This window comes from Streptomyces sp. NPDC025784 (genome assembly GCF_055558435.1).
In genome coordinates, this window is the sequence record NZ_JBVHMN010000027.1 from 1 (window position 1) to 55,578 (window position 55,578).

The following is a 55,578-nucleotide window of genomic DNA, read 5'->3' on the forward strand; positions in this document are numbered from 1 at the left end:
CAACTCGCCTCGATCATCCTGATGATCGGCGTCACCAACCTGTTCAACCGGCTCAACGCCACCACCCGCCAGATCGCCGGCGCCTGGGGATGAACGGGCCCGGACCCGGGCGGCGGACACACAACCACCGCCCGGGACGCCCCGCAGGGCGCAAGCACCGCTCAGCCACCGGCACATGAGCTGTCGCGCGAGCAGTAGTACCCACTGACTCACTGATGACCCGCGGATGCGCAGACCGCAGACCGCAGACCAAGAGGAGAATCCGCCATGAAGGCCGTGCAGAAGCCTGCCAGGAGCACCACCGCGACCGACACCACGTCCGAGCGTTTCACGGACGAGGAGCGGGCCGCGATGAAGGAGCGCGCCCGGGAGGTGAGGACGTCCGCGCGCCGTGGAGCGCGTGCCGAGAAGGCGGCGGAGGACGAGGCCGCGGTGCTGGCGAAGATCGCCGAGATGCAGGAGTCGGACCGGGTCATGGCCGAACGGATCCACGCCGTCGTCAAGGCGAGCGCGCCGGACCTCGCGCCGAAGCTGTGGTACGGGATGCCCGCGTACGCCCTCGACGGCAAGGTCGTCTGCTTCTTCCAGAGCGCGGAGAAGTTCAAGGCCCGGTACGCGACGCTGGGCTTCAGCGACAGGGCGAACCTCGACGAAGGCGCCATGTGGCCGGCCTCCTACGCCCTGAGGGAGGTCACCGCCGCCGACGAGGCGAGGATCGGGGCGCTCGTGCAGCAGGCGGTGCGCTAGGGCGGCGCTCGCCCCGAGGACCCCGTGCAGTGCGCCAGGACGTCAAGACGGTGTCAAGGTCGCCCGGGCAGCCGCCAAGGAAGCGCTAACAGCTGCCCCGACCGCCCCGCGAAGCGCGTTCCTTGAGAAGAGGAACCTCCGGCACAGGGGTGTCGGACCCGCGAAAGAGAGCGCGTCGGCGGCGATGAATGACGTACGGCCCGGACGACTGAAGGTCTACCTCGGGGCGGCCCCGGGGGTCGGCAAGACCTACCGGATGCTCGACGAGGGGCGGCGCCGTGCCGCGCGCGGAGTCGATGTCGTGGTGGGGTTCGCCGAGTGCCACGGACGCCGGCACACGCAGGCGATGCTCGACGGCCTGGAGATCCTTCCCCGGACGTCGTGCGCCCACCGCGGCGGACAGTTCGAGGAGATGGACCTGGGGGCGGTGCTCGAACGCCGGCCCCAGGTGGCGATCGTCGACGAGTTCGCCCACAGCAACGTGCCCGGCGGCGGTCGCAACCCCAAGCGCCGGCAGGACATCGAGATCCTGCTCGACTCCGGCATCGACGTGATCACCGCGCTGAACATCCAGCACCTGGAATCCCTGAACGACGTGGTCGAGAAGATCACCGGGGTGCCCCAGCACGAGACCGTGCCGGACGAAGTGGTGCGCCGTGCCGAGCAGATCGAGCTGGTGGACATGTCCCCGGAGGGGCTGCGCCGCCGCATGGCGCACGGCAACATCCACGCCCCCGAGAAGATCGACGCGGCCCTCGCGAACTACTTCCGCCCCGGCAACCTGACCGCGCTGCGGGAGCTCGCGTTGCTGTGGGTGGCCGACCGGGTGGACGAGGCCCTCCAGGAGTACCGCTTCCAGCACGGCATAGGCCGCGTGTGGGAGACGCGGGAGCGGGTCGTCGTGGCGCTGACCGGCGGACCGGAGGGCGACACCCTCGTACGGCGGGCCGCCCGCATCGCGGACCGTTCGGCGGGCGGTGACCTGCTGGCCGTGCACGTGGCCCGCAGCGACGGCCTCGCCGCCGGGGTCTCGCACGCCTCGCTGGCCCGGCAGCGCAGACTCGTGGAGGACCTCGGCGGCAGCTATCACTCGGTCGTCGGCGACGACGTGGCCACCGCCCTCGTGGACTTCGCCCGTGCCGAGAACGCCACCCAGCTCGTCCTGGGCACCAGCCGCCGCGGCCGGTCGGCGCGGCTCCTGTCCGGACCGGGCACGGGGGAGACGGTGACCGAGCTGTCCGGCGACATCGACGTGCACCGGGTCACCCACGAGCGGGCCGGGCGCGGCACGCTCCTTCCGTCCGGACGCCGTACGCTGTCCACGGCCCGGATGATCGCCGGGCCGGTCGCCGGGCTGGCCCTGCCCCTGCTCCTCACACTCGCCCTCGCCCAGCTGCGCGGGACGCTGAACCTGACCAGCGAGGCCCTGCTCTTCCTGCTCGCCGTGGTGGGCGTGGCGTGCATAGGCGGAGTCGTCTCAGCGGTGATCGCGTCGGTGACGGCGTCCCTGCTGCTGAACTACTGGTTCATCCCGCCCATCGGCGCCTTCACCCTGAACAACCCGAACGCTCTGTTGGCCCTGGCGGTTTTCGTGGTCGTGGCGGCCGTTGTGGCTGCTGTGGTGGACCGGTCCCTGCGACTGTCCCGCCGTTCCGCCCGCGCGACGGCCGAGGCGGAGACCATGTCCTCCCTGGCCGGCAGCATCGTGCGCGGGGAGGCGACCATTCCGGCCCTGCTGGAGCGGACCCGCGAGACCTTCGGCATGGACTCCGCAGAGCTGGTGGACGAACTTCCCGACGGGACCGGAATGACGGTCGTTCCCGCGGGACCCGGCGCCCACTTGGCGCTGTCCGGACGCACCCTGTCGTCGTCCGAGCGGCGGGTGCTGGCCGCCTTCGCCGCTCACGTCGGCTCCGCGGTCGAACGCGCCCGGCTCGCGCAGGCGGCCGCCGAGGTCGAACCGGTACGGGCTGCCGACCGGCTGCGCACGGCCCTGCTGCGGGCCGTCGGCCACGACCTGCGGACCCCGCTGGCCGCCGGGTGGGCCGCGGTCACCTCGCTCCGCAGCCGGGACATCGCCTTCTCCCCGAAGGACCGCGACGAACTCCTCGCGACCGCCGACGAGTCCATGGCAAGGCTCAGCCGCCTGGTGGACAACCTGCTCGACCTCAGCCGTCTGGAGGCGGGCGCCCTGACGCTGAACCTGCGGGCCACCACCTTGGAGGAGGTGCTGCCCATGGCGCTCGCCGACGTACCCGGGGTCCAGGTGGCGAAGGTCGAGGAGATCCCGGCGCTGCTGGCCGATCCGCCGCTGCTGGAACGGGTGATCGCCAACCTGGTGGGCAACGCCGCACGCCACACCCCGCCGGGGAAGCGGGTGCTGGTCACCGCCAGTGCGCTGGCGGGACGGGTGGAACTGAGGGTCGTGGACCGGGGCCCCGGGCTGCCCGCCGACGGCCGCGACCGGCTCTTCGAGCCCTTCCAGCGGCTCGGCGACACCGACAACACCACTGGTCTCGGCCTCGGCCTCGCGCTCGCGCGGGGCCTGACCGAGGCCATGAACGGAACCCTCACCCCGGAGGACACCCCAGGCGGCGGTCTGACCATGGTCGTGTCGCTGCCGCGCGCCGCCGGGACCGTGGGTGCACAACCGGCCGAACAGATCGCAGGAGGTGCGTGATGAGCACTCTGACCGGCACATCGAAGCCGCATCGCGCGGAAGTGACCCGGGCCCCGCATCGCGCGGAAGTGACCCGGACCCCGCACCGGCCCGGAGCGACCCGGACCGCGACCCGGACCTGGGCGCTGCGGGACCGGCTCGCCCTGACGGCGGCCGTAGCCGTCCCCTTCGTGGTGGCCCTCGCTCTCGTCCCGCTGCGCACGAGCCTGTCGCACACCGACGCCGCACTCGTCCTCGTGGTGGTGGTCGTCGCGGTGGCCGCGCTGGGCAGCCGTACGGCGGGGGTGGTGGCCGCGCTGTCCGCGGCGGCCTGGTTCGACTTCTTCCTCACCCGGCCGTACGAGACGTTCGACATCAGCGCCTCGGCGGACGCCGGGACGGCGGTCCTGCTGCTGGCCGTCGGCGCGATCGTGTCGCGACTCGCCGCGCGAACCCGCCGCTTGGAGGTCATCACGGTCACGGACGCGGATCACCTGTCCCGCATCCACCGGACCGCGGACCTCGCGCAGTCGGCCAACTCCCCGGACACCGTGGTCGATCACGTGCGCCGGGAGATCAGCGGCCTGCTCGGGCTGCGTGCCTGCCGCTTCGAATACGGCACCCTGATGGGGCAGCCGCCGCGCCTGCACGGCGACGGCAGCGTCACGGTGGGCAGGCGTACCTGGGACGTGGACGCCGCAGGCTGGCCCGAGGGCGAGATCGAACTTCGTGCCTACGGCAACGGCCACTACCTCGGCCGCTTCATGCTCACCCCGGGCCCGGGGGAAGTGCCCCCGCTCCAGGCCCGGTTGGTGGCGGTGACCCTGGCCGACCAGACGGGAGCCGCGCTGGACACCTCGGGACCCGTGCACCGGTGACGCCGCCGGACGACCCGGGGCGCCGACGCGCGTCAGGGTCCCGTCAAGGACATCCGGTCCGGCGCGAAGAAGGCGCAAGGATCCGCCGGGGACGGCGGGAGACGGACAGAACCTGGGTGCACCCGCGCGCGCTTCAATCCCCGTGCGCGGCCGAGGAAGAAGGAGCACGCGCCCATGTCCGTCGTGACCACCGAGCAGGATGCCGTCCCCGTCGGCGAGGAGCCACCGGACAGAGGTGAGCGCCATCGGCTGACCGCCGTCACCGGCCTGGCCGCACTGTCCCTGGACGCGATGGCATCCGTGGCGTACGGGCCCGAGGCGATCGTCCTCGTCCTGGCCGCGGCGGGCGCCCACGGACTCGGCTTCACGATGCCGGTCACGCTGGCCATCGCCGCTCTGCTGGCGGTCCTCGTGGCGTCGTACCGGCAGGTCATCGCGGCCTTCCCGGACGGCGGCGGCTCCTACGCGGTGGCGAAAACGCACCTGGGCGCCCGCACCGGCCTGGTGGCCGCCGCCTCCCTGGTCCTGGACTACGTGCTCAACGTGGCCGTCGCCGTCACGGCGGGCGTGGCCGCCCTGACCTCGGCGTTCCCCGCCCTGTACGACGACCGGCTGTGGCTGTGCCTGGCGGTCCTCGCGCTGGTCACGGGCGTCAACCTGCGGGGGATCGTCGAGTCCGCGAAGGCCTTCATCGTTCCGACCGCCGTGTTCGTCGGCTCGGTCCTCGTGCTGATCGTCGTGGGCCTCTTCCGCTCCCACCCCGCGAGCACGGCGACCGCCGCCGGGCATGCCTCGGTCCTCGCGGACAACGCCACGACCGTGGGAGCCCTGCTCCTGCTGAAGGCCTTCGCCTCCGGGTGCGCCGCGCTGACGGGCGTGGAGGCCATCGCCAACGCCGTGCCCTCCTTCCGCGTGCCGCGCGTGAAGCGCGCCCAGCGTGCGGAGGTCGCCCTCGGCGCCGTACTCGGTGCGATGCTCATCGGCCTGTCGGTGCTGATCGGCCGCTTCCACCTCCAGCCCGTCCAGGGCGTCACCGTCCTCGCCCAGCTCGCGGACGCCTCGCTCGGCCACAACTGGGCCTTCTACGTCATCCAGTTCGCGACGATGATCCTGCTGGCGCTGTCCGCGAACACCTCGTTCGGCGGGCTGCCGGTACTGCTGAAGCTGCTGGCCCGTGACAACTACCTGCCGCACGTCTTCGCCCTGAAGGCCGACCGCCAGGTGCACCGGCACGGCGTGCTCGCCCTGGCCCTGGTCTCGGCCGCGCTGCTGGTCTTCTCCGGCGGCGACACCAACACCCTCGTGCCGTTGTTCGCGATCGGAGTGTTCGTCGGCTTCACCATCGCTCAGGTGGGCATGGTGAAGCACTGGCGGGTCGAACGCGGCCGCGGCCGCCGGGGCAAGGCGCTGCTCAACGGCATCGGCGCGATCCTGACCGGTGTCGCGGCCGTCGTCGTCACCGCGAGCAAGTTCACCGAGGGCGCCTGGCTGATCGTCGTCGCCCTGCCGCTGCTCGTGGCCGCCTTCGAGACCGTGCACCGCGCCTACGGCCGGATCGGCGAACGGCTCGGCCTGGGCCGGGTCCCCGAGGTGCCGCACCGCGAGCGCTCGGTGGTGATCGTCCCCGTGTCGTCCCTCTCCCGGCTGACCTCGGAGGCCCTGACCGCGGCAGCCTCCCTCGGCGACGAGGTCCGCGCGGTGACCGTGTGCCACCCGGACCAGGAGGACCACGCCCAGCTGCACGCCCTGGAACGGGCCTGGGACCGATGGGACCCCGGCGTACCCCTGGTCCGGCTGCCCAGCGAACGCCGCACACTGGGCCGGCCCATCGCCGCGTACGTGCGTGAGACGGCCGCCGGCGAGCCGGGCACCCGCGTCACCGTGCTGATCCCGGAAGCCGAGCCGGAGCGGCTGTGGCAGCGGCTGCTGCAGAACCAGCGGGGCGCCCTCGTCGCGCACGCCGTGCGGCGGGAGACGGACGCCGTGATCTGCCGGCTGCGCTTCCGGCTGTGACCAGGGCACCGACCCTCAGAACCGCCTGCTCACCCGTGCGGATCAAGGGCCGTAAGGGTCCCGTCAAAGGCATGGGCCCCGCCGTAAGGGAGCCGTCAACGACGGCCGAATCCGGCCGCAGAGGCGCTTTCCTCGAAAGCGTCCGTTCCAACCGAACCTCACTCCAGGAGCTCACGATGGCCGATCTGGCCTTCGTCGTCACCACGATCGCGGTCTTCGCGCTGGTGGCTCTCGTCGCCAAGGGGGTGACGAAGCTGTGACCGCCGAGAACATCGTCGGCCTGATCGTGGCCGTCGCCCTGCTGGGCTATCTCGTCCTCGCCCTGATCTTCCCGGAGAGGTTCTGAGACACGTCATGGGTCCCCTGCTCGCCGCCGTCCTCCAGCTGCTCGCGCTCATGGGCGCGCTCGCACTGGTCTACGTCCCCCTCGGCACCTACATGGCCCGGGTCTACTCCTCCGACAAGCACCTGCGCGTCGAGAAGTGGATCTACAAGGGCATCGGTGCCGACCCCGACACCGAGATGCGCTGGCCCGCCTACCTGCGAGGCGTCCTGGCCTTCTCCGCGGCCGGTGTCCTCTTCCTCTACCTGCTCCAGCGGCTCCAGGGCGTCCTGCCCGGCTCGCTCGGCTTCCAGGCGGTCAACCCGGCGCAGTCGTTCAACACCGCCGTCTCCTTCGTGACCAACACCAACTGGCAGTCGTACTACGGCGAACAGACCATGGGTCACGTCGTGCAGACCGCCGGTCTGGCCGTGCAGAACTTCGTCTCCGCCGCCGTCGGCATCGCCATCGCGGTCGCCCTCGTACGCGGCTTCGCCCGGTCCCGCACCGGCGAGATCGGCAACTTCTGGGCCGACGTGGTGCGCGGCACGGTCCGCGTCCTGGTGCCGATCGCGGCGATCGCCGCGCTCGTGCTGGTCGCCTGCGGCGCGATCCAGAACTTCTCCGGCATCCACGAGGTCGGCCAGTTCATGGGCGGCTCGCAGCAGTGGAACGGCGGCGCCGTCGCCTCCCAGGAAGCCATCAAGGAGCTGGGCACCAACGGCGGCGGCTACTTCAACGCCAACAGCGCCCACCCCTTCGAGAACCCCACCGCGTTCACGAACCTCTTCGAGATCTTCCTGATCCTGCTCATCCCGTTCGCGCTGACGCGCACCTTCGGCGTCATGGTCGGCTCGGTGAAGCAGGGGTACGCGATCCTCGCCACGATGGGCACCATCTGGCTCGGCTTCACCGCGCTGATGATGTGGACCGAGTTCGCCCACCACGGCCCGGCGCTCCAGGCGGCGGGCGCGGCGATGGAGGGCAAGGAGGTCCGCTTCGGCGTGGGCGGTTCGTCGATCTTCGCGGTGGCGACCACGCTCACCTCGACGGGCGCCGTGGACTCCTTCCACTCCTCCTTCACCGGCCTCGGCGGCGGGATCACGATGCTGAGCATGATGCTCGGCGAGATCGCGCCCGGTGGTACCGGCTCCGGCCTCTACGGCATGCTGATCATGGCGATCATCGCGGTGTTCATCGCCGGTCTGATGGTCGGCCGCACCCCCGAGTACCTGGGCAAGAAGATCGGCTCACGTGAGATCAAGCTCGCGGCCGTCTACATCCTGATCACCCCGGCGCTGGTGCTGGTGTTCTCCGCGGCCTCCATGGCGCTGCCCACCCCGCCGCACTCGATGCTCAACTCGGGCGCGCACGGATTCTCCGAAGTGCTGTACGCCTTCACCTCCGCGGCGAACAACAACGGCTCGGCCTTCGCGGGCCTGAACGCGAACACCGACTGGTTCAACACCATGACCGGACTCGCGATGCTCCTCGGCCGCTTCCTGCCGATGGTGTTCGTCCTGGCGCTGGCCGGCTCACTCGCCGGGCAGAAGCCGGTACCGGTGACCGCGGGCACCCTGCGCACCGAGAAGCCGCTGTTCACCGGCCTGCTGGTCGGCGCGATCCTGATCATCACCGGTCTGACCTACTTCCCGGCGCTGGCGCTGGGTCCGCTCGCCGAGGGGCTGGCGTGATGACCACCCGCACAGAGAACCAAGAGGACTCGATGTCCACAGTCACTCCGACCCGGGCGCCGCACAGCGACGTCCCCACCGGGCACAAGCCGGCCGAAGGCCGTGTCGGCGCGGGCCTGTTCGATGCCAAGCAGCTGATCACGTCGCTGCCGGACGCGTTCCGCAAGCTCGACCCGCGGGTGATGGTCAAGTCGCCCGTGATGTTCGTGGTGTGGATCGGATCCGTGCTCACGACGGCTTTCTCCTTCAAGGACCCGGGCGACTGGTTCGGCTGGACCATCAGCGCCTGGCTGTGGCTGACCGTCGTCTTCGCCAACCTGGCCGAGGCCGTCGCCGAGGGCCGCGGCAAGGCGCAGGCCGACACCCTGCGCAAGGCCAAGACGGACACGGTGGCCCGGCGGCTCGCGGGGAACACCGAGGAGCGGGTGCCCGGCACCGAGCTGAAGATCGGTGACCTGGTCGTCTGCGAGGCCGGCGACATCATCCCCGGTGACGGTGACGTCGTCGAGGGCGTCGCGTCGGTCGACGAGTCGGCGATCACCGGCGAGTCGGCTCCGGTGATCCGTGAGTCCGGCGGTGACCGCAGCGCGGTCACGGGCGGGACGAAGGTGCTGTCCGACCGGATCGTCGTCAAGATCACGACGAGGCCCGGCGAGACCTTCATCGACCGCATGATCAGCCTGGTCGAGGGCGCCGCCCGGCAGAAGACGCCCAACGAGATCGCGCTGAACATCCTGCTCGCCTCGCTGACGATCGTCTTCCTCCTCGCCTGCGCCACGCTGCCGCCGTTCGCGGACTACGCGGGCACCCACCTCACGATGGTCGTGCTGGTCGCCCTGCTGGTCTGCCTCATCCCGACCACCATCGGCGCCCTGCTGTCCGCGATCGGCATCGCGGGCATGGACCGGCTGGTCCAGCGCAACGTGCTGGCCATGTCGGGCCGCGCGGTCGAGGCGGCCGGCGACGTGTCGACACTCCTCCTCGACAAGACCGGCACCATCACCCTCGGCAACCGCCAGGCCTCCGAGTTCGTGGCGGTCGCCGGAGCCACCCCGGCCGAGGTCGCGGACGCCGCCCAGCTGTCCTCCCTCGCCGACGAGACGCCCGAGGGCCGTTCCGTCGTGGTCCTGGCGAAGGAGAAGTACGGGCTGCGCGAGCGGCACCAGGGCGAGCTGGCGCACGCGGAGTGGATCGCCTTCACCGCCCAGACCCGGATGTCGGGTGTGGACGTGGACGGCAAGAAGATCCGCAAGGGCGCGGCCGGTTCGGTCATCGCCTGGGTCGAGGAACAGGGCGGCACGGTCGCCCGGGACGCGGAGCAGGTCGCCGACCGTATCGCCGAGGCGGGCGGCACCCCGCTGCTGGTCGCGGTCGAGGACGCCGACGGCGCCCGGATCCTGGGTGTCATCCACCTCAAGGACGTCGTCAAGGACGGCATGCGGGAGCGGTTCGAGGAGCTGCGCCGCATGGGCATCAAGACGGTCATGATCACGGGCGACAATCCGCTGACCGCCAAGGCGATCGCCGAGGAGGCGGGCGTCGACGACTTCCTCGCGGAGGCCACTCCCGAGGACAAGATGGCCCTCATCAAGCGGGAGCAGGCGGGCGGCAAGCTCGTCGCGATGACCGGTGACGGCACCAACGACGCCCCGGCGCTCGCGCAGGCGGACGTGGGCGTGGCCATGAACACGGGCACGTCGGCCGCCAAGGAGGCCGGCAACATGGTCGACCTCGACTCGAACCCGACGAAGCTCATCGAGATCGTCGAGATCGGCAAGCAACTGCTGATCACTCGGGGCGCGTTGACGACGTTCTCCATCGCCAACGACGTCGCGAAGTACTTCGCGATCATCCCGGCGCTGTTCGCGGCGGTCTACCCGGGCCTGGACAAGCTGAACATCATGGCGCTGTCCTCGCCGGACTCCGCGATCCTGTCGGCGGTCGTCTTCAACGCGCTGGTCATCATCGCGCTGGTACCGCTCTCCCTGAAGGGCGTGCAGTACAAGCCGGTCAGCGCCGACCGGATGCTCCGCAGGAACCTCGCGATCTACGGCGTCGGCGGTCTGATCGCACCCTTCATCGGCATCAAGATCATCGACCTGCTCATCTCCCTCATCCCCGGAATCGGCTGATCGCCATGAACAACTCGGTATCCAACACGGTCCGGCTGTTCGGGGCGGGCCTGCGTGCCCTCCTCGTCCTGACCCTGGTGACGGGCGTGATCTACCCGCTGGTCGTCACCGGCATCGCCCAGGGCCTGTTCAACAACAAGGCGAACGGCTCGGAGATCAAGGCGGACGGCAAGGTCGTCGGCTCGTCCCTGATCGGGCAGTCGTACAACCTGCCGCTGAAGAAGGGCCAGGACACCCCGGAGGCCGACCTGAAGTGGTTCCAGGGCCGCCCGGCCAACGGCCTCGGCTCCAACAGCATCAACACCCAGTACAAGCTGATCCTGTCCGGAGCCACCAACCTGGCCGCCGACAGCGGGGCCGTGGACGGCAGGTGCACCGCGCAGTCCGAGGAGGGCTCGCTCTGCGCCCAGGTGCTCGCCGCCCGGGCCGCGGTCGTCAAGGACAACTCGGTACCCGGTTACACCGTCACCCCGTCCCAGGTCCCCGCAGAAGCGGTCACCTCCTCCGGCTCCGGCCTCGACGCCGACATCTCCCCGAAGTACGCGGAGCTCCAGGTCCACCGGATCGCCACCAGGAACGGACTGCCCGTCAACCAGGTGGAGAAGCTGGTCGCGGACCACACCGACGGCCGTTCCCTCGGCTTCATCGGTGAGCCCCGCGTGAACGTCCTCGAGCTCAACATCGCGCTCAAGGACCTCGTGGCCCGGCACTGACGGGAGGGAGCGACAGGCGTGGGAGCCGGCGGCCGGGAGACCTCCTGGATCCGTCGGTTCCCGCAGCCCTGACACCGGCTCTCCTGGCCGGGACGGCCCATTCCCCACCCCGGCCACGGCGCCGGTCGCCCCGCGGCCGGCGCCCTCGGCCCGACGTACGACCGGAAAGGCGCACACCCATGACCCGGGTGCTCGTGGTGGAGGACGACCCGCAGCTCGTACGGGCCCTCGTGATCAACCTTCAGGCACGCAAGTACGGCGTGGACGCCGCCCCGGACGGGGTCACCGCCCTGAGGCTCGCGGCGGCCCGCCGGCCCGACGTCGTCCTGCTCGACCTCGGACTGCCCGACATGGACGGCGTGACCGTCATCAAGGCGCTGCGCGGCTGGACCCGCGTACCCGTCCTCGTGCTGTCCGCGCGCCAGAGGTCGGACGAGAAGGTCGCCGCGCTCGACGCCGGCGCGGACGACTACGTCACCAAGCCGTTCAGCATGGACGAGTTGCTGGCGCGGCTGCGAGCCGCCGTCCGCCGCACCGACGACACACCGCCCGTCCCCGGGACGACCCTCGTCGAGACACCCGACTTCACGCTCGACCTGCTCGCCAAGAAGGCCGTACGGGACGGCCGGGACGTGCGGCTGACCCCGACCGAGTGGCATCTGCTGGAGATCCTGGTGACCAGCCCCGGACGGCTCGTGACGCAGAAGCATCTCCTGAAGGAGGTCTGGGGTGTCTCCCGGAGCAACAAGACCAACTACCTGCGGGTCTACATGGCCCAGCTGCGCCGCAAGCTGGAGACGGACCCCTCGCACCCCCGCTACCTGATCACCGAGCCCGGCATGGGCTACCGCTTCGAAGGGTGACACGGCACGCGGCGGGATCCGGATCCACGTCGGCAGCCGCACCCGGCGTCGGCTGGAATCAGGCGATGCCGGTTCCCGTGCCGGGGCTCCGGTACGCCGAAGGCGGCCGGCCGAGAAGCTTCCCGAACGCGGCCGTGTAGGCCGCGGGGTTGTCGTAGCCGAGCAGGGCGGCGACGCGGGTGACGGGCATGCCCGCGGTCAGGTGGTGCAGCGAGTGCAGGACGCAGGCGCGTTGTCGCCATTGCGAGAAGTTGAGGCCGGTGCCGCGCCGGAACAGGCGGGCCAGGGTCCGCTCGCTCACGTCGAGGGCCGCGCACCAGCGTGCGGGCGGGTCGTGGATGTCCGGCTTCCGCAGGAACGCCTCGCACAAGGTGCGCAGCCGCGGATCGGACGGCATCGGCACGTCGAGGGGGAGCGGGGTGAGGTTCTTGAGTTCGTGGAGGACGAGCGCGGCGAGTGCCGCGTCGCGGCTGTGCTCGGCGTAGCGCGGCTCCGTCTCGACCGCCGCCAGGAGCAGTTCCCGCAGCAGGGCGGAGACGTCGACCGCCTGGCAGCGGGCGGGGAACCACGGCACCGCGGCCGGCTCGATGTAGAGGCTGCGGGTGCTGACCCCCGTCATCGTGACCTGATGCCCGGTCATGGGCGGGATGAGTACCGCGCGGGCGGTGGGAATCGTCCAGCTGCCGTCCGCCGTCTCGACCCGCATGACGCCGGTGGCCGCGTAGAGCACCTGGGCGCGGCGGTGCTCGTGCCGGGGGAGCAGGTGCTCATGGGGATAGTCGGTGCCGATGGCCAGTACGGCACGATCGAGGCCGTCCACCTCCGCGACCGGAACATTGCGCATGCCAGGAGACTACGAGGATCCGAGCGTCGTGTCCGCTGCGCGTAGGAAGTGGGCGATTCATCGATTGCCCGCCACACGTCGTGATCACTAGCGTCCTGCGCGTGCTCACTTCGCTCCTTGTCCTCCTGTTCTTCGGGTGCCTGACCGGCATCACGACGGTGCTCTTCGGCTTCGGCGGCGGCTTCGTCACGGTTCCCGTCGTCTACGGCGTCGTGACCGTCACGGCGCCTTCGGGGAACGACGCCATGCATGTCGCGGTGGCGACCTCGGCAGCCGTGATGGTCGTGAACGCCGTCGTGGCGACTCTGGCCCAGTGGCGTCGGGGCCGACTGCGCCGTACGTACGTCTGGCCGCTCGCGGCGTTCATCGCGATCGGTGCCGCCGCCGGATCCCTCCTGGCGACCCTGGTCGGCGGTACGGCGCTGCGCCTGCTCTTCGCCGCCTATCTCCTGGTGACCGTCATCGACAGCCTGGTGCGCAAGGGGTTCCTGTCCGTGGAGCGCCGGCCGCGCCCCGAGCCCCTGGGCAGGGGAACGACCACCTTCGGCGGTGTCGGCATCGGCATGGTCGCCGCCGGTCTGGGTGTGGGCGGCAGCGTCATGACCGTCCCTCTGCTGCGCCGCCGGGGCCTTGCGATGGCCGAGGCGACCGCCATGGCCAACCCTCTCAGCGTGCCCGTCGCGCTGGCCGGGGCAGTCGTCTACGCCCTCGCTCCCACCGGGCCGGCCGCCACCGGCAGGATCGGTTACGTCGACCTCTCCGCGGGCGCCGCCCTGCTCCTCGGCTCGCTGCCCGCCATCGCTCTGGCGAGGCGGGTCGCCGGCCGTGTTCCGGACCGCGTCCACTCCGCCGCCTATGTGGTCCTTCTCGTCGTCGTCCTGGTGGTGATGACGACGGTGGGGCTCTGACGAGGCGACCCGCGCGAGGCGGATCTGGTGCCGCGGCAGGCAACGTTCGCTCCGTCGCGACGCCCGGCACGCACTCTCGCCGCACCGGCCGAAAGCCCAAGTACGTCCAGTACGAGGACTTCCGGCCGGCACACCGAGAGCACGCACCGGACGCCGCTCCTTGACGGGCAAACGTTGCCTGCCGCGGCACTAGGGGGCGAGTCCGCCGTTGCTCATCAGCAGCTGACCGTTGATCCACTGGCCCTGCGGTGAGCAGAGGAAGTCCACGAGGTGCGCGGTGTCCCGCGGTGTGCCGAGGCGGTTGAGCGGGGTGTGGTCGAGCACGTCCTTGCGGATGTCGTCGCCCATCCAACCCGTGTCCACCGGGCCGGGGTTGATGACATTGGCGGTGACGCCGAGGTGGGCGAACTCGCGCGCGGCGGCGAGCGTGATGCGGTCCAGGGCGCCCTTGCTCGCGCCGTAGGGGAGGTTGCCCGCGGTGTGGTCGCTGGTGAGGCTGATGATCCGTCCGCTGCCCGGAGCCGCGGCGAACCGTCGCCCGTACTCGCGGATCAGCAGCCAGGCGGCGCGGGCATTGACCGCGAAGTGCCGGTCGAAGCTCTCGACGGTCGTGTCCAGCAGACCGGAGTCGACCGATTCGCAGTGACACATCACCAGGGCGGTGACGCCGCCCAGAGCGCGTTCGACCTCGTCGAAGACACGGGCCGGAGTGTCCGGGTCGGCGAGGTCCGCCTCGACCGCCGTGGTGGCCGCACCGTGTTCGGTGAGCGTGTCGGTGATCGCCGCGGCCGCTCCGGGCTCGCTGCCCCATGTCATGCGCTCGTCGTAGGGAGCCCAGTAGGTGAAGGCCACGTCCCAGCCGGAGGCCGCCAGCCGGTGAGCGACGCCCGCGCCGATGCCGACCGTCCGTCCCACCCCGGTGACCAGGGCGAGCGGGCGCGTGGAGGAGCGGGCCCGATCGCGTTCGTTGTCGTCCTGGGCATTGTCGATCGTCACGGTCCGAGATCGTCCACGACCGGCAACGGCGTGGCAACCGGCTTTGCAGGCGCGGCCCTAGAGCGGGGTCGCCGCCTTGAGGATCAGGAACATGGTCACCGCGGAGTTCGCCGAGGACATGGCGGACAGGACGGCGCCGGCCGCCGCGGTCCAGGCCGCCATGCCCACGGTCGTGAACATCGGCGGCCAGGCGCGGGCGGCCGGGGCCGGGCCGAGCAGCGCGGCGACCCGGCGCGGCACGGGCCCCGGCGTGGCCGCGACGGCGGCGAGTGTGGAGGCGGGTGCGGGACGGGAGAGGAGAGCGGCCCTGGCGATCGCGCGGGCGGTGGTCCGCCGGTCGCCGACCGCTGCCGCCGCCTCCTCGTCGGCCCAGCGCTCCACGGTGCAGGAGACGGCCGTCCGCAGTGGCCGCAGGAAGGGGTTGGCGCGGGCCGCGAGCCCGGCGAGGAGCAGGTAGCGGTGGTGCCGGCCGGTGAGGTGGGCCCGCTCGTGGGCGAACAGGACGCGCCGCTCACGGGAGTCGAGACCGGCCAGCATGCCGGTGGAGACCAGGATCCGCGCCGTGCCGGCACGTCCGGGGAGGGCGTGGGCGTAGGGCATCTCGTCGCGGAGGACGGCGACTTGGGTCGCGCGCAGTCCGCGCAGCGCTCGCAGGCCACGGCGGCGTACCCGGCGATGGCGCCGGAGCAGCGCCGTGCACGCCGCGGCGGCGACGGCGAGGGCGACCACCGCGCCCTTGCCGATCACTTCGTCGTGCGGCACGGCCGCCCGTACTTCCGGATCGGCCCAGGCGTCCGGGAGTGGGTTGCCGGGCAGTTGTGCGGTTCCGACGATCGCCAGCAGGCCGAGGCACAGGCTGCTGCACAGGCTCAGGACGGCGGCGACGGCGGACAGCAGGCAGGTCGCCAGGCGCGGGTGCAGGCGGTGTTCGGCCAGACGCGCGATGGGCCACGCGGTCAGGGGCAGCACGAGGGGGAGGAAGACGAACACGCCCACGGGTCAGCTCTCCCGGCCCTCGGCTCGCTCGGGGTCCTGGCCGGTGGTCTCCTGGAGCAGCCTGCGCAGCAGTTCCTCGTCCTGCTGGGGCAGGCCGCAGACGAAGCTCGCCAGGACCGCCTCGCGGTCGGTCTCACGGTCCAGGACGCGGCGCATGCGGTGAGCGGCGAGACCCGCCTCGTCCGTGGCCGCGCTCCACGCGAAGGACCGGCCTGCCCGCTTCCGGGTGACCAAGCCCTTCGCCTGGAGCCGCGTCAGGATCGTGATGACGGTGGTGTAGGCGAGGACACCGCCGAGGCGCTCCCGCACCCAGCCGGCTGTCACCGGTTCCGGCGACCGGCGAAGAGCGGCCAGCACCTGCGCTTCCAGTTCGCCCTGGCCGCGTCGACGAGCGGGCGCGTCCGGTCCCGGATCGCCGCTCATGTCCTGCGTCCCCACTCTGCCTCCCTGTCCAGCCGTGAACCGCGCTCTTCCGCGTGAACGGCTCAACAGCCGCTCCATCGTAGTGAGATACAGGAGTTCACCCTCCCGACAACTTCTACATTGTTGTAGATTCGGACCCCGGACGACCAGCCCCGCCGGGTCCGCCGCGCACGGCGGACGGCGGTTCAACGGAGGAGAGCAGCAATGGGAGTTTCCCTGTCCAAGGGCGGCAACGTCTCACTCAGCAAGGAGGCGCCCGGCCTGAGCGCCGTCCTCGTCGGACTCGGCTGGGACGTGCGTACGACCACGGGCACCGACTACGACCTCGACGCCTCGGCCCTGCTGCTCGACGCCTCCGGGAAGGTCCTCTCCGACCAGCACTTCGTCTTCTACAACAACCTCAAGAGCCCGGACGGCTCCGTCGAGCACACCGGCGACAACCTCACCGGTGAGGGCGAGGGCGACGACGAGTCGATCAAGGTGAACCTCGTCGGCGTGCCGGCCGAGGTCGACAAGATCGTCTTCCCCGTCTCGATCCACGACGCAGAGAACCGTGGCCAGAGCTTCGGTCAGGTCCGCAACGCGTTCATACGGATCGTCAACCAGGCCGGCGGCCAGGAGATCGCCCGCTACGACCTGTCCGAGGACGCCTCGACCGAGACCGCGATGGTCTTCGGCGAGCTCTACCGGCACGGCGCCGAGTGGAAGTTCCGCGCCGTCGGCCAGGGTTACGCCTCCGGCCTGTCCGGGATCGCCTCCGACTTCGGTGTCAACGTCTGAGGGCTGTCCTGCCCCGTACCGCCGCCCCGCACGACGACGGTCACCCACCCCCGCCGTCCGCATGGTCACCCAATCGCATGCGGGCGGCGGGTGCCGTGTCCGGGCACGGGGGTCAGTGACCGGGAACGCGCATCGGGGCCGGCGGCAGCGGAGCCGCCCGTGCCCTGAAGGCGCTGGAGCGGCTGTCGTTCATGCTGTCCGGCGCACAGCTCGGCATCACCGTGCCGGGCCTGGTTGTCGGCTTCGTCGCCGAGCTGACCGTGTCCGTCCTGCTCGCGCCCGCAGCAGTGGGCGACGCGGCCGACGGCCGGCTCGTCAGGAGCGTGCGGACGGATCGTCGGGCTCGACGACCGTGCCCGGGACGACCCGCCCCGAACCCGGCGACGCCTCGGGGGAGTCCTGCGCCTTCAGCGCCTTGGACTCGCTCTTGAAGATCCGGGCCGCCTTCCCCGCCGAACGCGTCAGCTCGGGCAGCTTCTTGATGCCGACGACCACGATGACGACGATGAGGATCAGGGCCAGTTCACTCAAGCCGAACATCAGATCTACTCTCTCCCGGTGGCGGACGGGGCCGGTACGTCTGCCGCCCCTCGTCACAATCTACAGTGCTGTAGAAGCATCAAGCGGGCAGTGCCGCGGCTCGCGGGCCCTCGTGGTCGTGGACGGTCAGGTGAGCTCGAAGAAGAGCGTGTCCTGCGTGTACCGGTCGATGTTCTTGGTGGCGTACTCCCACTCCTCGTACGCGAAGTCGACGAGCTTCTCGATGAGCTCTTGGACCTCGTACCGGAAGTCCGGGTCGAGGACGGCGCGGTAGGCGCCGGCGGCGCGCTTCGTGTCGGCCGGCGGCCGCGCCCTCAACGGCCCTTGAACTCCGCGTACTCCGTCACCTGCGCGTACATGTCGGATGCGCGCTCTTCCTCGCCGAAGTCCCTGAGGGCTCCGGCCAACTTGAAACCGATGTTGTCGGCCCGCGGGTCGTCGATACAGCTCCGCACCCACGACAGGGGGAACTGCGCGACCCCGTCCTCCCGGACGGCGAGCACGGCGCGCAAGGTCATGCCCTCGCCGTCGACGACACGGCGCACACCGCGACACGTGTCCGCGAGCAGTTCCGCCAAGTACACCGAGTAGGCGAGGCACTTGACCGCCCGCAGCGACGGTTCCTCGTCCGCCTCCTCGGCCATCGATTCGAGCACCCCTTGGACGAACCAGACGCTCCCGTCGGAGCCGTCCAGATCGGCGCCCTGCTCCCGTGCCCAGTCCAGGAACCGGTGCGCCTCGGCCAACAGCTGGTCACTCATCCGGGAAGGCTATGGCCCCGCCGGTTTCCGGCGCTCGACGTCCGTGGCGTGCGCAGGACCCGCCGGACTCCGGCGGTACGGCGCTCAGGTCCGGCCACCGTCCTGCTCGGCCGGGCGGGCTGCGGCCCCGCGCGCGAGCAGCAGGAGGGCGTCGACCAGGTCGTCCGCCGGGCTGCCGGTGGCCAGGCGGCGCAGTTGCAGACCCATCACGAGCGCGACCGTCGTGGACGCCAGGCGTTCGGCGTCCGGCACGTCCAGGGCGGTCAGGATCCGGGTGGCGAGCCGGTCGTACGCGCGGAACGCCTCCGCCGCCGCCTCCCGCAGCCGCTCGTCGCGCCCGGCGTGCAGGTAGAGCTCGAAGGGTGCGAGATGGGCACTGTCGAGCGCCGCGCTGCACGCCACCTGGCCGGCGAGATGCGCCGCTTCCTCGATGTCGATGCCGTCGGTCTGGCACTGGTCGGCCAGTTCGGTGAAGTGCCGGGCCTCTTCGCGCACGAAGTGCAGCAGGCTTTCCCTCAGCAGATCGTGCTGGGTCTCGAAGTGGTAGGTGACCGAACCGAGCGAAACGCCCGCTTCCTTGGCGATGCGGCGGTTGGTGAGCGCCGAAAGACCGTCCGCGCCGATGATCTTCAGGACGGCGGTGATGATGCGCTGACGCGTCGGGGCGGCGAGGGCGGCGTTCGGCATGGCACTCATTGTTCCACCAGTGCCGACGGCGGTCGGCGGGGTGTGCCGCGCGAGGCAGGGCGTGGGTCGCCGCGTGCTGCTTGAGGCGCCCACCGCGCTGCGTTCCCCGGGCGACGCAGCGGTGCCGGCGACGGCCGGGACGGCCTCGACGACCGGACCGGCCGGGCCGGTTCCCGGCGGGACGACGGTGGACACGCTCACCCGCCATCTCTATTGTTCGTTCGAACGAACAAGACCGGAGGATAGTCGTGCGCATTGCTGGGGCAACTGTTCTGCTTACTGGTGGCACCGGAGGCATCGGCGGGGCGCTCGTCGCCGAACTGTCCCGTCGTGGGGCGGACCTCATTCTCACCGGACGGCGTCGCGAGGCACTGGAACCCCTCGCGGAACGCTACGGCGCCCGGACGATCCTGGCCGATCTCGCCGACGCCGACGACGTGCAGCGTCTCGCGGCGGAGGCCGCCGGCACGGACATCCTCGTCGCCAACGCGGCGCTGCCCTCCAGCGGCGACGTGCTCGACTACACGCCCGCACAGATCGACCGGGCGATCGCGGTGAACCTGCGCAGCCCTGCCGTGCTCGCGCGGTTGCTCGCTCCCGCCATGGTCGCCGACGGCCGCGGCCACATCTGCTTCGTCGGCTCGCTGTCGGGAGTGGCGGCCACCAAGTCCTCGTCGATGTACACCGCGACGAAGTTCGGCCTGCGGGGCTTCTCGCTGTCCTTCCGCCAGGACCTGCACGGCACCGGCGTGGGCGTCTCGATCGTCCAGCCGGGCTTCGTGCGCGACCTGGGCATGTTCGCGAAGACGGGAGCGTCGGCGCCGGGCGGCGCCCGAACCGTCTCCCCCGAGCGGGTCGTCAAGGGCGTGATGCGGGCGATCGAGCGCGACATCGCCGAGATCAACGTCGCCCCGGTCGAACTGAAGTTCCTGACCAGGATCGCGTCACAGTTCCCGGGTTTCTCCGAGCGTGTGCAGCGGCTCGTGGGGGCGGAACAGACGATGGACACGATCGTGACCGCCCAGCGGGCGAGCCGCTGACGAGCCGACGCGCCGAGGTCCGCCCAGGCCGGCGACCTGGTCGAAGTCGGCGCCGCGCGGCAGACGTTCGACGGGGACTTCCAGGGACATCCCGGCCGACTCCACCGTCGTCCGCGTGCATCAGCATGCCGCCGGCGCCCGCCGATCCGCCCCCGGCCCCGGGATCACAGAGGGGCGGGCCGTCTCTCGTCCCGGGCCGGTCCGACCGGTCGGATCTTCCGGTGCGTCGCGCCGGGACGTTGGCGGAGCGGAGGTGTGTCTCGTGACCTACAACCTCCCGGGCGGCCGGCTCTCCGTACAGGCGATGGTCTTCGGCATCCTCACCGATGGCCGCCCGACGATCCCACCCCCTTCGTTCGACAACGGGATCACCGGCGGCACCGGGGATTTCCGCCGGGCCCGCGGCCAGGTCCACGCCGACACGATCGGTACGGGCAAGAGGCGCTTCACGATCTACCTCGACCGCTGACGGAAGGATCTCCCCGGCTGTGACGGTCGGGCGATCGATACGGGTCCGGCGGGAACGGGCTCTGCTGCCGCACCGCAGCAGGGCCCGCCGGTCACGGAGGCCGGCGCCGGCCGTCCACGGCCCGGGAACAGCCCGACGACACCGCGGCTGGGCCCGCCTACGGCGGTGAGTCCCCGCGGGCGTGCTCCTGGCGGCGGACCTCGTCGAGGTCGCGCAGGCGGTCGAGGCCCCTGACCGCCCGGGCGGTGCGGTGGTTGTGTTCGAGCCTGGAGCGGTGCCGGTCCAGGAAGTTCCAGTAGCCCGCGGTGTAGGGGCAGGCGTGTGCGCCGGTACGGTCGCCGGGCCGGTAGGCGCAGGGCCCGCACAGGTCGCTCATGCGGTTCACGTAGGCGCCGCCGGACGTGTACGGCTTGGTGGTCATGCGGCCGCCGTCGGCGTACTGGGACATGCCGACGACGTTGGGCACCATCACCCAGTCGTATCCGTCCACGAAGCTTCGGTGGAACCAGTCCGTGACGGCCGCCGGGTCCCAGCCGTGCTGGAGCGCGTAACTGCCGAGGATCATCAGGCGCGGGATGTGGTGGGTCCATCCCGTGTCGCGCACCTGCGACAGGACCGCGTGCAGACAGCGCGCGCGGACGTCGTCCGCGTCCAGGTCGTCCCACCAGCCGGGCACCGGCGCGGTGTGCCGCAGTTCGTTGGAGTGCCGGTACTCCTCGCCGAAGTACCAGTACAGCTGCCAGACGTACTCGCGCCAGCCGGCGATCTGCCGGACGAAGCCCTCGACGCTGTTCAGCGGTGCCCGGCCGTCCCGCCATGCCGCTTCGGCGCGCTCCACGCACTCGCCGGGGTCGAGCAGACCGAGGTTGAGCGAGGAGGACAGCAGGCTGTGGCTCATGACGGGGTCGGCGGCGAGCATGGCGTCCTCGTACGGGCCGAACGTGCCGAGCCGCCGGTCGACGAAGCGCCGCAGCGCCTCCCGGGCCTCGGCACGGGTCGCGGGGAAGAGCCGTGGGCCGTCCCGTCCGACGAAGGACACGTCTCCGTCGCTCTCCCAGCGATCGAGGTCGTGGCGGACCTCGTCGTCGATCTCGTCCTCGCGCGGCCGGTAGGGGGCGGGCACGGGCAGGGCGGACGTCTTCCGGGGCGGCGGCTCCCGGTTGTCGTGGTCGTAGTTCCAGCGGCCGCCGGCCGGGGCGTCGCCGTCCATCAGCAGCTCGTGCCCCTGCCGCACCCACCGGTAGAAGTCCTCCTGGCGCAGCCGCCGGCCGCCGTGCCCGTCCGCCCACGCCGCGAAGTCGTCCAGGGGCACCAGGAACCCGCGCGGAGGCCCCATGGTGACGTGAGACAGGGAGCGCACCAGCCGTACGGCGGCGTACGAGGTCGGGTGATGGACGGTCACCGGGTCGTCGCCCGCCGCCTTCTCCAGTCCTTCCCGGTAGGTGTCGGCGCGGACGTACGTGACCCGGTCGCCGAGTTCCGCCCCCCGGTGGCGCATGGCGGAGAGCACCAGGTGCGCCTTGGCCCGGTGGAAGCGGCGGCGCCGGAACACCGACCTGGCCTCGATCATCAGCAGGGGGGTGTCACGGGTGAGACCACTGTCCCGGGACGGACGCAGGAAGTGCGGTCCGAGCTGGTCGCCGAAAAGCCAGTGCATGAGCATCCCTTCGTCGGTCCCGGCCGCTGACCTGTCCGAACCGGCGGCACCCGTACTCGCCGGACCACTTCATCCGCGGCGCCGACGGCGGATGCACGGCCCGCCGGGGACCGCCCGTTCAGGCGGCGGGGGAAGCGGACTTCTCCGGCTGCTTCGCCCCGGTCACGGGTCCGGCGTCGTGGCGGGCCAGGGCGCTGGGCCACCACGCCCGGGGTCCGATGTCGATCATCAGCGCGGGGACCAGGAGCGAGCGCACCACGAGCGTGTCGAGCAGGACTCCGAAGGCCACGATGAACGCGATCTGCACGAGGAAGGCCAGCGGGATGACCATCAGCGCCGCGAACGTGGCGGCGAGCACCACACCGGCCGAGGTGATCACGCCTCCGGTGGTGGTCAACCCGCGCAGCACGCCCTGCCGGGTGCCGTGCACGAGCGCCTCCTCCCGTACCCGCGACATCAGGAAGATGTTGTAGTCGACGCCGAGGGCGACCAGGAACACGAACCCGTACAGCGGTACCGACGCGTCCGTGCCGCTGAACCCGAGGAGATGCTCGAAGACGAGCGCCGACACTCCCAGCGTGGCAAGGAAGTTGAGCGCGACGGTGGCGACCAGCAGGACGGGTACGAGCAGCGAGCGCAGCAGCAGGACGAGGATCAGCAGGATGATGCCGAGGACCACGGGCACGATCACCGCACGGTCGCGGGCCGCGGTCTGCTGGGTGTCCAACTGCTGGGCGGTGTAACCGCCGACCAGGGCGTCGGCCCCGGACACCGCGTGCACCTTCGCACGCAGGCGCTCGACGGTCTGCTTGGCGGCGTCGCCGTCCGCCGCCGCCTTCAGGGTGGCGTCGATGCGTACGCGCCCGTCGACGACCTTGGGGTCACCGGCGCCGGGCCGGCCCGACGCGGAGACCGCCCCGGCCGACGCCACGCCTTCGGTGTTCTTGGCGGCGGCCGTCACCTCGTCGGCACGGTCGGCGTCGGCGATGATGACGGCCGGGTTGCCGGAACCGCCGGGGAAGTGCTCGCCGAGCGTCTGCTGGGCGGCGACCGAGGGCGCGTCGTTCACGAAGATCTCGTCGAGCGGCACGCCCTTGGCGGTCAGGGTGGGGGAGAAGGCCGCGAAGACGGCGAGGACGAGCGCGGTGACCACCCAGGTCCGACGGGGCCTTGCGTTCACCCGCGCGGCGACACGGCGCCACACCCCGTGCCCTTCGACGGAGGCGTCCGACGCCTTGGGCTTGGAGGGCCAGTACGCGGTCCGGCCCAGAAGGGCCAGTACGGCAGGCAGGAAGGTGAGGGTGCAGAGCACGGCGCACACGATGCCGATGGCGCCGACCGGCCCGAGGGCGCGGTTGTTCGTGAGGTCGCTGGCCAGCAGGGCCAGCAGGCCGAGCGCAACGGTGGCGGCACTGGCGGTGATCGCCCCGAACGACCGGCGCACCGCTGCCGTCGCGGCCGCGACCCGGTCGCCCCGTACGGCGAGTTCCTCGCGGAAGCGGGCCGCCAGCAGCAGCGCGTAGTCGGTGGCGGCGCCGATGACCAGGATGGAGAGGATGCCCTGCACCTGGCCGTCCACCCGGACCACGTCCCGGTCCGCCAGCGCGTAGACGACCGCGCACGCGAGTCCCAGGGCGAACACGGACCCGAGGATGATCACGAACGGCAGCAGGACACTGCGGTAGACGAGCAGCAGGATCAGCAGCACGGCGCCGAGGGCCACGCCCAGCAACAGCCCGTCGATGCCGGCGAACGCGTCCGACAGATCGGCCTGGCTCGCCGCGGGGCCCGCGATCCGTGCCTCGGTGCCCGGCACGCTCTCGGCCGCCGCCCGCACCTTGTCGAGCACCGCGGGCAGTCCGTCGCCCAGGTCGGGCTCGAGCTGGACGACCGCCTGAAGGGCCTTGCCGTCGTCGGAGACCAGGGCGGGCGACGGCCGGCCGACGACACCGGGGTCCGAGGCGAGCGTGGCGACGGCCTCGGTGGCGGCTGCCTGCTGGGCCTCGGTCGTGCGGTTCCCGTCGGCCGTCCAGACCACGACGGCGGGCAGTGTCTCGGACTGGTCGAAGGCCTCACGGGCCTTGAGGACCTTGGTGGACTCGGCGCTCTGCGGCAGGAACGCCGCCTGGTCGTTGGTCGCGACCTCGCCGAGCTTGCCCGCGTAGGGGCCGAGCGTGCCGCCGACGGCCAGCCAGACGAACAGCAGAGCGAGGGGTACGAGCCAGCGGGCCGAACGCGGTGCGGTTCTCATCAGCATCTCAAGCCTCAGGGGAGTAAGTCACTCATCAAGTATCTCAATGATTGAGTGATCCTATACTGAGGGCATGAGCGGTTCCGGCGTGCCATCGCCCTCTCTTCCCGGAGACGACCCGACAGGGTTGCAGTCCTTCGCCGTCCTTCTGCGCCGGATGAACGGCGAGTTCAACCGCATCGCCCAGGAGTTCGCTCAGGCGCAGGGGCTGCATCTCACCGACGTGCAGGCCCTGATCGCGATCCTGGACGCCGACGCCGACGAGGGGCCCGTCACGCCCGGCAGGCTGCGCGAGCGGCTCAACCTGACCTCCGGAGCGGTGACCGCCTGCATCGACCGGTTGGAGAAGGCGGGCCACATCCGCCGGGTCCGCGCGGTCGACGACCGTCGCGTGGTCCACCTGCACTACGCGGAGGCGGCCAGGGAGATCGCCAGGGACTACTTCCAGCCGCTGGCCCGCAGTACGGGAGCGGCGCGCGACCGCTTCACTCCGGAGGAGCTCGCGGTGGTCGTCCGGTTCCTCGCCGAGATGAACCGAGAGCTCGTCCTGCTGCGGCAGGGTTCCGGCTAGCTCATCGAGCCGCGCGCACGGCGGTCGTCCGCTCCTGGTGAGAAATCGCATCCATTTCGTCGATACCGGGCGAATCGTGGGCATGAAGCTACAAGATGAGCTCCCTGTCGACCACCACCTGGCGACCGTCTACCGATACGGCGCCGGCTTCTGCGGACTGGTCCTGCTCACCTTCGCGGGCCTCGGTTTCGCCGACGCCCTGAGCCCCTTCGCCACGGCGGGTCACACGATCGCGGGCATGACCACCAACGTCGCGCTGAGCGTCGTCTCCACGGTGGTGGGTGTGGCGCTGCTCGCGGGAGCCGTGATCGGCGGCAACTTCGCCTCCACCCTCAACATGGTGGTGGGCGCGCTGTTCGTCCTGAGCGGCTTCGCCCACATCTTCGTGCTGGACAAGCCCGCCAACATCCTCGGCTTCGGTATGACCAACGTGATCTTCAGCTTCGTGATGGGCCTGGTCATCGCGACGTTCGGCATGTACGGCCGAGTCTCCAGCAAGCTTTCGCACGACAACCCCTACTGGCAGAGCAGGCACCCCCGACAGGCCGAGCGGGAACGGCGGACGGCCCATGGGCAAGCGACGGCCGCCCTCCCGGCCGCGGAGCGCGGGGTGAGGGCGCTGACCGGCGCGACGGCAGTAGGCGGAACGGGCCGGCGCCGGACGCCGGAGTGACACGCATCCCGCACGGACGATCACACACGCTGAGCCCGCGGGTGGCCACCGGGATCGGGCACCGGTGGCCACCGTCTCACGCGCGGGGCGCCGCGCCCTCGTCGACGGGCAACGGAACCGGCTCGTCCGGGGGCCGAGGGGCCGCGCCGTCCCTGTCGTCCCCGGCACGCGGGGACGTGCGACGCAGACGGCCCAGCGCCAGGTGGAGCACCGGCATCAGCACGCACGTGACGACGGCGCTGTGCCACAACAGTGCGTCCAGACGGCCCGCCGCCAGGTACGCGCCCGCCGCGACCGCGGCGAGCGCGCACACCCCGCGGTCCACGATGCTCTCCACCGACAACAGCGTGGCGCGCGGCGCACCCGCCGGGATGGCGTCGTTGATGAGCTTGCGCTGCACCGGATAGACGAACCCGGTGACGGCGGCGAACGCGCACAGCAGGGCGACCACGGTCAAGGGACCGCCCATGATCAGGCCCGCGAGGCACGCGGCGAGCACCACGCTCAGCATCGACACCCACGACACCGCTGACAGTCTGCGGCTCAGCCACTGCGGGCGGGCCGAGGCGACCGCCTCGGCGACCGTCATAGCCGCGAGCACACTGCCGTGCGTGCTCTCCCCGATGCCGTGGTCGAGCAGCACCGGCTGGAACAGATTGACCTGGCAGATGCGCGACAGGGTGAAGACCGCCACGCCCTGCACCATCAGCAGGACCAGCAAGGGCGAGGCCCGCAGCACGCCCAGGGCGGCACGCGTGTCGTGCAGGAAGCCGCCGCGTCGCCGCTTGCGCGGAACCGGTACGGAGTCCTCGCCGTGCGGGGCGAGACGCGGCAGGGCCAGGGCGCAGCCGAGAGACCCGGCGGCGCTCGCCGCGCTGAGCACGTACGGCGCCTGCGGAAGCAGCAGCATCAGCGGCCCGACGAGCGGCCAGCACAGCACCTTGGCGGCGAGTCCGAGCGCACGAGCCGTGCCCTCCGCCCTGAGGTAATGGGCGTCCGCCCCCTCGGCGCGCAGCCCGTCGTACAGGTAGGCGCTCGCCGCGCCCGAGGTGAGCGAGCGTCCCGCCGCGATGGCGAGGAAGTGCACGAGGAACCCGGTGTACGACGGGGCCAGCACCGGTGTCAGGTTCGCCGCCGTCATCACCACCGCGCCCGCGCGCAGACAATTACGGGCGCCGATGCGGTCGGCCACGGCACCGGTCGGGATCTCGAAGAGGCAGAACGCGACGTAGTAGATGCTCTGGATGCCGAAGATCTGGTCCTCGGAGAGGCCGGCGTCCCGCTGGTAGGCGTAGAACACGGGCATCCACCACAGCAGGTTGAACAGCAGCTGGAACCCGTTGTTCAGGCGGATGATGCGGCGGGCGGCGACGGGCAGGGCCGGCCCCCGGGGACGTGCCCACGGTTTCGGCATGCGGCGCCTCACCGGGAGTAGGGGCGGATCTGGACCAGCCGGAACGTCCCGTCGGCGGTCATCAGCCACTCGACGTCCAGCGCGTCGTCCGGGTCCTCCTGACTGAAGTGGGACTGCAACAGCCTTCCTGCCAGGGCGAGTTCGGCCAGTGCTGCCCGGGTGGTCGGCGGAAGGTCCACGCTCGCGGAACCGATGTCGACCGTGCGTCCGCCGCCCTCGACGGTGTTGTAGAGGTACTGCTGCGGCAGGACCGTGCCGTCGACCACCCGTTCCGGCGATCCGGGCGTGCAGTTGAGGTAGACGTTGCGGAAGTCCTCGCGACGCGTCGGGTTGCAGGTCACCAGGACGCCACCGAGGTCGGCCGGCAGGTACTCCTGGACGATCACGCCCATGTAGGTGTCGTCCAGCGAGATGCCCACCTGGTGACGCAGACGCACACTGCGGGGCGACAGCAGGGAGGCCCACACCTGGCGGACGGCGTCCATGAGCTGCTCCGTGCCGCGCACGGTGGTCACCGAGTCGTAGATGCCGGCGGCGGAGAATCCCGGCAGGTCCTCCGCGTTGGAGGACGAACGGACCACGAGCCGGCGGCCGGCGGCCGGCAGGCCCGGCACGGCGCCGGTGACCGCCCGTGCCACCTCGTCGGGCATCGGAGTACCGCGCACCAGATGCTGGAGGTGCAGGCACAGCGGGTCGAGGACGTCGAACGCCTCGAGCTCCAGGGCCATCTTCAGCTTGCCGATGCCCTGTTGCAGGGCGGGCGACGAGGTGAGGAACAGGTGGTGCAGGCGGAACGGCAGAGCGACGCCCTCCGGTGCCCGGACCGTGTCCGCCACCCGTTCCACCGCCGCGGCGCGCAGGCGTTCCGGACTCGCCCACGGCTCGCCGAGACGGGTGGCCAGATGCGTCAGCAGGTCGGCACGCGGCGGACGCGGGCGCGCGTAGAAGGTGGTCAGGTCGGCGGTACGGCTGTCCAGAACGTGGTGCAGTTCCCCCAGGTTGGCGGCCTTGGTGCCGTAGCTGTCCCGGTCGGCCCGGCGCAGCCGGTGCAGCGCCAGCACCGGGGCCTCCGCCAGCAGGGGAGTCTCCACGCGGATGCGCTGCTGGTGCCAGGCGGGCTTGTGCAGGGCCGGTGCGCCGGCCAGCCGCTCCAGGGTGATCGTGTCCTCGGCGACGCGGTAGCGCACCCACGCGTCGTCCAGGCCGTCCTGCCCCACGAGGGTGTCGAGGTCGCGGACGATGGCGTTCGGGATGCGCCAGCCGGAGGCCAGGACATTGGTGTGCGACAACGGGGTGATGGGAGCTGTGTTGATGAACCCGGCGACGCGGGGCACGTCGTCGGGCAGGCACGCCATGGCGACGATGTCGGACCAGCCGAGCTCCGCGGCGGCGGCCTCGTACTCCTTCGTGGTGCGGAAGTAGCGCAGGCGGCCCTCGGCCTCGCCCGGGTTGAGGCAGGTGCGCGTGCGATGGCCGAACAGTTCGTGGCTGAGGACGCGCGGCACGACGGCCTCGCTCACCGACGCCAGTTCGTGCTCCTGGCCGTGGTTGGCGGGCTTGAGCAGCAGCGGCAGCCGTCCGTCGACCCGGCCGCGCACATAGCGGTAGAACTCCTCCAGCAGCGCACCGTGCATGGTGTCCGCCTCGGTGGTCTCCAGGACCAGAAAGGGGCGTTCGGGGTCCTCGGCCCGTTCGTCGGTGTGCAGCGACAGCACGCCGAGGAGGAAGCGGCGCTCCGGGTCCATGTAGACGGAGGTGTTGAACGCGTCGAGGTCCGCGTCGAGTTCGTCGAGCGTCAGACCGAGGATCCGGGTCGCGATGTAGTTGACGTGGAAGGGGTGCATCCGGGTGTCGAGCAGATGCCAGGTGTGCTCGGTACGGTCCACCACGACCTTCAGGTACGGGTGTCCGGCCAGCGTCCCGGACAGGGCCCGGAACAGCGGCAGCGACAGGTTGGCGCCGACGACCGTGCGGTCCCCCGACGCCCCGGGCACCTCCGCGTCGTCCAGTGCGAGGGTCATGCCGTGACCCCCTCGGTGGCGTCGGCGGGCAGGATGTGCGGCAGTGCGTCCACGAGGGCGGTGAAGTCCCGGACGACCGCCTGCGGGACCTCGGCCGACAACAGGCACAGTCCGGCCATGGTGTTGGCCCCGGCGGCGGGGTCGTAGACCGGCACGGTGGTGCCGTCCGGCAGGGAGCTCTCGGCGACGACGGACAGCGTGCTGCCGACGCCGAGCGGCGCGGAACGGACGACCGCGGCCGCGTCCCACACGTGCCGGCGCCCCCAGGGTTCGCCGTCGCCGTCGACCGCGAGCACCACCAGCGATCCGGCGGCACCCTCGGCGTCGGCGGGCGACAGCGCCCGCGCGGGCCAGGCGGGTGCCCTGTCGAGCAGTTGGTCGGTGAACATGCCGACCAGGTCCAGCCCGAAGACCTCCTCGATCTGCGGCACGGTCATCGCTCCGCCGAAGCGCGCGGCCGTCTCGATGACCCACATGCGGCCGTCCGCCCCCAGCTTGATCTCGGTGTGGGTGCCGCAGTTCTCCAGCCCCAGGGCCTCGACGGCGCTGCGGGCGAGGTCGACGACACGCTCCTGGGCCTCGGCACCGAGAGCGGCCGGGGTGATGCCGGCGCGCTCGGTGAACGGCGCGACCGTCGGCATCCGGCCGCTCAGACAGACCGGCCGGAAGGCACCGTCGACGACGACGCCCTCTACGCTGACGTAGTCGCCCCATCCGGCGCCGTCGAACCACTCCTCGGCACACCCGGTGACGATCTCCTCGACGATGAAGTCCTCGTCGGCACCGGCCACATGAAGCTCCGCGAACCCGAGCGTCGCCGACTGGGCCATGACCGCGCGCGACCGCTGCCACGCCTCCCGGACACCGGCGGGCGTCGTGATGATCTGGTGCGCCGTCGAGCCGGCGCTCCAGGCCGCCTTGAGGAGCAGCGGATACGAGAGCTCGTGGGCGGCAGCGTCGAGTTCGGCGGCGGTGCGAACGGCGCGGAACCGGGGCTGCGGCACGCGGTGGCGCTCCCAGGCGGCACGCATCAGGCGCTTGTCCCGGGCGAGTTCCGCGGCGGCGCCGGCGCCCTTCAGGCCGAGGCGCCGAGCCGCCTCGGCGACCGCGACCACCGCGTACTCGGAGAAGGTGACGACGGCGTCCGCGTTCATCTCGCGGGCACGGTCCGCGATGAGGTCCACCAGGTCGCCCCGGTCCGCGTCCGCACGGGTGACGGCCGAGGCGCACATCCGCCCGGCGTCAGCCGCGACGGTGACGGGCAGTTCGCTGAGTGCCAGCAGGTGCACCGTGGACCGCGCGGCCACCCGCGTCAGGGCGTAACCCACCGGAGGGCCGCCCTTGGCGTGCACGTACAGCACCTTGCTCACGAATACCCAACTCCTCTGCTTCCGGGGAACGGCGCGGGGCGCGCCGTCCGCCGGCACGGCGGCCGTGGGTGCACCCGCGCCGCTACGACGACCGCTGTCCCGCGGTCCGTGTGCGCTCCTTCAAGCGAAGCAGCCCGTGTGCGCCTCCTGGGCCGCGGAGAGCGCGAACCCCTCAGGCAAATGCCGTACTCGTGACGGCGGTTGGCGGCGCGTGAAGGTTCCGTGATGCGTTAGTGCCCGTTCCGGGTGGAGGGGTGCGCCGCCGAGCCGTCCGCGCCTGCCCGGCATGCTTGGCATGCACACGGGATACGCATGTGGTGTCACTCAAAGTAATGTGATCGAACGTTGAAGGAGTTGGGCCGTGGACGAGGCCGATTTCAAGTCGCTTCTCGCGCCCCTGCCGGTGTCCTGGTGGGAGGCCGACGGTGGACTGAGAGTGGTCGACAGCGGTGGCGGCGCGTTCGACGACGAGCGCACCGCGCACCGCTTCCTGGAGGCCCTCTCGGCGGAACTCGGCGACCAGGACAGGCCATCGGGCGACGGCCCGTACCAGGCATGCTTCGAAGGCCGGACCTTCGACGTGAACTGGCCCGACTGTCAGGGCGGCGCGCGTCGGCGCGTCAGCAGGGGAGTGGCCGTCGAAGTGGGCGGCCGGTCCGACGAGCCGGACCCGTACGCCTCGTTCGCCGACCTCACGCCCGCCGCGGCGTTCGTCCGCGACGCCACGGGCCGTTACCTGTGGGTCAATCACGCCTACGCCCACCTGTACGGCACCACGCGCGACGCCATGATCGGCCGTCACCTCGCCGACGTCGACCAACCCGACGACGCCGCCCGCTTCTTCGGCCTCGACCAGGACGTCCTGACGGGCGGCAAGCCCGTACGGCACACCCTGACCTATCGGCGGCCCGACGGCTCCTCCGGGCAGGCCGCGGGCTACCGCTTCCCCGTCCGCTGGGGCGAACGCCGCTGTGTGGCGGGGATCTACGTCGACATCACCGACTACACCCAGACCCTGGAACAGCGACGACGGGCGGAGGAGGACCTGCGGGCACTGCGGGACCACAGCGGACTGGCGTGCGTCCGGATGTCCGCCGACGGGCGGGTGGGAGAAGCAAGCGCCGCCATGGCCGAGTTACTGGACGTTCGCCTCTCCGAACTGATCGGTCGGTCCGCAGACCGTCTGCTGGCGGACACCCCGGAGCGGGTCGCAGTGCACCGCGTCTGGGGTGACCTGGTCGACGGCCGACGGCGCAGCGCGCGCGTCTGCGCCGTCCTCGTCGACGGGGACGGATTCCTGCGCAGAGCCCGCGTGCATCTCACCACGGTCCGCCGCGCCGCCGAACGCGCGCCCGGCGTGTGGGCCGTCGTCACGCATCTCGGACTGCGGTACGAGGAACACGCGTCGCTCACGGCCGCCCAGGTGCGGATACTCGCTCTGCTGGCCGCCGGCCGGAGCAACGCCGACATCGCGGGGGCGCTCCACCTGTCACGGCAGACCGTGGACTACCACCTCAGCAGGCTGCGCGAGTTGCTGGGCGCCGCGACCCGTCCGGCGCTGGTCGCCCGCGCCTACGTCCTCGGCATCCTCTCCCCGCAGGCCTGGCCGCCCCGCTCCGCCACGGCGCCCCATCCCCTCAGCCCGGCCTGAGGGGTGCCCCTGTGAAATCGTCCCGGGGTGGCCGGGAGCGCGCTCCCTAGGCGGCCCGGCCGGCCTTGAGAAGCGCCGCCGTGTCGACGGCGCGGCGGGCCTGGTGACGGGCCGCTTGCAGGGCCACGTCGCCGGGCAGGCCGTCGGCCGCCACATGGGAGGTGCCGTACGGGTTGCCCGACCGGAACTGAATGGGATCGGTGTAGCCGGGAGGCACGATGATGCCGCCCCAGTGGTAGAAGGTGTTCGCAAGCGCCAGAAGGGTCGACTCCTGTCCGCCGTGGGCCGTGTTGCTGGCGGTGAAGGCCGAGTACACCTTGTCGGTGAGCTTGCCCGTGAACCACAACGGGCCGGTGGTGTCGATGAACGCCCTGAGCTGACTCGAGGGGTTGCCGAAGCGGGCCGGAGTGCCGAACAGGACGGCGTCGGCCCAGATCAAGTCGTCGTGCGCGGCCTCGGCGACGTCCGCCGTGTCCTGCGCGTGCCGGCCCCAGGCCGGGTTGGCGGCGATCGCCTCCGGCGGGGCCGTCTCGGCGACCTTGCGCAGCCGCACCCGGGCGCCGGCCTTCGCGGCGCCCTCGGTCGCGGCCTGCGCCAGTGCGTGCACGCTGCCGGTCGAGCTGTAGTAGATGACTGCGACGTTCACGGGTTCCATGGACGGGTTCTTCCTTCGCTGTTTCCGTCGGTGGCCTCGGGCGGGATCCGCACGTGGGTGCCCGGGCGAGGTCCGCCCCGAGGGCGACCTCCAGCAGACCGACGACACAGCCCCTCGGAATGTGAGGCCCCGGTGCCGAAGGCGGCCCCGGGCCCGTGGCCCGCCCGATGGCCGCCCCGTCGGGTCAGCTCGTCACGATCCCGTGCAGGAGCAGCCCGATGAGCCGGGTCGCCAGGTCGCGCTGCTCCTCGCCGGCGGCGATGAGAGTGATCCCGCCGAGGGCCATGAGGACGTCCCGTGCGTCGGCCTCCGGCCGCACCACCGACTGTTCCCTGGCCGTGGCGAGCAGATGGTCGACGGCCTCGACGAGAAGGGCACGGGTCTGCAGCTTCTCGTTGTCGTCGGTCAGCACGACGCGTAGTGCGTCGGCCATGCCCTGCTTGGCGGACATGAAGTCGACGAAGCGCTCCATCCAGGTCCGCAGCGCGTCGGACGGCGGCCGGGTGGACGCCAGTTCCGGTGCCGCCTCGCACAGGCGCTGCACCTCGTGCCGGTAGACGGCCTCGATCAGCAGTTCCTTGGAGGGGAAACGGCGGTAGAGCGTGCCGACGCCGACTCCGGCCCGGCGGGCGATGTCCTTGACCGAGGCGCCCGCCCCCTCGCGCGCGAAGGCGGCCGCGGCCGCCTCCAGCAGCAGGTCCTCGTTGCGTCGCGCGTCGGCGCGCAGGGGCCTGCCCGGCCGTCCCGCGTCCCCCTCGTTGCCGGTCAATTCCGACTCCCTTCTCGACCTCGCTTGCAACCGGAACCGGTTCCGCTTAGCCTCGATAGCGAACCGGAACCAGTTCCGGATATCAGGGTACGGCGGCCTCGCGCCTCCGTGCCACCGGCCGCGCACGAGCCGGCCGCTTCCCTCGCTCTCATGGAGAAAGTCATGACCGACCAGCTCGTCACCACCCCGTTCGGAGCGGAGACGACCGCCGCCGAGGTGCTCGCCGGCGTCGATCTCACCGGCCTGCGTGCCGTCGTCACCGGGGGAGCCTCCGGCATCGGACGCGAAACCGCGCGCGCCCTGGCCGCCGCCGGCGCCGAGGTCACCATCGGCGTCCGCGACCCGGTCGCGGGCGCGCGGGCAGCGGAGGAGATCGCTCCGGCCGACGGCTCGGGGGCGGTGCACGCCGCGACGCTCGACCTCGCCGACCCGGCCTCGGTGCGCGCCTTCGCGCAAGCCTGGCGCGGGCCCCTGCACATCCTGGTCCTCAACGCCGGGGTGATGGCCCCTCCGCTCCAGCGGACGAAGGAAGGCTGGGAACTCCAGTTCGCCACCAATCACCTCGGCCACTTCGCCCTCGCCACCGGCCTGCACGGCGCCCTGTCGGCAGCCCGCGGGGCGCGCGTGGTCGTCGTCAGCTCGGTCGGTCACGTCAACGGCGACGTGCTCTTCGACGACATCAACTTCGAGCGGCACCCCTACGATCCGTGGGCGGCCTACAGCCAGTCCAAGACCGCCAACGTCCTGTTCGCCGTCGAGGCGAGCCGTCGCTGGGCGTCCGACCTGATCACCGTCAACGCCCTCAACCCCGGCCGCATCACCACCACCCGGCTCGGCCGCCACATCGGGGACATCTCCAACAGTCCGAGCTCGTTCGAGGCCACCAGTACCGACGTCTCCTGGAAGAACATCGAGCAGGGCGCCGCGACCTCGGTGCTGCTCGCCGCCTCACTGCTGACCGAGCGGGTGACCGGCCGCTACTTCGAGGACTGCAACGAGGCCGGACCGCATCGGCCGGGAGTGCGCCGCGGGGTAGCCGCACATGCCCTGGATCCCCGGAGTGCGGCCCGGCTGTGGCAGACCTCCGTCGCGATGCTCGCCACCGCGACGACTCGCTGACGCCGCCCGACCCGACCCGTGAGGGGTCGTCGTCCCGTCAGCGGATGCGGACCACGGCGCCCCGGCTCGCGATGCTCCACCCGGACCCGTGCGTACCCCGGGCGCGGAATTCTCCGCCTCTGGCACATCACAAAAGGGGCACACTGGCCCTCTTCAAGATCCGGTCGTCGCATGATGCCTCTCAGTACACATGTCCTAGGGGGATCGTGAACATCCGCAGAGCCGCCTGCGCCACCCTGCTCATCGCAGCGACGACCACCGCCTGCACCGGCACCGCAAGCGACGACGAACAGCAGCCGACGACGGCCGCCAAGGCCGGTGGCCCGCCCGCGGCGTCCGCCACCGCCAAGGGCTCCGCCCTGAAACTCGGGTCGGGCCACCACTGGTCCGACACCGACCTCGACGGCAGCCGCATCAGCGGCACCACCACCGTCGTCGGCTACACCCAGCCCGCCGAGGGCGTTCACCTGGGCGACGAGGTCTCCCACTTTCCGCACCCCGTGTGGGCGGTGCTCGACGTGAAGGTCTGCGCCGACGAGGACAGCACGAACGTCCTGGTCGCCCAGCAGCCGTGGCAGCTCGGTTTCCCCGACGGCACCCGCGTCGCGGCGCCCTTGATCAGCGGAGCGGGAGTGCCCGAGCCGGAGTACCCGGTCGACGGCGACCTCGTGAGACCCGGTACGTGTCTGCGAGGGAAGATCACGTTCAGCGTGCAGAAGGGAACCCGGCCCGACCTGATCATCTACGGTCCCGAAGGCCGCGATCCGGTCCGGTGGGCGGTGCCCGAGCCCCGGAAGTGACAGGCGGGCCGATCTCGGCCGGGTCGGCGCCTGCACCACGGCACACAGAACAGCCGAGGCCCGCCGGCACCGGGTCCGACCCGGGCCGACGGGCGGCCGTCACCTACGAGCTACTGCCCCGGGTGCAGAATCACCTTGGTGTAGCCCTCTATGCGCTTGTCGAACTTGTCGTACGCCGTGGGTGCCTGGTCCAGCGGCATCTCGTGCGAGACGACGAAGCTCGGCCGCGCGCGCCCCGAGATGATGAGGTCGCGCAGCTGCCGGTTGTAGCGCTTCACGTTGCACTGCCCGGTGCCCAGACGCAGACCCTTCTCGAAGAGCTTGCCGATTGCGACCATGAGGCGGCCGCGCTTGGACTGCTCGTCCGGCGCGCCCGGGTCGGACGGCACGTAGAGCCCGGGTATGCCGAGCGCTCCGGTCGGCCGGACGGTCTCGATGATCGAGTTCAGGACGGCCGCGGGCTCCTCGCGGGTCTCGTCCGCGCCCTCGGGCCTCGCCATGGCCTGATAGCCGACCGCATCGATGCCCTTGTCCGTGCCTTCACCGTTGGTGTGCTCCTTGATCTGCTCCACCGGGTTGCCCTCGGCGAAGTTGATCGGGATCGCGCCGATCTCCTCGGCCTTCTGGAGCCGTTCGAGGACACGGTCGACCACGAACACCTTCGACGCGCCCCGCAGCATGGCCGAGTACGCGGCCATGAGCCCCACGGGGCCGCCGCCGTACACCACGACACTCTCGCCCGGAGAGACCTGGGCGAGCTCGTTGCCGTGGTAGCCGGTCGGGAAGATGTCCGCGAGGAGAATGAAATCTTTTTCATTCTCGGTGCCTTCCGGCAGCTTCAGGCAGTTGAAGTCGGCGTACGGTACGCGCACGTATTCCGCCTGACCTCCGGGCCATGGCCCCATGGCCACATATCCGTACGCGCCACCGGCGAAGCCCGGATTCACGGTGAGACAGAATCCGGTGTAATCGGCCACACAGTTCTTGCAGAATCCGCAGGCCACATTGAAAGGCATGACCACACGGTCGCCCTTCTTCAGGGACGTGATGCCGTCGCCGAGCTCCTCGACGATTCCCATGTTCTCGTGACCGAAGACGATGCCCGGTTCGGCGGCGGTGCGACCCTCATACATGTGCAGGTCAGAGCCGCATATCGCGGTGGATGTCACCCGTACGATGACCTCGTTCGGGTGCTGGATCCGAGGCTTCTCGACCTCTTCCACCGCTACTTCGAACGGTCCCTTGTAGACGACAGCCTTCATGCCGACACCTCCAATAAACGATGCGTGCTCGCTGCTGGAGGCAAACGGCCGTCAACCGAACGTAGCTCTGTGCGAACGGGCCGTAGAAACTCTCGCGGCCGTTCGCCTCGCGTGACCCAACTCTCATGCTCCCCCTATAGGGAGGATGAGACAAGCCAGCTATCTTCGAGGGGACGGAAGTGCCGATTTCAACCTCGCGCCGAACCTCGTGCCGAATGGGAGGACGAGAGAAGTGACTCAGCGATTCGGGACCCTGCTTGTCACCGTGCCCGGCCTGTCGGGCACCACATACCCGCCGGGGACGCCCGTGGCCATCACCGGCCGTGGCTCGTCCGTCGACGCCTTCGTGGGCGGCGACTGGCTTCCCCTGGCCTGGTGGGAGTTCGCCGAGGGCCGCGAGGACATCGTCGATCGCTGACGGCGGACCCTCCGAGGCGCTCGAAGTGGCGGAGTGCGTCCGCGATTTCGCCGCCTCGCCGCGTGCCTGACACGAGCTGACGCCGTGCCGCGGCACCCCACCGACTGCCGTGTCCGACGCCGGAGTTGAGTTCTCCGTGCGGCCGGAGCCCTTGGCGGCCGGACCACTTGGCGGACCGCTCGCGAGGGGGACGGGAGCCGCGCTCAGACCGTGGGCGCGGGTGTGCTTCCGAGGCCGTCGGCCATGGCCAGCTTCAGCTTGGTCTCGTCCGCGCTGCCGGGCCGTGCGGTCAAGATCACGATCTTGAGTTCCGCATCGCCGTCCGTCAGCACATCGCAGTCCACCTCGACGGGTCCGACCCTCGGATGCTCGATCGTCTTGCGGTCCTCGCGGTGTGCTGCCACCGCACCGCTCGACCACAGCCGGGCAAAGGTCGCGTTGCCCTCGGTCAGCACGCTGATCAGCTCCGCCAGGCGCGCGTCATGCGGAAAGCGACCGGTCGCCCTGCGCAGGTCGGACACGATGGCGAGGTCCGAACCGTCCTGGTTCTCCACGAGCACCGGCCACGAGGAGACACGTCCGGCGTCCGGACCGACCGGGAACCGCTCACGGGCGAAGTTGCGCCGCTCGGGCGGCGCGGCCGCCGGATCGCCCACGAGAGCCGCCCACCCCGGGTTCCACCAGATCATCTGCCAGTCCGCGGCGAACACGGCGACCGCGACGTCTCCGAGCCGGTTCAGCACGCGGTGGACACCCGGCGGGATGCGGTCGCGGATCGGCTCGTCGCCCGGGAACACCAGCCCGGCCATGCGGTAGAGATGCTCACACTCGGCGGCGGTCAGGCTCAGTGCGCGCGCGAGGGAGGCGACGACCTGGGCCGACGGCGCCGTGGCCCGCCCCTGCTCCAGGCGCACCACGTAGTCGACGGACAGCCCGGCTCGCTCGGCGAGTTCTTCGCGACGCAGCCCCGCCGCCCGGCGCGTCCGGCCCGTCGGCAGCCCCACGGCGGCCGGGGACAGCCGCTCCCGCCAGGCACGGATCGTCGGGCCCAGCCCAGCCTCCTCGTTCGTCGCCATCCGTCCATCCTGCCCCACCTCCGGTGACCGTGGTACTGCCGTTCCTACGGTCGGAGCGTCCCTGGCAGAGCACCCGCGCGCCGGGGACGATCGACGCATGACCACCACGTTCATCACCGGAGCCAACAAGGGGCTCGGCCACGAGACCGCCCGCCGCCTCGTCGCACTCGGCCACACCGTGATCATCGGGGCCCGCGATCCGGAACGGGGCGCGGAGGCGGCCGCCGCGCTCGGCGCGCGCCACGTCCGCATCGATGTCACCGACGACGCGTCGGTCGCCGCAGCGGCGGCCGACGTCGCCGCGCACGAAGGCCTGGTCGACGTCCTGATCAACAACGCCGGCGTCCACGGTCCGCACGGCGATCCCGGCGACCTGACCGGTGCGGAAGCGCTGGCCGTCTTCGACGTCAACGTCTTCGGCGTGATCCGGACGACCACCGCCTTCCTCCCGCTGCTGCGCCGGTCCGCGGACCCGGTCGTCGTCAACGTCAGCAGCGGTATGGGATCGCTCGCCCTCACCCACGACCCGTCGCGCGCCGAGTCCTCCGTCGTCGCCCCCCTGTACACCGCCTCCAAGGCTGCCCTCACCATGCTGACGACGCAGTACGCCAAGGCGTTCAAGGACATCCGCGTCAATGCCGCCGATCCCGGCTACACGGCGACCGATCTCAACGGCCACAGCGGCCCCCAGACCCTTGCCGAGGGCACCGACGCGATCGTCCGTCTCGCCACCGAGGGCCCCGGAGCCGGTTCGGGACGCTTCATCGATCGCACCGGCCCGATCGACTGGTCCTGACCCGGCACCCCGGCGACAGGCCCGACCCGCCGAGCACGCCGTCCCCACCCGGCAGGGGCCGAAACAGGCGCGCGGGCTCGCGGGGGCCGCAGCGCTCGGCCGCCACCCGACCACGATCCTGGCCGGCGCCCGGGAGCGGGCGCGCTCATCGCATGGGGCCGACGAAACGGGGGACTCGGACCCCGCGGGATCGGCGATCGGACCGCCGGCCTACGGAGAGGTGCGCCGGGTTCATGGAGAAGTCATCGTTTTCGGAACATGAGCGTCGCGTACTCGCACGGCTGGAGCGGCTGCTGCGACAGGACGAGGCGACCGACCTGGGGATGCGCCGGCTCGCCGTCGGCCGGAGGCATGTGCTGCGGGGGATCGGCTCGGGCCGTGGTCTGGGCCTGCTCTGCCTCCTGTCGCTGTCCCTCATGATCACGGGCATAGCGACGTCCCAGACGCTGGTCACCGTGGCGTTCGCCGCGGTGTGGGCCGTCACCCTGCTGCTGGCGGCGACGTGGCTGTTCGCCTCGTCCCGTCGACGCAGCCTGTGACCGGACGGGCGACGCGGCCTGTGCCGCACGGCCGAGCCGTCCCTGCCCGACGACCTGTCCGGAAGCGGGAGCCCTGCCTCACGAACTCTCCGGACGCACGATGACGACCGGGCAGGTCGCGTGCTGCGCGACGTGCTGGCTCACCGATCCCAGCAGGGCGCGAGTGAACCCGCCCCGGCCCCGGCTGCCCACCACCAGCACCTCCGCTCCTTCGGCCGCCCGCAGCAGTACGTCGGCGGCGTTGCCGCGGACCAGCAGCGCCCGGACCGAGGTGGCCGCGTCCGCGCCGAGGGCGTCACGCAGCTCCCCGGCGAGTTGCTCACGTGCCTCCGCCTCGTCGAAATCCGTGTCGACGACCGGTGCCGACCAGTTGTACATCCCCGAGAGTTCCCAGGCGCCGACCGCGTCCACGGCCCCGCCGACGAGACCGGCATAGCGCACGGCCCAGCGCAGCGCCGCGTGCGACGACGGTGATCCGTCCACGCCGACCACGATCCGCGGCCCCGAGACTTCCCCGCTCATGCGTTCCACCTCTCACGTCCCCCCTGACTCCACGATTCGTCGGCCCACCCCCTCTCACGCTGCGTGACTCCGCTCGGCGGCGCCACAGAAGGGCGTCCGACAGAGCAGGATCCACCCGGCTTACCGGACGCGGTGCCTACCATCGGAGGGAGGAACCATGGCGCACGTACTCGGGTGGAGCTGAGTACGTGCGCTCTGGTCGGTGCAGGGGCGGGCCGGAAAGCTGGGGTCATGCGCGAAGGACTGATGAAATCCCTCAACCACCTGATACCCGTCGTCGTGTCGGCCGGGGTGACGCCGGCCCTGTGGGCCGCATGGCTGGGCTGGGACCAGCACCGGGACGTGCGACCGGACGGGAGCACGACCGGCCCGTACGAGGCGTGGCAGGTGATCGGACTGGTGCTGACTCTGCTGGCACCGGTGTACTGGGCCGCGTCCCGGGGCCATGTCGCGGCCTCGGTGCTCGGCACGACGATCGGTCTGACCGTTGCCGCCTATGTCGACTGGTCGGACGACTCCAGCGGCCTGTTCATGGTCGGCGTGGGCATGGTCATGGTGGGGAGCCTCGTGGTCACCGCGCTGGTCGCCTCCCTGGTCGCTTCTTTCAAGCACGACGGTCGGAGCGCCGGAGCCTGAGGTCCGCAGCGCCCGCCTCGGCGACTGGCCGGCCGGTCCGGTGCGGTCTCCGCCGAGGCGGGTGCTGAAGCCGTCGTCCGAGCGAGCGCGGTGACCGGCCCGAGTCCCTTCCTCGGTCGCTCGACGTCGTGCTCGTGCTCCCCGCCGGACATGCGAGCGACGTCGCTCGCCGGCTCGACCAGGCGGCGTGCAGGCCCGGCCGGGCAGCGGCGGTCGCTCGATATGTGCTCAGGGCCCCTCACTTCGGGACATGATCGACAGGGCGGCCCCGACCCGACCATAGGGTCCGGATCATGAATTCCTCCTTGTCCGCCCGCCCCTCGCCGCCGACGGTGCACCGAAAGACGCGTCCGGCATTCGGCCCCAGCTGGTTCGCGGCCGTGATGGGCACCGGCATCGTCGCCAACGCGGCGGTCACCCTCCCGCGGGGCTCCCACGGCCTGCGGACCGCGGCCACGGTGGTCTGGCTGGGCGCCGCGCTGCTGCTGATCCTGCTGACCGTGCGCTACCTCGGTCAGCGGGCGCTGCGGGTGCACGTCGGCGATCCGGTGACGGCCCAGTTCTTCGGTGCACCGCCGATGGCGCTCCTCACCGTGGGCGCGGGGACGCTGCTGCTGGGCCCTCCGCTGATCGGAGCGGGCGCGGCGCTGGCCGTGGACTGGGTGCTGTGGTCGCTCGGTACGGTGCTCGGTCTTGTCGCAGCCTGCACCGTGCCCTACCTGATGGTCACCCGGCACCGCTTCGAGCCCGACGCGGCGTTCGGCGGCTGGCTGATGCCGGTGGTGCCGCCGATGGTCTCCGCCGCGACCGGCGCGCTGCTCGTTCCCCACGCACCGGCCGGACAGCCGCGCCTCGCGCTGCTGCTGGGCTGTTACGCGATGCTCGGGCTCGGCTTCGTCGCGGCGCTGCTGGTGCTGGCCATGATCTACGGCCGCCTGGTGCACCACGAGGTGCCCACGGGAGCGGTGGTGCCCACGGTGTGGATCGGACTGGGCGCGCTGGGCCAGTCGGTGACGGCGCTCGGCGCGCTGGCCGCGGTGGCTCCCAGCGCGCTGCACGCGCCCTACGCGCGCGGCGCCGGCGTCTTCGCCCTGCTGGGCGGAGTGGCCGTGTGGGGCTTCGCCATGCTGTGGCTGGCACTCGCCACAGGGCTGACGGCTCGCACGATCCGGAGCGGACTGCCCTTCGCGCCCACTTGGTGGTCCTTCATCTTTCCGGTCGGCGCCTGTGTGACGGCCACCAGTACCCTCGCGGGGCGCACGGGATCGCAACTGTTCGTGTCGCCGGCCGTCGCGCTCTATGCGCTCCTCGTCGTCGCCTGGGGAGTCGTCGTGGTCCACTCCCTCCGTCACGCCGCCAGGCACATGGTGCGCCGGACCGCCTAGCGGAAGGACCGACTCGACGCAGGCTTGCGCCGGTTCTGCGATCCCGGAAGTCCGTGTATCGCGGGCGTATCGAAAATCGCATACGCCACCGCAACGGCCCCCCGTCTCCAATGAGGGCGTGAACAACGACGCATCCCCAACGGCACCGCCCCGCCGCACGCGCGGGATCGTGCTCCTGAGTCTGGCGGTCCTGGGCTCGGCGAGCGCCGTGTTCGTCGTGCGGCGACCGCTCATGATGTCCGTTCCGATGTGCAGGGCCGGGCGGTGGCACGGCTGTTTCGACACCTTCAACGGTGTGGTGCTCATGACGCTGGTGGCGTTGCCGGCGGCGGCGCTGGTGGTGTGGGCTCTGGCGCGTCGTCGGCGTGCCCACGGCGTCCCGTCGGAGTGGGCGTGGCGCGCGTCGTGTGCCGAGGTGGGCATGGTCCACGGGACGGTGCCGCTCGTATGGCTGACGATGATGCCGGGCGCCGCGGCCGGCACCGCCCCCGCCCGGGTGAGCCTGGTCCCGCTGCGGGACCTGATCACGATGGGGCCGCTCGGGATCGCCGGCAACCTGCTGATCTTCGCGGCGCTGGGGTTCTTCGCCCCGATGCGGTTCGCGGCGCTTGCATCCGCGCCGCGGGTCCTGGCGCTCGGGGCGGGCTGCTCGGTCCTGGTCGAAACCGCACAGTACGTCCTGCGCCTGGACCGGGTGTCCTCCGTGGACGACGTACTGGTCAACGCCGCCGGTGCCCTGCTGGCCGCGCTGGCCTCGCGCCGCTGGTGGCGCACCACGACGGAGGCGCCGGCGGACCGGCCTCGCCCCGTGCCGGCGCCGGCAGGCTGAGCCGCGTGTCCGGCGCGCACGCGCCCTCGCATACGTCGGCGATATGCGGTGCTGCTTAGGCTTCGGACATGCGCGTACTGATCGTGGAGGACGAGCCCTACCTGGCCGAAGCCGTCCGTGACGGTCTGCGGCTGGAGGCGATCGCCGCCGACATCGCCGGCGACGGCGACGCCGCCCTGGAGCTGCTCGGCGTCAACTCCTACGACCTCGCGGTCCTCGACCGTGACATCCCAGGCCCCTCCGGCGACGAGGTCGCCCGGCGCATCGTCGCCTCCGGCAGCGGCATCCCGATCCTCATGCTCACCGCCGCCGACCGGATCGACGACAAGGCCTCCGGGTTCGAACTCGGGGCCGACGACTACCTCACCAAACCGTTCGATCTCCGAGAACTCGTGATGCGGCTACGGGCGCTCGACCGCAGACGCGCGCACGCCCGGCCCCCGGTCCGTGAGATCGCGGGCCTCCGGCTCGACCCCTTCCGCCGAGAGGTCTTCCGCGACGGACGCTACGTCGCGCTCACCCGCAAGCAGTTCGCCGTGCTGGAAGTCCTCGTCGCCGCCGAGGGCGGGGTCGTCAGCGCCGAAGAACTGCTGGAACGCGCCTGGGACGAGAACGCCGACCCCCTCACCAACGCCGTACGCATCACCGTCTCCGCACTGCGCAAACGGCTCGGCGAACCATGGATCATCGCCACGGTGCCGGGTGTCGGCTACCGCATCGACGCCCGCCCCGACGGCGCCCGCCCGGGCAGCACGCATGCCTAGACGCCCAGGGCTCAGCGTCCGACTGAAACTCACCCTCAGCTACGCCGGGTTCCTCGCCGTCGCCGGAGCTCTCCTGCTGGCCGTGGTGTGGGTGTTCCTGCTGCGCTACGTACCCGACAACCCCAAGGGTCTTCTCGGGATCTCGCCCAACCGCTACCTCCTCGTCCGCACCTTCGCCCCGGCCGCGGCCCTGGCGATGGCGTTCCTGCTCGTGTTCGGCCTCGTCGGGGGGTGGATCCTGGCCGGCCGGATGCTCACGCCGCTCACACAGATCACCGATGCGGCACGGATGGCGGGGGGCGGGTCGCTGTCCCACCGGGTCCGCATGCAGGGCCGCCAGGACGAATTCCGGGAACTCTCCGACGCGTTCGACACGATGCTGGAACAACTCGAGTCGCACGTAGCCGAGCAGCGGAGGTTCGCCGCGAACGCCTCCCACGAACTGCGCACGCCGCTCGCGATCTCGCGGACGCTCCTCGACGTCGCCCGCAAGGACCCCACACGGGACCGGGGCGAACTCATCGAACGACTGCACGCCGTCAACACCAGGGCGATCGACCTCACCGAGGCACTCCTGCTGCTCAGCCGCGGCGACCGCGGACACTTCACCCGCGCCGGCGTCGACCTCTCCCTCCTCGCCGAAGAAGCCACCGAAACGCTGCTTCCTCTGGCCGAACAGCGCCGGATCACGCTCGACGTCACCGGCGGGGCCGCCCGGACCAGCGGCTCCGCGGAACTCCTGCTGCGGATGGTGACGAACCTCGTCCAGAACGCCATCGTCCACAACCTCCCCTCCGGCGGCACCGTGACGGTCCACACCGAGGAGCACGGCGACACGAGCGTGCTGCGGGTCGAGAACACGGGCACGCGGCTCCCACCGGAACTGGTACCGACCCTCACCGAACCCTTCCAGCGCGGCACGGAACGCGCACGCACCGACGAGCACGCCGGCGTCGGCCTGGGCCTGGCCATCGTGCACAGCGTCGTCCGCGCCCACGACGGGACCCTCGACCTCACATCCCGTCCCGCCGGCGGTCTCCTCGTCACGGTCCGGCTCCCCGGCACACCGTAGGCATCGCCCCGAGCGGTGCGCGTACGGGGCGCAGACGAACTCAGGTCGGATACTGATCGTGCCCCTTGCGAAGTGCCGCGAGTCGGGCCATCTGCTCACCCATGCCGCGGGTGCCGGCCAGCGGGGTGTGGGCGTGTGGCCATACGGTGCGGACGAGATCGACATGGCGCGCGCCGCCGAGGGCCACGACAGGGTCGACGAGCACGACGGCGCGCAGCGCCGCCTGTTCCAGGAGGACTTGGGCGGTGACGGCGTCTGCTGCTCCATGGGGTGTGTCGTACGGTTCGATCACGTCGTCGAGGTCGAGCAGGCCGTGACGTGCCGAGAGGATCAGGAGACGGTCGGGCCGCAGGGCGTCAGCGGTCTTGCGGCACGCACGGTGATAGGAGCCGACATACATGTCCGCCGCCCGTGCGCGCCGCCCCAGTTTCCGACTGCCGCACGGAATGACGACCAGTTCTGGACGGAAGAGGTCGGGACGGTCGTTCGCTGTCATGCCTGGTCCTGCCTGTTCGCGGGTGACGTCGAAGGTGTGGATGGTCCATGGACCGGTGATGCGGGGAAGCGCCCGGCAGCAGCCTTCCACCCGGAAATCGTCCTGTTGCCGCCATGTCCTGAAGTGACGCTTTCATGGCATTCCCGGGCATCTCTCCCGGCCCCCGTGAAGCCCTAGCGTCGGAGACGCGACACGAACCGGACGGCTCGAGCCCGCGGCAGCTGCGCGGCGGAGGCGAAGCCCCCGTGCACGACGAGTGACCACCGGGACTCCGGCCGTGATCGCCCCAGGTCGTTCTCGAAGAGGAAAGAAGGCGATCCACACCGTGGCATCGCAACCATGCGCTGGTGAGCCAGTGCTGCACGGACCGGAATTCGGTATCAACGAATGGATCGTGGACGAACAGTACGAGAGATACCTGCGCGATCCCGGATCGGTCGACAGGACCTGGAGGGACTTCTTCTCCTCTCCGCTCCCGGCGGCCCGCCGTGAGCCGCCCGAGGCCGCGGCGAACGCGCAGGACGGCGCCGTCAGCGCGGCGGCCGGAGCCGTCCGCGTCGCCGCGCTCATCGATGCCCATCGGGCGCGTGGACACCTGGCGGCCGACACGAACCCGCTAGCGGCGGGGCGGGCGGCCGCTCATCCGGAGCTCGACATCGCGGCATTCGGACTCGGGGCCGAAGATCTGCCGGAAGAGTTCGTGGTCGACGGATTCGCCGGAGCGGACACCATGACTCTTCGCCAGGTGCTGAAGGTTCTGCAGGATTCCTACTGCCGAACCGTCGGCACCGAGTACATGCACATCCAGAGCTCCCGGGAACGCCACTGGGTCCAGCAGCGGCTCGAAGCGCCCCAGGCCCGGCCGGACGTCGCCGAACAACTGCACATCCTCTACCGGCTGGGCGCGGCCGAGTCCTTCGAGACGTTCCTGCAGACCAAGTACGTGGGGCAGAAACGGTATTCGCTGGAGGGCGGCGAGTCGGCCGTCGTGCTGCTCGACGCCCTGCTGCTCCGCTCCATCGGGCACGGAGTGAGGGAGGCGGTCATCGGAATGGCCCACCGGGGCCGGCTCAACGTTCTGGCCAACATCGTCGGCAAGCCGTATGCGGAGATCTTCCGCGAGTTCGAGGATGCCGCGGGCATCCGCTCGGACGCGGGATCCGGCGATGTGAAGTACCACCTCGGCGCGGAAGGCACCTACCGTGCCCTGGACGGCGGCACGATCGCCGTCTCCCTGCTGGCGAACCCCTCGCACCTGGAGATCGTGGGGCCTGTGGCCCAGGGAGTGGCGCGGGCCAAGCAGGACCGGGCCGCGGACGGAAGCGAATCCTTCCCCGTGCTGCCGATCGTCGTCCACGGCGACGCCGCGTTCGCCGGACAGGGCGTGGTGTCCGAGACGCTGAACATCTCACAGCTCCCCGGTTACCGCACCGGCGGAACGGTCCACATCGTCATCAACAATCAGATCGGCTTCACGACCTCGCCCGTCGCAGGGCGTTCGGGCACCTACGCCACCGACGTGGCACGGTCGGTCGGGGCCCCGGTCTTCCACGTCAACGGAGACGACCCCGAGGCCGTGCTCCGGGTCGCACGCCTCGCCTTCGACTTTCGTCAGGCGTTCCACAAGGACGTCGTCGTCGACCTGCTGTGCTACCGGCGTCATGGCCACAGCGAGGTCGACGACCCGTCCATCACGCAGCCCGCGATGTACGACCGCATCGACGCCAGGCCTTCGGTGCGCGCCCTGTACGCCGAGGAGTTGCTCCGCCGAGGGGACGTCGGGGAGCGGCAGGTGGAAGGCGCGTTGCGGGACGTTCGGGGGCACCTCGACCGGGCCTTCGCCGAGGCACGGGCGCGGTCGGTGCCGCGCCCACGGGAGCCCGTGGGGGCCGCGGACGGCCGGGGTGCGACCGGCTCCCCGGCTGCGCAGGCGACCGCGATCACGGAGACGACCGCCCGGCGTGTCATCGCCTCCCAGACGGCGCTGCCGGGAGACTTCAGCGTGCATCCGCGCGTCCTTCCGCAGCTCCAGAAGCGCGCCGCGATGCTGGATGCGGACGCGATCGACTGGGCCACCGCCGAATCTCTGGCCATCGGTTCCCTGCTGCTGGACGGGATTCCGGTGCGGCTGACCGGGCAGGATTCCCGCCGCGGCACGTTCGGTCAACGGCACGCCGTGCTCACCGACCGGCGCACCGGCACGGAGCACACACCGCTGAACCGACTCGGCGCGCGGGCCGCCGATTTCGCGCCCTACAACTCGACGCTGTCCGAACTGGCAGCGCTGGCCTTCGAGTACGGGTACGCACTGGCGAGGCCCGAGGCGCTGGTGCTGTGGGAGGCCCAGTTCGGCGACTTCGCCAACGGGGCCCAGACGGTCATCGACGAGTACATCTCTGCATCCGAACAGAAATGGGGGCAGAGTTCCGGGGTGACACTGTTGCTCCCGCACGGCTTGGAAGGGCAAGGGCCCGACCACTCCTCCGCCAGGATCGAGCGGTTCCTCCAGCTGTGCGCACAGGAGAACTTGACCGTCGCCATGCCCTCCCTGCCGGGCAACTACTTCCATCTGCTCAGGCAACAGGCGCTCGGCGAGCGCAGAAGGCCACTGATCGTCTTCACCCCGAAGTCGATGCTGCGGTCGAAGGCGGCCACCTCCAGGCTGACGGAACTCACCAGGGGCGCGTTCCGTCCGGTCGTGCCGGACCGGACACAGGATGCCGCCGGGATCCGGCGTGTGCTGGTGTGCTCGGGCAAGGTCTTCCACGACCTGGACGCGCACCGGCGCGAGTCCGGCAGGCAGGACACCGCGATCGTGCGCCTGGAGCGTCTCTACCCGTTCCCGGAGGAGGAGCTCGCCGCGGAACTCGCGCGCATTCCCGCCGATGCCGAGGTGCGATGGGTGCAGGAGGAGCCGGAGAACCAAGGGGCGTGGACCTTCGTGTGGCCCCGTGTGCAGCGGTCGGCGAACCGTCCCGTCGATTGCGTCAGCCGACCGCCGGCGGCAGCCCCCGCGGTGGGATCTGCGGGGCGGCACGTCGGCGAACAGAAGGATCTCGTGGTGTCGGCCTTCCGCTGACCGCGCCACCTGCCTCGGGGGTGAAGCGGCGCGGCACGCATGGACAGCCGCGCCGCGGTGGCGATCGGTTCCTCGCGAGAAGCCGAAGTTCTCCAGGTGAGTGGACCTGTCATCGGAACAGAGGGTCCGATGGGACCACCCGACCACGTCGCCCGACCACGTCGACGGAGCATCGCCCGGTCAGGCCGCGCCCACGCCGTCGTCGCGGGCGCCGCCCGGTCAGGCCGCGCCCACGCCGTCGTCGCGGGCGCCGCCCGGTCAGGCCGCGCTCACGCCGTCGTCGCGGCCACCGGACTCTTCGCACCCGCGCCGGTCGTCCGGAAAGTGGCCCGGAACGCACCCGGTGTCACACCCAGATGGCGCACGAAGGCCCTGCGGAGCGACTCGGGCGATCCGAATCCGGTGCGCCGCGCCACCACCGGCAAAGCGTCGTCGCCGGTCTCCAGCAGCATCTGGGCTGCCTCCAGCCGGACTTGCTCCACATACCGGGCCGGAGTGGTTCCCACCTCTTCGTGGAAGAGGCGCGTCACGTGCCGGGTGCTGATGCCCGCCCTACGGGCCATGGCTGCCACCGTGTGGTTGGCTCCGGGATTCGCGGTGACGGCTTCCAGCAGGCCGCGGAGCATCTCATGGTGCACATGTGACGCCTGGGAGTGGACACTGAACTGGGACTGGCCACCGGGCCGTTGCATGAAGACGACCATGTCCTTGGCGACCGAGCGAGCGACGTCCGCACCGTAATGCTCTTCGACGAGCGACAAGGACAGGTCGATACCGGCGCTGACACCTGCCGACGTCAACATCTGCCCGTCCCGCACGAAGATGGCGTCCGGTCGGACCCGCACCGATGGGTAGCGAGACGCCAGTTGCTGTGAATGGCGCCAATGGGTCGCGGCACGACGGCCGTTCAGAAGTCCGGCCGCGGCGAGCAGGAACGCGCCCGTGCACACCGATGCCGTACAGCGGCTCGTCTCGTTCAGGTGCCGGATGACGTCCAGGAGGGCGTCGTCCTTGCTCAGCGTCTCCCATTCCGGGCCGCCGGGGATCACCAGGACATCGGACGGCTCACGCACATCGCTGACGGCGAGGTCGGCGCTGAGGCGTGTGCCCGCGGAGGTCACCACCTCCGCGCCGTCCTCGGACACGATCCGCACCCGATAGCGCGCGCCGAACTCGTTGGCCGTCGTGAACACTTCGATGGGGCCGGTCACATCGAGCAGCCGCACTCCGGGAAAGACGAGGACGGTCACGGTGAGCGGACCCGTTCCCGGGTTCGTGCGCTTCATGGGATGCCTCCGGGCCGTGCGCGCTGCGGACACTGGACCGACGAGGCGCCGCCCACAGTGTGCTCGACGGCAGCCCGCGGACACATGCCTCAAGGGCGTGGATCAGAACGGCCGTTGAGAAGCCGGCCGGTGCGTTCCCCTCGGAGGCGAGGGGCAGGTCGTGCCCTGCCCCGGACCGCTGTTTCGTCGGATTTCCGTGTCTCAGCATGCGCCCTGCGCCCTGCGGAAGCCACGACCGGCTGACTACCAGCTGGGAGGCACAGCCTCCCAGGACACGCGCGGCACGCCACGGATCGCAAAGGGTTCCGCTGGTGCCGGCGCCAAGGACGCTCGCCGACCGGAGGTGACCTGCATGAAAGCGCCGATCTTCGAAGAAGTCAACGGTTGACCTCCGAGGGCGCTGCTGCGATCTTAGCAAGCGCTTTCCACTCGTTCGGTTCGGCGTCAAGGGAGACGCATGACGGAGTTTGCCGCACCCACCCGCTCCACCGACGCGTCCGCCCCACGTGGGGACCGTCCGGTGTTCACCGGTCACCACACTCATCTGTGGGGCTTCCTGCTCGCCGGCTGGCTGATCAGCTACGCGGACCGCACGGTCACCGGACCGGTCATCTCGTGGATGATCGAGAACAAGGCCGGTTTCATCGGCGACGCCGCCAACCCGGCGACGCTCGGCGGTCTCATCGGCTCGATGTTCTTCACCGGATACATGCTCACGCAGTACGCGGGAGGCCGCCTCGGCGACCGTTACGGCCATCGCGAGATGCTCGTCGTCTCCCTGCTCTGGGCGGGCCTGCTGACGCTGGTCTCCGGGGTCACCGGCGGACTGATCGGGTTCGTCGTGGCCCGGGTGCTCACCGGTCTCGGCGAGGGCGTCTTCTACTCGAACGACCGCGTTCTCGTCATCGCGCACACGCCGCCGGCGCGCCGCACGATCGGTCTCGGCGTGGTCCTGTCGGGCCTGTCGATCGGTCTGACCGTGGGCATCGTCGCCACCCCGCACCTCATCGACTGGGGCGGCGACCGGGGGATGGGCGGCGGCGCCTGGCGCATGCCGTTGTTCGTCTTCGGTGTCGTCTCGCTCCTGGTCGCGGCCGCGACCTGGGCGTACTTCCGGGCGCGCGGTGACCGGCCGCTCCGCCTGGGCCCGCCCGCACTGCGCCTGGTCGCCTACTCGGTGCCCGCGGCCGTGGCGATCGTCGCGCTGTTCCTGCTCGCGGACGAGTTCGGCTGGCCGGACTGGCTCACCGCGGTCGGTTCAGGGGTTCTCTTCCTGGTCATGGTGACGCTGGTGATCCGGGGCATCGTGCGCACCGGGCGCTCGGCTCAACTCCTTGGCCGCGACGTGTGGCTGATCTGCCTCTCCTTCGTCGCGGTGATGTGGAACCTGTGGTTCTTCTCCTTCTGGTCGGTGCAGATCGTCGCGGAGAGTGCGCACAGCAGCCTCGGCGCGGCGGCGCTGACCGCGGCGTTCAACGCCGGCGCGGGCATCCTCGGATTCCCCGTGGGCGGCTGGATCGCCGACCGGCGCGTCCGTGCGGGCAAGGGGCGCAAGCCGCTCGCCGTGATCTGCGCGGCCGTGCACACCGTCCTCGCGGTGGCGTTCGGAGTGAGCCTGCTCGGTGACGGCGAGCCGTCCTTGCTGCTGCTCGGCGTGATCCTGTTCTGCTCCGGTCTCTTCTTCAACGCGCTCCAGCCGATCGTCCACAGCATCCTGGGCGACCTGGCCGACGAGGAACACCGCGGTTCGCTCTTCGGCCTGTTCAACCTGGTGGCCGAGATCGGTGCGGTGGCGAGCCCGGTCGTCAGCGGTGTCCTGCGGGACGCGACCGGCAGTTGGGCCCCGGGCGTCTTCACGGCGGCGGGCGTGATGGCCGTGTCGGTCGTCCTGTACGGGATGGTGCGCGAGCGCATACCCGGCACGGCGGCGGCCTGACCGCGCGCCGGGGCCGAGGCGATACCGTCGGGGGGGGGGGGGGGGGGGGGGGGGCGGCCCCGGGGGGGGGGGGGCGCGGGGGGCCCCCCCCCCCCGACTGGTACGAGTCCATGCCGGCCCGGCGGACTGAAGGACGCGACCGTGCCGGACGCGACCGTGCAGGACGCGACGAGCCGTCACGAGGCGCCCGACGCCCGCGTCCGCCGCCGGCGCGCCGCCCGAGTGGCCGTGGGTGCCGGGGAATTCGGTCGACAGGCGAGGATGCGGCACGCTGGGATGGGCTCGACCGCCCGCCGTGCGAGGTGGGCCGACGGCAGGAGCTGTGCTTGGCGACGGACGGAAGAGCCGCGGAGTCGCGTCCCGGAGCCGCGGAGGCCCGCCCCCGGATCGATGCCTCGCTGGTCGGACGCTTGGTGGACGCGCAGTTCCCGCAGTGGGCCGGGCTGCCCCTGACGCTGCTGGACCCGGCCGGTTCGGACCATGTGATCTACCGGATGGGTGAGGATCTGTCCGTGCGGCTGCCGCGCCACGCCGGAGCCGTCGGGCAGGCCCTGAAGGAGTCGACCTGGCTGCCCCGGCTCGCCCCGCACCTCCCGCTGGCGGTCCCGGAGCCGGTGGGCGTGGGCCGGCCCGCCTTCGGATACCCGTGGCCGTGGGCGGTGTCCCGTTGGCTCGACGGCGAGGTGGCGACCGTCGACGCCCTGGCCGACTCGTACGAGGCCGCCGTGGAATTGGCCGGGTTCCTTACCGCCCTTCAGGGGTTCGCGCCCCGGGACATTCCGGCGGGAGACGGCGGTCAGGACCTCACCGGCGGATCGCTGGCCGACAGGGACCGCGCGACGCGGGCCGCCATCGCGCGGGTCGAGGATGCCTTCGACACCGACGCCATGACGGCGCTGTGGGACGCGGCGCTGGGCGCCCCCGCATGGGACCGGCCTCCCGTCTGGTTCCACGGCGACTTCCACACGGGCAATCTGCTCACCGTCGACGGCCGCCTCAGCGCGGTCATCGACTTCGGCGGGCTCGGCAGGGGAGACCCGGCCTGCGACCTGACCGTCGCCTTCACTCTGATGTCGGCCGCGAGCCGGGCGGTCTTCCGTACCGCGCTCGGCGTGGACGAGGCGACCTGGACCCGGGGCCGCGGCTGGGCCCTGGCGACCGGCCTGAACGCCTACACCACCTACGCCGCCGTCGATCCCCGGGTCGCCGCACAGACCACCCGCCAGATCACCGCGGCTCTCGTCGGCTGAGGCACGAGAGGAGTTCGGACGCCTGATACCCGGCCCCTGCCCTGCCGGGAAACGGGCCGCCTAACCAGCCATGAAGCGGCCGTTCGGCTGTTTCACCGCGGTCAGTGTCGCGTAGACCACGACGTTGCTCTGGTAGCCGCTGCGCTTCACGTATCCGCCGCAGGTGATCACCCTCAACTCGGGCAGGCCGGATCTGCCGTAGACCTTCTTGCTGGGGAACTTCTTCTTCTCGTAGATCTCCACGGCGTCGACGGTGAAGACGGCCGTGCGCCGGTCCGCCCGGCTGATCTCGATCGTGTCGCCCTTGGCCAGGGCGCCGAGATCGTAGAAGACGCCGGGGCTGCCATTGCGCATGTCGACATGCCCCGCGGTCACCGCGGTGCCCGTCGAGCCCGGCGCCGTGCCTCTGCCGTACCAGCCGACCAGGTTGGGGTTCCCGGGGGGCGGGGGCTCGAGCGCCCCCGCCTTGTCGAGACCCAGCTTCGTCATGGGGGCGTTCACGTCGATGGCGGGGATGCGCAGCCGGACAGGCTTCGCGGGCGGCAGCGGCTGGACGGGCAGGAGTGTTGGCGGAGCGGTACGGCCGGGCATGCCCGCCGAGGGTGTCGAGAACGCCTGCCCGGCCGTGGGCCGCGGTGGCTCACTGTCGAACATCGCGCCGATCACCAGGGCGCTGCCCGTCACCAGGGCCACGGCGAGATACGTGACAGAGGGGACCGGTGGGACGAACCTGCGGGGGGACGCGCTTGCCATGTGCCGGGTTTCCCTAGCGGTTGAGGCGCTTGCCTGCGGCCGGGTGGTGTTCGTCGTCCGGCCTCCGGCGCGCGAACGGTACCAGGCCGGTGTGGCGGGGCTGGGCTGTCAGTATCGGTCGCCGTGCGCGCGGCGACGCATCCTGATGAGGCCTCCGGCGGCGGCTGCGGCGAGCAGCGCACCACCCACGGCGAATTGGGTGTCGGTGTCCTGGGCGTCTCCGAAGCCGGCCTCGATGGCGCCGTCCGGGGCGAGGCCGGCGATCTCGTACGTGTCGGTGAGCTTGGTCCGTGGCGGGCACTTCACGGTGACGGTGTCGGTGTCGGTGTCGAGGTCCTGCCCTTCCGGGATCTGGAACTCGCCCTTGAGTTCGCCCTTGCGGTCGCCCTCGAACATGTGGAACGACCCGCCCGCCTCCGACTCGCCCTTGCCGTAGTCCACGTCCGGGCCGCAGGCCGTGGTGGTGACCGTGACCGTGGAGCCCGGAGAGGCGTCACCCGAGCGGATGTCGAGATCCGAGTCACCGGACGCGAAGGCGGCCGGTCCCTGCAGAGCCACGATCCCGATGACCACGCCGATGCCGACGCCAACGTGTTTGTTTCGCAAGGGAATCCTCCAACGGAGCAGTGGCCGGCCTGTCTGCGCGGCGCCCCTGTACTGCTCCACTCCACCGTCGAGGCAACCGACACTCCGTCAGCTCCGCAACAGGAGATGGCGGTGGAGTCGTCACCCGGGCAGGCGTAGTCACTGTTCCCGCGGGCGCATTCATGCAGGTCGCCGGAGCGGAGACCCGGGCAGGGGGAGGAATCACCGCGAGAGAGCGGATGGGCTAACGACCTGCGCGGGGTCCACACGTCATGGCCCGGCCGGTGCGGACAGGCACACCTCGGCGCGGTGGACGACACACCGTCATCACGTCATGTGCGGAGCTCGGTTGACGCCTCGTCGAGTTCGGCCGTGAACTGGGCGCCGGCCAGCAGAGCGAGGTTGGACAGCCACAGCCAGATGAGGAAGACCACGACGCCCGTCAGTGAGCCGTACAGCCTGCTGTAGGCGCTCAGGACGGAGGCGTACAGGGCGAAGCCGGCGGACACGGTGAGCCACAGTGCGGCGGCCAGGATGCCGCCGGGCAGGCTGCGCGTCCGGCGGCGGGCCGGTGCCGGTCCGGTGTGGAAGACGACGACGACCAGGAGCGCCACGAGACAGAGCAGGAACGGCCAGCGCAGCAGGCCCCACGCCCAGACGAACGTGGCGTCGAATCCCAGGTAGCGGCCCGCCTGCTCGGCGACGGGCCCGGTCATCAGCAGGACGAGGGCGCTGACGACGAGCAGGCCGAGCAGGGCGAGCGCGGTCACCACGATGCGGTGAGCCTTGCGCCAGGGCGAGCGTCGGTCCGCCACCCGGTGCATGCGGTGCAGTGCGCGGCGGCACACCGCGAGGTAACTGGAGGCCGACCACAGGGCGCTCAACGTGCCGGTGCACAGCAGCGTCCATGTGGTCGAGTCGTTCCGCAGCATCCTCGCCAGCACGTCGTGGAGCTCGGTTCCCGACTGGGCCGGGGCGTAGGCGGTGACATGGGCGATGAAGTCCTCCGCCGTGTCCGGACTGATCAGGCCGAACGCGATGACGGTGACCAACAGGGCGGGCAGTACGGCCAGGATGGCGTAGTAGGTCAGAGCCGCGGCGTAGTCGGAGATGTCGTCGCGCCACATCGACACCGGAGTGCGCCGCAAGGCGGGCCACCACGAGGCGGGTACCCGGAGGCTCCCGAGGGGCTGGGTCAGTGAACGGGTCCTGCCGCCGTTCTCGGCCTGCGGTTCAGCGGACATGTGGCACCCGGTGCGGTCGGTGGCTGACGGGGACGGGAGTGTGCACGGAGCAGGGCGCGGTGGCGGCCTCGGGCCCGGACACGTGAGTCTTCCGGTCCGCGGCGGTGTCCAAACCACTTCCGGCCGGACGCGGACGCGCGACCGGGGTGTTCGGCGCGGGGCACATGACGTCAGGACCCGGCGGGCCGCCGACGTGACGTCGGTCTGTGCGGGAGCTCTGCCGCCGAATGCGAG

General features: G+C 71.1%; 53 protein-coding genes and 2 pseudogenes. 32 read left to right on the forward strand and 23 right to left on the reverse strand.

The window, feature by feature from the left end; translation table 11 throughout:
- The 11 genes and pseudogenes from ACZ4IF_RS40175 to ACZ4IF_RS40225 all read left to right on the forward strand — a co-directional run.
- A pseudogene (locus ACZ4IF_RS40175) lies at positions 1-93 on the forward strand (carboxymuconolactone decarboxylase family protein); the annotation flags it as partial.
- 174 nt (positions 94-267) lie between these two features.
- Positions 268-747 carry an iron chaperone gene (locus ACZ4IF_RS40180; RefSeq protein WP_467572798.1) on the forward strand — a complete coding sequence of 160 codons (480 nt, stop codon included), beginning with the start codon at positions 268-270 and terminating at the stop codon, positions 745-747.
- Positions 748-931: 184 nt separating this feature from the next.
- Positions 932-3,427 (forward strand): ATP-binding protein, encoded by a 2,496-nt coding sequence (locus tag ACZ4IF_RS40185; protein ID WP_467572801.1) that lies wholly within the window; start codon positions 932-934, stop codon positions 3,425-3,427.
- Positions 3,427-4,284: a DUF4118 domain-containing protein gene (locus ACZ4IF_RS40190; protein WP_467572804.1), complete on the forward strand. Its 858-nt coding sequence runs from the start codon at positions 3,427-3,429 to the stop codon at positions 4,282-4,284. Before ACZ4IF_RS40185 ends, ACZ4IF_RS40190 begins: the two co-directional genes overlap by 1 nt.
- Positions 4,285-4,458: 174 nt before the next feature.
- Positions 4,459-6,297, forward strand: coding sequence for an APC family permease (locus tag ACZ4IF_RS40195; protein WP_467572806.1), 1,839 nt, complete (start codon positions 4,459-4,461; stop codon positions 6,295-6,297).
- Between the two features lie 71 nt (positions 6,298-6,368).
- Positions 6,369-6,557 carry a hypothetical protein gene (locus ACZ4IF_RS40200; RefSeq protein ID WP_467572809.1) on the forward strand — a complete coding sequence of 63 codons (189 nt, stop codon included), beginning with the start codon at positions 6,369-6,371 and terminating at the stop codon, positions 6,555-6,557.
- Positions 6,554-6,643, forward strand: a complete 90-nt coding sequence (kdpF, locus tag ACZ4IF_RS40205) for a K(+)-transporting ATPase subunit F (RefSeq protein ID WP_037659531.1) — start codon at positions 6,554-6,556, stop codon at positions 6,641-6,643. The genes ACZ4IF_RS40200 and kdpF overlap by 4 nt, the downstream gene beginning before the upstream one ends.
- Positions 6,644-6,651: 8 nt before the next feature.
- Positions 6,652-8,313, forward strand: coding sequence for a potassium-transporting ATPase subunit KdpA (gene kdpA, locus ACZ4IF_RS40210; RefSeq protein ID WP_467572812.1), 1,662 nt, complete (start codon positions 6,652-6,654; stop codon positions 8,311-8,313).
- Positions 8,313-10,445 (forward strand): potassium-transporting ATPase subunit KdpB, encoded by a 2,133-nt coding sequence (kdpB, locus tag ACZ4IF_RS40215; protein ID WP_467572815.1) that lies wholly within the window; start codon positions 8,313-8,315, stop codon positions 10,443-10,445. The genes kdpA and kdpB overlap by 1 nt, the downstream gene beginning before the upstream one ends.
- A 5-nt stretch (positions 10,446-10,450) precedes the next feature.
- Positions 10,451-11,158: a potassium-transporting ATPase subunit C gene (locus ACZ4IF_RS40220; protein ID WP_467572818.1), complete on the forward strand. Its 708-nt coding sequence runs from the start codon at positions 10,451-10,453 to the stop codon at positions 11,156-11,158.
- A gap of 179 nt (positions 11,159-11,337) precedes the next feature.
- Entirely contained in the window at positions 11,338-12,021 is a 684-nt protein-coding gene (locus ACZ4IF_RS40225; protein ID WP_467572822.1) for a response regulator, read from the forward strand.
- Between the two features lie 58 nt (positions 12,022-12,079).
- On the opposite strand, the gene ACZ4IF_RS40230 is transcribed toward ACZ4IF_RS40225, so the two are convergent.
- Positions 12,080-12,865: an AraC family transcriptional regulator gene (locus tag ACZ4IF_RS40230; protein ID WP_467572825.1), complete on the reverse strand. Its 786-nt coding sequence runs from the start codon at positions 12,863-12,865 to the stop codon at positions 12,080-12,082.
- Between the two features lie 101 nt (positions 12,866-12,966).
- Here ACZ4IF_RS40230 and ACZ4IF_RS40235 point away from each other — a divergent pair, with 101 nt between their 5' ends.
- Complete coding sequence (locus tag ACZ4IF_RS40235) at positions 12,967-13,773, forward strand: sulfite exporter TauE/SafE family protein (RefSeq protein ID WP_467572828.1); 807 nt, start codon at positions 12,967-12,969, stop codon at positions 13,771-13,773.
- A gap of 189 nt (positions 13,774-13,962) precedes the next feature.
- Here the strand turns inward: ACZ4IF_RS40235 and ACZ4IF_RS40240 are convergent, their stop codons facing one another.
- From ACZ4IF_RS40240 to ACZ4IF_RS40250, 3 genes are read right to left on the reverse strand one after another with little or no spacing between them, the layout of a single operon-like run.
- Entirely contained in the window at positions 13,963-14,769 is an 807-nt protein-coding gene (locus tag ACZ4IF_RS40240) for an SDR family oxidoreductase (RefSeq protein ID WP_467572831.1), read from the reverse strand.
- A 57-nt stretch (positions 14,770-14,826) separates the two neighbouring features.
- Entirely contained in the window at positions 14,827-15,765 is a 939-nt protein-coding gene (locus ACZ4IF_RS40245) for a M48 family metalloprotease (protein ID WP_467572835.1), read from the reverse strand.
- A gap of 3 nt (positions 15,766-15,768) precedes the next feature.
- Complete coding sequence (locus ACZ4IF_RS40250; protein ID WP_467573167.1) at positions 15,769-16,188, reverse strand: BlaI/MecI/CopY family transcriptional regulator; 420 nt, start codon at positions 16,186-16,188, stop codon at positions 15,769-15,771.
- A 204-nt stretch (positions 16,189-16,392) separates the two neighbouring features.
- Between ACZ4IF_RS40250 and ACZ4IF_RS40255 the strand changes: the two genes are divergently transcribed.
- Together ACZ4IF_RS40255 and ACZ4IF_RS40260 are read left to right on the forward strand one after the other, a co-directional pair.
- A complete protein-coding gene (locus ACZ4IF_RS40255; protein WP_028799890.1) occupies positions 16,393-16,968 on the forward strand; it encodes a TerD family protein in 576 nt (191 codons plus the stop codon).
- Positions 16,969-17,105: 137 nt separating this feature from the next.
- Positions 17,106-17,294 (forward strand): annotated as a pseudogene (locus ACZ4IF_RS40260) (hypothetical protein); the annotation flags it as partial.
- Here the strand turns inward: ACZ4IF_RS40260 and ACZ4IF_RS40265 are convergent.
- The 4 genes from ACZ4IF_RS40265 to ACZ4IF_RS40280 form a co-directional block, all read right to left on the reverse strand.
- Complete coding sequence (locus tag ACZ4IF_RS40265) at positions 17,284-17,508, reverse strand: twin-arginine translocase TatA/TatE family subunit (RefSeq protein ID WP_359496611.1); 225 nt, start codon at positions 17,506-17,508, stop codon at positions 17,284-17,286. The pseudogene ACZ4IF_RS40260 and the gene ACZ4IF_RS40265 overlap by 11 nt on opposite strands.
- Before the next feature lie 126 nt (positions 17,509-17,634).
- Positions 17,635-17,826, reverse strand: a complete 192-nt coding sequence (locus ACZ4IF_RS40270) for a DUF7691 family protein (protein WP_467572839.1) — start codon at positions 17,824-17,826, stop codon at positions 17,635-17,637.
- Entirely contained in the window at positions 17,823-18,269 is a 447-nt protein-coding gene (locus ACZ4IF_RS40275) for a hypothetical protein (RefSeq protein ID WP_467572844.1), read from the reverse strand. Before ACZ4IF_RS40275 ends, ACZ4IF_RS40270 begins: the two co-directional genes overlap by 4 nt.
- Positions 18,270-18,353: 84 nt before the next feature.
- Positions 18,354-18,956, reverse strand: coding sequence for a TetR/AcrR family transcriptional regulator (locus ACZ4IF_RS40280; protein ID WP_467572847.1), 603 nt, complete (start codon positions 18,954-18,956; stop codon positions 18,354-18,356).
- Positions 18,957-19,204: 248 nt separating this feature from the next.
- Between ACZ4IF_RS40280 and ACZ4IF_RS40285 the strand changes: the two genes are divergently transcribed.
- Both ACZ4IF_RS40285 and ACZ4IF_RS40290 read left to right on the forward strand, forming a co-directional pair.
- Positions 19,205-19,996: an SDR family NAD(P)-dependent oxidoreductase gene (locus tag ACZ4IF_RS40285; protein ID WP_467572851.1), complete on the forward strand. Its 792-nt coding sequence runs from the start codon at positions 19,205-19,207 to the stop codon at positions 19,994-19,996.
- A 262-nt stretch (positions 19,997-20,258) separates the two neighbouring features.
- Positions 20,259-20,465: a hypothetical protein gene (locus tag ACZ4IF_RS40290; protein WP_467572854.1), complete on the forward strand. Its 207-nt coding sequence runs from the start codon at positions 20,259-20,261 to the stop codon at positions 20,463-20,465.
- 157 nt (positions 20,466-20,622) lie between these two features.
- Here the strand turns inward: ACZ4IF_RS40290 and ACZ4IF_RS40295 are convergent, their stop codons facing one another.
- Positions 20,623-22,122, reverse strand: a complete 1,500-nt coding sequence (locus ACZ4IF_RS40295) for a cryptochrome/photolyase family protein (protein ID WP_467572858.1) — start codon at positions 22,120-22,122, stop codon at positions 20,623-20,625.
- Positions 22,123-22,240: 118 nt separating this feature from the next.
- On the reverse strand, positions 22,241-24,373 hold the full coding sequence (locus ACZ4IF_RS40300) for an MMPL family transporter (protein ID WP_467572860.1): 2,133 nt from the start codon (positions 24,371-24,373) through the stop codon (positions 22,241-22,243).
- 73 nt (positions 24,374-24,446) lie between these two features.
- Between ACZ4IF_RS40300 and ACZ4IF_RS40305 the strand changes: the two genes are divergently transcribed.
- Both ACZ4IF_RS40305 and ACZ4IF_RS40310 read left to right on the forward strand, forming a co-directional pair.
- The gene (locus ACZ4IF_RS40305) at positions 24,447-24,944 is read left to right on the forward strand and encodes a MarR family winged helix-turn-helix transcriptional regulator (protein ID WP_467572864.1); all 498 of its coding nucleotides are present in this window, start codon (positions 24,447-24,449) and stop codon (positions 24,942-24,944) included.
- Between the two features lie 82 nt (positions 24,945-25,026).
- Positions 25,027-25,617 (forward strand): DUF4383 domain-containing protein, encoded by a 591-nt coding sequence (locus tag ACZ4IF_RS40310; protein ID WP_467572866.1) that lies wholly within the window; start codon positions 25,027-25,029, stop codon positions 25,615-25,617.
- Positions 25,618-25,693: 76 nt separating this feature from the next.
- Here ACZ4IF_RS40310 and ACZ4IF_RS40315 read toward each other — a convergent pair whose 3' ends face one another.
- From ACZ4IF_RS40315 to ACZ4IF_RS40325, 3 genes are read right to left on the reverse strand one after another with little or no spacing between them, the layout of a single operon-like run.
- Positions 25,694-27,031: an MFS transporter gene (locus tag ACZ4IF_RS40315; RefSeq protein WP_467572868.1), complete on the reverse strand. Its 1,338-nt coding sequence runs from the start codon at positions 27,029-27,031 to the stop codon at positions 25,694-25,696.
- A gap of 8 nt (positions 27,032-27,039) precedes the next feature.
- A complete protein-coding gene (locus ACZ4IF_RS40320) occupies positions 27,040-29,052 on the reverse strand; it encodes a PEP/pyruvate-binding domain-containing protein (protein ID WP_467572870.1) in 2,013 nt (670 codons plus the stop codon).
- Positions 29,049-30,422: an ATP-grasp domain-containing protein gene (locus ACZ4IF_RS40325; protein WP_467572872.1), complete on the reverse strand. Its 1,374-nt coding sequence runs from the start codon at positions 30,420-30,422 to the stop codon at positions 29,049-29,051. The genes ACZ4IF_RS40320 and ACZ4IF_RS40325 overlap by 4 nt, the downstream gene beginning before the upstream one ends.
- A 361-nt stretch (positions 30,423-30,783) precedes the next feature.
- Here ACZ4IF_RS40325 and ACZ4IF_RS40330 point away from each other — a divergent pair, with 361 nt between their 5' ends.
- Complete coding sequence (locus ACZ4IF_RS40330; protein WP_467572875.1) at positions 30,784-32,073, forward strand: PAS domain S-box protein; 1,290 nt, start codon at positions 30,784-30,786, stop codon at positions 32,071-32,073.
- A gap of 46 nt (positions 32,074-32,119) precedes the next feature.
- Here ACZ4IF_RS40330 and wrbA read toward each other — a convergent pair whose 3' ends face one another.
- Positions 32,120-32,728 (reverse strand): NAD(P)H:quinone oxidoreductase, encoded by a 609-nt coding sequence (wrbA, locus tag ACZ4IF_RS40335; RefSeq protein ID WP_467572878.1) that lies wholly within the window; start codon positions 32,726-32,728, stop codon positions 32,120-32,122.
- Between the two features lie 184 nt (positions 32,729-32,912).
- Positions 32,913-33,497 (reverse strand): TetR/AcrR family transcriptional regulator, encoded by a 585-nt coding sequence (locus ACZ4IF_RS40340; RefSeq protein ID WP_467572881.1) that lies wholly within the window; start codon positions 33,495-33,497, stop codon positions 32,913-32,915.
- Between the two features lie 162 nt (positions 33,498-33,659).
- On the opposite strand from ACZ4IF_RS40340, the gene ACZ4IF_RS40345 reads away from it, so the two are divergent.
- Positions 33,660-34,616, forward strand: a complete 957-nt coding sequence (locus ACZ4IF_RS40345; protein ID WP_467572884.1) for an SDR family NAD(P)-dependent oxidoreductase — start codon at positions 33,660-33,662, stop codon at positions 34,614-34,616.
- Positions 34,617-34,822: 206 nt separating this feature from the next.
- On the forward strand, positions 34,823-35,416 hold the full coding sequence (locus ACZ4IF_RS40350; protein ID WP_467572887.1) for a hypothetical protein: 594 nt from the start codon (positions 34,823-34,825) through the stop codon (positions 35,414-35,416).
- Positions 35,417-35,526: 110 nt separating this feature from the next.
- Here the strand turns inward: ACZ4IF_RS40350 and ACZ4IF_RS40355 are convergent, their stop codons facing one another.
- Positions 35,527-36,678: a glutathione-independent formaldehyde dehydrogenase gene (locus tag ACZ4IF_RS40355; protein ID WP_467572890.1), complete on the reverse strand. Its 1,152-nt coding sequence runs from the start codon at positions 36,676-36,678 to the stop codon at positions 35,527-35,529.
- A 232-nt stretch (positions 36,679-36,910) separates the two neighbouring features.
- Between ACZ4IF_RS40355 and ACZ4IF_RS40360 the strand changes: the two genes are divergently transcribed.
- On the forward strand, positions 36,911-37,096 hold the full coding sequence (locus tag ACZ4IF_RS40360; protein WP_028799905.1) for a hypothetical protein: 186 nt from the start codon (positions 36,911-36,913) through the stop codon (positions 37,094-37,096).
- 203 nt (positions 37,097-37,299) lie between these two features.
- On the opposite strand, the gene ACZ4IF_RS40365 is transcribed toward ACZ4IF_RS40360, so the two are convergent.
- A complete protein-coding gene (locus ACZ4IF_RS40365; RefSeq protein WP_467572894.1) occupies positions 37,300-38,172 on the reverse strand; it encodes a helix-turn-helix domain-containing protein in 873 nt (290 codons plus the stop codon).
- 97 nt (positions 38,173-38,269) lie between these two features.
- On the opposite strand from ACZ4IF_RS40365, the gene ACZ4IF_RS40370 reads away from it, so the two are divergent.
- Both ACZ4IF_RS40370 and ACZ4IF_RS40375 read left to right on the forward strand, forming a co-directional pair.
- Entirely contained in the window at positions 38,270-38,968 is a 699-nt protein-coding gene (locus ACZ4IF_RS40370) for an SDR family NAD(P)-dependent oxidoreductase (protein WP_467572897.1), read from the forward strand.
- 233 nt (positions 38,969-39,201) lie between these two features.
- Positions 39,202-39,507 carry a DUF3040 domain-containing protein gene (locus ACZ4IF_RS40375; protein ID WP_467572900.1) on the forward strand — a complete coding sequence of 102 codons (306 nt, stop codon included), beginning with the start codon at positions 39,202-39,204 and terminating at the stop codon, positions 39,505-39,507.
- A 78-nt stretch (positions 39,508-39,585) separates the two neighbouring features.
- Here the strand turns inward: ACZ4IF_RS40375 and ACZ4IF_RS40380 are convergent, their stop codons facing one another.
- Positions 39,586-40,029, reverse strand: coding sequence for a universal stress protein (locus ACZ4IF_RS40380; protein ID WP_467572905.1), 444 nt, complete (start codon positions 40,027-40,029; stop codon positions 39,586-39,588).
- A gap of 231 nt (positions 40,030-40,260) precedes the next feature.
- Here ACZ4IF_RS40380 and ACZ4IF_RS40385 point away from each other — a divergent pair, with 231 nt between their 5' ends.
- The 5 genes from ACZ4IF_RS40385 (at position 40,261) to ACZ4IF_RS40405 (ending at position 44,715) form a co-directional block, all read left to right on the forward strand.
- On the forward strand, positions 40,261-40,665 hold the full coding sequence (locus ACZ4IF_RS40385) for a hypothetical protein (protein WP_467572908.1): 405 nt from the start codon (positions 40,261-40,263) through the stop codon (positions 40,663-40,665).
- A gap of 293 nt (positions 40,666-40,958) precedes the next feature.
- A complete protein-coding gene (locus tag ACZ4IF_RS40390) occupies positions 40,959-42,050 on the forward strand; it encodes a TDT family transporter (RefSeq protein ID WP_467572911.1) in 1,092 nt (363 codons plus the stop codon).
- A gap of 118 nt (positions 42,051-42,168) precedes the next feature.
- Entirely contained in the window at positions 42,169-42,879 is a 711-nt protein-coding gene (locus ACZ4IF_RS40395) for a VanZ family protein (protein WP_467572914.1), read from the forward strand.
- A 68-nt stretch (positions 42,880-42,947) separates the two neighbouring features.
- Positions 42,948-43,643: a response regulator transcription factor gene (locus tag ACZ4IF_RS40400; protein WP_467572917.1), complete on the forward strand. Its 696-nt coding sequence runs from the start codon at positions 42,948-42,950 to the stop codon at positions 43,641-43,643.
- On the forward strand, positions 43,636-44,715 hold the full coding sequence (locus ACZ4IF_RS40405; RefSeq protein WP_467572920.1) for a sensor histidine kinase: 1,080 nt from the start codon (positions 43,636-43,638) through the stop codon (positions 44,713-44,715). The genes ACZ4IF_RS40400 and ACZ4IF_RS40405 overlap by 8 nt, the downstream gene beginning before the upstream one ends.
- Before the next feature lie 40 nt (positions 44,716-44,755).
- Here ACZ4IF_RS40405 and ACZ4IF_RS40410 read toward each other — a convergent pair whose 3' ends face one another.
- The gene (locus ACZ4IF_RS40410) at positions 44,756-45,211 is read right to left on the reverse strand and encodes a DUF6884 domain-containing protein (RefSeq protein ID WP_467572923.1); all 456 of its coding nucleotides are present in this window, start codon (positions 45,209-45,211) and stop codon (positions 44,756-44,758) included.
- Between the two features lie 355 nt (positions 45,212-45,566).
- Here ACZ4IF_RS40410 and ACZ4IF_RS40415 point away from each other — a divergent pair, with 355 nt between their 5' ends.
- Positions 45,567-48,290: a multifunctional oxoglutarate decarboxylase/oxoglutarate dehydrogenase thiamine pyrophosphate-binding subunit/dihydrolipoyllysine-residue succinyltransferase subunit gene (locus tag ACZ4IF_RS40415; RefSeq protein WP_467572926.1), complete on the forward strand. Its 2,724-nt coding sequence runs from the start codon at positions 45,567-45,569 to the stop codon at positions 48,288-48,290.
- A 269-nt stretch (positions 48,291-48,559) separates the two neighbouring features.
- On the opposite strand, the gene ACZ4IF_RS40420 is transcribed toward ACZ4IF_RS40415, so the two are convergent.
- On the reverse strand, positions 48,560-49,576 hold the full coding sequence (locus ACZ4IF_RS40420) for a GlxA family transcriptional regulator (protein WP_467572930.1): 1,017 nt from the start codon (positions 49,574-49,576) through the stop codon (positions 48,560-48,562).
- 457 nt (positions 49,577-50,033) lie between these two features.
- Here ACZ4IF_RS40420 and ACZ4IF_RS40425 point away from each other — a divergent pair, with 457 nt between their 5' ends.
- Positions 50,034-51,512 carry an MFS transporter gene (locus ACZ4IF_RS40425; protein WP_467572933.1) on the forward strand — a complete coding sequence of 493 codons (1,479 nt, stop codon included), beginning with the start codon at positions 50,034-50,036 and terminating at the stop codon, positions 51,510-51,512.
- Between the two features lie 326 nt (positions 51,513-51,838).
- Positions 51,839-52,762 (forward strand): aminoglycoside phosphotransferase family protein, encoded by a 924-nt coding sequence (locus tag ACZ4IF_RS40430; RefSeq protein WP_467572937.1) that lies wholly within the window; start codon positions 51,839-51,841, stop codon positions 52,760-52,762.
- Between the two features lie 60 nt (positions 52,763-52,822).
- Here the strand turns inward: ACZ4IF_RS40430 and ACZ4IF_RS40435 are convergent, their stop codons facing one another.
- The 3 genes from ACZ4IF_RS40435 to ACZ4IF_RS40445 form a co-directional block, all read right to left on the reverse strand.
- Complete coding sequence (locus ACZ4IF_RS40435; protein ID WP_467572939.1) at positions 52,823-53,515, reverse strand: class F sortase; 693 nt, start codon at positions 53,513-53,515, stop codon at positions 52,823-52,825.
- Between the two features lie 108 nt (positions 53,516-53,623).
- Entirely contained in the window at positions 53,624-54,121 is a 498-nt protein-coding gene (locus ACZ4IF_RS40440) for a sortase (RefSeq protein ID WP_467572941.1), read from the reverse strand.
- 311 nt (positions 54,122-54,432) lie between these two features.
- On the reverse strand, positions 54,433-55,344 hold the full coding sequence (locus tag ACZ4IF_RS40445) for a YihY/virulence factor BrkB family protein (protein WP_467572944.1): 912 nt from the start codon (positions 55,342-55,344) through the stop codon (positions 54,433-54,435).
- Positions 55,345-55,578: the final 234 nt, after the last annotated feature.

Bases quoted from the DNA above. Each gene is read 5' to 3' on its own strand.
- ACZ4IF_RS40180 (WP_467572798.1), top strand. From the start codon at position 268: ATGAAGGCCGTGCAGAAGCCTGCCAGGAGCACCACCGCGACCGACACC.
- ACZ4IF_RS40185 (WP_467572801.1), top strand. From the start codon at position 932: ATGAATGACGTACGGCCCGGACGACTGAAGGTCTACCTCGGGGCGGCC.
- ACZ4IF_RS40190 (WP_467572804.1), top strand. From the start codon at position 3,427: ATGAGCACTCTGACCGGCACATCGAAGCCGCATCGCGCGGAAGTGACC.
- ACZ4IF_RS40195 (WP_467572806.1), top strand. From the start codon at position 4,459: ATGTCCGTCGTGACCACCGAGCAGGATGCCGTCCCCGTCGGCGAGGAG.
- ACZ4IF_RS40200 (WP_467572809.1), top strand. From the start codon at position 6,369: ATGGGCCCCGCCGTAAGGGAGCCGTCAACGACGGCCGAATCCGGCCGC.
- kdpA (WP_467572812.1), top strand. From the start codon at position 6,652: ATGGGTCCCCTGCTCGCCGCCGTCCTCCAGCTGCTCGCGCTCATGGGC.
- kdpB (WP_467572815.1), top strand. From the start codon at position 8,313: ATGACCACCCGCACAGAGAACCAAGAGGACTCGATGTCCACAGTCACT.
- ACZ4IF_RS40220 (WP_467572818.1), top strand. From the start codon at position 10,451: ATGAACAACTCGGTATCCAACACGGTCCGGCTGTTCGGGGCGGGCCTG.
- ACZ4IF_RS40225 (WP_467572822.1), top strand. From the start codon at position 11,338: ATGACCCGGGTGCTCGTGGTGGAGGACGACCCGCAGCTCGTACGGGCC.
- ACZ4IF_RS40230 (WP_467572825.1), bottom strand. From the start codon at position 12,865: ATGCGCAATGTTCCGGTCGCGGAGGTGGACGGCCTCGATCGTGCCGTA.
- ACZ4IF_RS40250 (WP_467573167.1), bottom strand. From the start codon at position 16,188: ATGAGCGGCGATCCGGGACCGGACGCGCCCGCTCGTCGACGCGGCCAG.
- ACZ4IF_RS40255 (WP_028799890.1), top strand. From the start codon at position 16,393: ATGGGAGTTTCCCTGTCCAAGGGCGGCAACGTCTCACTCAGCAAGGAG.
- ACZ4IF_RS40265 (WP_359496611.1), bottom strand. From the start codon at position 17,508: ATGTTCGGCTTGAGTGAACTGGCCCTGATCCTCATCGTCGTCATCGTG.
- ACZ4IF_RS40275 (WP_467572844.1), bottom strand. From the start codon at position 18,269: ATGAGTGACCAGCTGTTGGCCGAGGCGCACCGGTTCCTGGACTGGGCA.
- ACZ4IF_RS40280 (WP_467572847.1), bottom strand. From the start codon at position 18,956: ATGCCGAACGCCGCCCTCGCCGCCCCGACGCGTCAGCGCATCATCACC.
- ACZ4IF_RS40295 (WP_467572858.1), bottom strand. From the start codon at position 22,122: ATGCACTGGCTTTTCGGCGACCAGCTCGGACCGCACTTCCTGCGTCCG.
- ACZ4IF_RS40300 (WP_467572860.1), bottom strand. From the start codon at position 24,373: ATGAGAACCGCACCGCGTTCGGCCCGCTGGCTCGTACCCCTCGCTCTG.
- ACZ4IF_RS40305 (WP_467572864.1), top strand. From the start codon at position 24,447: ATGAGCGGTTCCGGCGTGCCATCGCCCTCTCTTCCCGGAGACGACCCG.
- ACZ4IF_RS40310 (WP_467572866.1), top strand. From the start codon at position 25,027: ATGAAGCTACAAGATGAGCTCCCTGTCGACCACCACCTGGCGACCGTC.
- ACZ4IF_RS40315 (WP_467572868.1), bottom strand. From the start codon at position 27,031: ATGCCGAAACCGTGGGCACGTCCCCGGGGGCCGGCCCTGCCCGTCGCC.
- ACZ4IF_RS40320 (WP_467572870.1), bottom strand. From the start codon at position 29,052: ATGACCCTCGCACTGGACGACGCGGAGGTGCCCGGGGCGTCGGGGGAC.
- wrbA (WP_467572878.1), bottom strand. From the start codon at position 32,728: ATGGAACCCGTGAACGTCGCAGTCATCTACTACAGCTCGACCGGCAGC.
- ACZ4IF_RS40345 (WP_467572884.1), top strand. From the start codon at position 33,660: ATGACCGACCAGCTCGTCACCACCCCGTTCGGAGCGGAGACGACCGCC.
- ACZ4IF_RS40355 (WP_467572890.1), bottom strand. From the start codon at position 36,678: ATGAAGGCTGTCGTCTACAAGGGACCGTTCGAAGTAGCGGTGGAAGAG.
- ACZ4IF_RS40365 (WP_467572894.1), bottom strand. From the start codon at position 38,172: ATGGCGACGAACGAGGAGGCTGGGCTGGGCCCGACGATCCGTGCCTGG.
- ACZ4IF_RS40370 (WP_467572897.1), top strand. From the start codon at position 38,270: ATGACCACCACGTTCATCACCGGAGCCAACAAGGGGCTCGGCCACGAG.
- ACZ4IF_RS40375 (WP_467572900.1), top strand. From the start codon at position 39,202: ATGGAGAAGTCATCGTTTTCGGAACATGAGCGTCGCGTACTCGCACGG.
- ACZ4IF_RS40380 (WP_467572905.1), bottom strand. From the start codon at position 40,029: ATGAGCGGGGAAGTCTCGGGGCCGCGGATCGTGGTCGGCGTGGACGGA.
- ACZ4IF_RS40385 (WP_467572908.1), top strand. From the start codon at position 40,261: ATGCGCGAAGGACTGATGAAATCCCTCAACCACCTGATACCCGTCGTC.
- ACZ4IF_RS40390 (WP_467572911.1), top strand. From the start codon at position 40,959: ATGAATTCCTCCTTGTCCGCCCGCCCCTCGCCGCCGACGGTGCACCGA.
- ACZ4IF_RS40400 (WP_467572917.1), top strand. From the start codon at position 42,948: ATGCGCGTACTGATCGTGGAGGACGAGCCCTACCTGGCCGAAGCCGTC.
- ACZ4IF_RS40405 (WP_467572920.1), top strand. From the start codon at position 43,636: ATGCCTAGACGCCCAGGGCTCAGCGTCCGACTGAAACTCACCCTCAGC.
- ACZ4IF_RS40410 (WP_467572923.1), bottom strand. From the start codon at position 45,211: ATGACAGCGAACGACCGTCCCGACCTCTTCCGTCCAGAACTGGTCGTC.
- ACZ4IF_RS40420 (WP_467572930.1), bottom strand. From the start codon at position 49,576: ATGAAGCGCACGAACCCGGGAACGGGTCCGCTCACCGTGACCGTCCTC.
- ACZ4IF_RS40425 (WP_467572933.1), top strand. From the start codon at position 50,034: ATGACGGAGTTTGCCGCACCCACCCGCTCCACCGACGCGTCCGCCCCA.
- ACZ4IF_RS40435 (WP_467572939.1), bottom strand. From the start codon at position 53,515: ATGGCAAGCGCGTCCCCCCGCAGGTTCGTCCCACCGGTCCCCTCTGTC.
- ACZ4IF_RS40445 (WP_467572944.1), bottom strand. From the start codon at position 55,344: ATGTCCGCTGAACCGCAGGCCGAGAACGGCGGCAGGACCCGTTCACTG.